This window comes from Telluria sp. AC161, from assembly GCF_979258535.1.
Window position 1 is genome coordinate 2,281,692 of record NZ_OZ409861.1, and the last position, 55,653, is coordinate 2,337,344.

The 55,653-nt window shown below is 63.8% G+C and carries 55 protein-coding genes and 1 tRNA gene (2 of these 56 running past the window's edge); 17 read left to right on the forward strand and 39 right to left on the reverse strand.

The annotated features are described in order from the left end of the window. Positions 1–925: the end of an aminomethyl-transferring glycine dehydrogenase gene (gcvP, locus tag ACZ0AJ_RS10185; protein ID WP_499454296.1), read on the forward strand. It extends 1,958 nt beyond the left edge of the window; only the last 925 of its 2,883 coding nucleotides appear in the window; its start codon lies off the left edge, out of view; its stop codon occupies positions 923–925. A gap of 25 nt (positions 926–950) precedes the next feature. Here gcvP and ACZ0AJ_RS10190 read toward each other — a convergent pair whose 3' ends face one another. Then, positions 951–2,663: a methyl-accepting chemotaxis protein gene (locus ACZ0AJ_RS10190; RefSeq protein ID WP_499454298.1), complete on the reverse strand. Its 1,713-nt coding sequence runs from the start codon at positions 2,661–2,663 to the stop codon at positions 951–953. Between the two features lie 163 nt (positions 2,664–2,826). Between ACZ0AJ_RS10190 and ACZ0AJ_RS10195 the strand changes: the two genes are divergently transcribed. Beyond that, on the forward strand, positions 2,827–3,867 hold the full coding sequence (locus ACZ0AJ_RS10195; RefSeq protein WP_499454300.1) for a DUF3108 domain-containing protein: 1,041 nt from the start codon (positions 2,827–2,829) through the stop codon (positions 3,865–3,867). A gap of 38 nt (positions 3,868–3,905) precedes the next feature. Here ACZ0AJ_RS10195 and ACZ0AJ_RS10200 read toward each other — a convergent pair whose 3' ends face one another. From ACZ0AJ_RS10200 to ACZ0AJ_RS10240, 9 genes are all read right to left on the reverse strand, one after another. Then, on the reverse strand, positions 3,906–5,591 hold the full coding sequence (locus tag ACZ0AJ_RS10200; protein WP_499454302.1) for a peptide chain release factor 3: 1,686 nt from the start codon (positions 5,589–5,591) through the stop codon (positions 3,906–3,908). Positions 5,592–5,685: 94 nt separating this feature from the next. After that, positions 5,686–10,338, reverse strand: coding sequence for a pilus assembly protein (locus ACZ0AJ_RS10205; protein WP_499454304.1), 4,653 nt, complete (start codon positions 10,336–10,338; stop codon positions 5,686–5,688). 28 nt (positions 10,339–10,366) lie between these two features. Continuing rightward, the gene (locus tag ACZ0AJ_RS10210; RefSeq protein WP_499454715.1) at positions 10,367–10,978 is read right to left on the reverse strand and encodes a pilus assembly PilX family protein; all 612 of its coding nucleotides are present in this window, start codon (positions 10,976–10,978) and stop codon (positions 10,367–10,369) included. Continuing rightward, complete coding sequence (locus ACZ0AJ_RS10215; RefSeq protein ID WP_499454717.1) at positions 10,966–12,135, reverse strand: PilW family protein; 1,170 nt, start codon at positions 12,133–12,135, stop codon at positions 10,966–10,968. Before ACZ0AJ_RS10215 ends, ACZ0AJ_RS10210 begins: the two co-directional genes overlap by 13 nt. Further along, positions 12,132–12,569: a type IV pilus modification PilV family protein gene (locus ACZ0AJ_RS10220; protein WP_499454310.1), complete on the reverse strand. Its 438-nt coding sequence runs from the start codon at positions 12,567–12,569 to the stop codon at positions 12,132–12,134. The genes ACZ0AJ_RS10215 and ACZ0AJ_RS10220 overlap by 4 nt, the downstream gene beginning before the upstream one ends. After that, complete coding sequence (locus ACZ0AJ_RS10225) at positions 12,566–13,201, reverse strand: pilus assembly FimT family protein (protein ID WP_499454719.1); 636 nt, start codon at positions 13,199–13,201, stop codon at positions 12,566–12,568. The genes ACZ0AJ_RS10220 and ACZ0AJ_RS10225 overlap by 4 nt, the downstream gene beginning before the upstream one ends. Then, positions 13,189–13,605: a type IV pilin protein gene (locus tag ACZ0AJ_RS10230; protein WP_499454313.1), complete on the reverse strand. Its 417-nt coding sequence runs from the start codon at positions 13,603–13,605 to the stop codon at positions 13,189–13,191. Before ACZ0AJ_RS10230 ends, ACZ0AJ_RS10225 begins: the two co-directional genes overlap by 13 nt. A gap of 204 nt (positions 13,606–13,809) precedes the next feature. Beyond that, complete coding sequence (locus ACZ0AJ_RS10235; protein WP_499454721.1) at positions 13,810–15,135, reverse strand: sensor histidine kinase; 1,326 nt, start codon at positions 15,133–15,135, stop codon at positions 13,810–13,812. A 13-nt stretch (positions 15,136–15,148) separates the two neighbouring features. Further along, positions 15,149–15,865: a response regulator transcription factor gene (locus tag ACZ0AJ_RS10240; protein WP_499454723.1), complete on the reverse strand. Its 717-nt coding sequence runs from the start codon at positions 15,863–15,865 to the stop codon at positions 15,149–15,151. A 289-nt stretch (positions 15,866–16,154) separates the two neighbouring features. Between ACZ0AJ_RS10240 and ACZ0AJ_RS10245 the strand changes: the two genes are divergently transcribed. Then, on the forward strand, positions 16,155–16,958 hold the full coding sequence (locus ACZ0AJ_RS10245) for a Crp/Fnr family transcriptional regulator (protein ID WP_183553067.1): 804 nt from the start codon (positions 16,155–16,157) through the stop codon (positions 16,956–16,958). A gap of 4 nt (positions 16,959–16,962) precedes the next feature. Here the strand turns inward: ACZ0AJ_RS10245 and ACZ0AJ_RS10250 are convergent, their stop codons facing one another. The 11 genes from ACZ0AJ_RS10250 to ACZ0AJ_RS10300 all read right to left on the reverse strand — a co-directional run bounded on the left by ACZ0AJ_RS10250 (position 16,963) and on the right by ACZ0AJ_RS10300 (position 27,688). Further along, positions 16,963–18,453, reverse strand: a complete 1,491-nt coding sequence (locus ACZ0AJ_RS10250; RefSeq protein ID WP_499454317.1) for a CHASE3 domain-containing protein — start codon at positions 18,451–18,453, stop codon at positions 16,963–16,965. Between the two features lie 199 nt (positions 18,454–18,652). Then, positions 18,653–19,285, reverse strand: coding sequence for a response regulator (locus ACZ0AJ_RS10255; RefSeq protein WP_091873377.1), 633 nt, complete (start codon positions 19,283–19,285; stop codon positions 18,653–18,655). 247 nt (positions 19,286–19,532) lie between these two features. Continuing rightward, complete coding sequence (locus ACZ0AJ_RS10260; protein ID WP_499454319.1) at positions 19,533–19,940, reverse strand: MerR family transcriptional regulator; 408 nt, start codon at positions 19,938–19,940, stop codon at positions 19,533–19,535. 6 nt (positions 19,941–19,946) lie between these two features. Further along, positions 19,947–20,315: an integration host factor subunit alpha gene (locus ACZ0AJ_RS10265; protein ID WP_183553735.1), complete on the reverse strand. Its 369-nt coding sequence runs from the start codon at positions 20,313–20,315 to the stop codon at positions 19,947–19,949. 152 nt (positions 20,316–20,467) lie between these two features. Then, positions 20,468–22,894, reverse strand: coding sequence for a phenylalanine--tRNA ligase subunit beta (pheT, locus tag ACZ0AJ_RS10270; RefSeq protein WP_499454726.1), 2,427 nt, complete (start codon positions 22,892–22,894; stop codon positions 20,468–20,470). A gap of 23 nt (positions 22,895–22,917) precedes the next feature. Then, complete coding sequence (gene pheS / locus ACZ0AJ_RS10275) at positions 22,918–23,931, reverse strand: phenylalanine--tRNA ligase subunit alpha (protein WP_183553075.1); 1,014 nt, start codon at positions 23,929–23,931, stop codon at positions 22,918–22,920. A 137-nt stretch (positions 23,932–24,068) separates the two neighbouring features. Next, on the reverse strand, positions 24,069–24,428 hold the full coding sequence (gene rplT, locus ACZ0AJ_RS10280) for a 50S ribosomal protein L20 (protein ID WP_183553077.1): 360 nt from the start codon (positions 24,426–24,428) through the stop codon (positions 24,069–24,071). A 20-nt stretch (positions 24,429–24,448) separates the two neighbouring features. Next, complete coding sequence (gene rpmI / locus ACZ0AJ_RS10285; protein WP_183553079.1) at positions 24,449–24,646, reverse strand: 50S ribosomal protein L35; 198 nt, start codon at positions 24,644–24,646, stop codon at positions 24,449–24,451. A gap of 289 nt (positions 24,647–24,935) precedes the next feature. Then, positions 24,936–25,406, reverse strand: a complete 471-nt coding sequence (gene infC / locus ACZ0AJ_RS10290; protein ID WP_221290154.1) for a translation initiation factor IF-3 — start codon at positions 25,404–25,406, stop codon at positions 24,936–24,938. Between the two features lie 87 nt (positions 25,407–25,493). Continuing rightward, on the reverse strand, positions 25,494–27,404 hold the full coding sequence (gene thrS, locus ACZ0AJ_RS10295) for a threonine--tRNA ligase (RefSeq protein ID WP_183553081.1): 1,911 nt from the start codon (positions 27,402–27,404) through the stop codon (positions 25,494–25,496). 207 nt (positions 27,405–27,611) lie between these two features. Beyond that, positions 27,612–27,688: transfer RNA gene (locus ACZ0AJ_RS10300), tRNA-Val, on the reverse strand. 132 nt (positions 27,689–27,820) lie between these two features. Here ACZ0AJ_RS10300 and ACZ0AJ_RS10305 point away from each other — a divergent pair. Together ACZ0AJ_RS10305 and ACZ0AJ_RS10310 are read left to right on the forward strand one after the other, a co-directional pair. Further along, positions 27,821–28,744 carry a cation diffusion facilitator family transporter gene (locus ACZ0AJ_RS10305; RefSeq protein WP_499456767.1) on the forward strand — a complete coding sequence of 308 codons (924 nt, stop codon included), beginning with the start codon at positions 27,821–27,823 and terminating at the stop codon, positions 28,742–28,744. Positions 28,745–28,851: 107 nt separating this feature from the next. Further along, on the forward strand, positions 28,852–29,781 hold the full coding sequence (locus ACZ0AJ_RS10310; protein ID WP_332533338.1) for an NAD(P)/FAD-dependent oxidoreductase: 930 nt from the start codon (positions 28,852–28,854) through the stop codon (positions 29,779–29,781). A gap of 11 nt (positions 29,782–29,792) precedes the next feature. Here the strand turns inward: ACZ0AJ_RS10310 and ACZ0AJ_RS10315 are convergent, their stop codons facing one another. The 6 genes from ACZ0AJ_RS10315 to ACZ0AJ_RS10340 all read right to left on the reverse strand — a co-directional run bounded on the left by ACZ0AJ_RS10315 (position 29,793) and on the right by ACZ0AJ_RS10340 (position 35,802). Next, positions 29,793–30,422: a hypothetical protein gene (locus ACZ0AJ_RS10315; protein WP_499454322.1), complete on the reverse strand. Its 630-nt coding sequence runs from the start codon at positions 30,420–30,422 to the stop codon at positions 29,793–29,795. After that, complete coding sequence (locus tag ACZ0AJ_RS10320; RefSeq protein WP_499454324.1) at positions 30,419–31,366, reverse strand: MlaD family protein; 948 nt, start codon at positions 31,364–31,366, stop codon at positions 30,419–30,421. The genes ACZ0AJ_RS10315 and ACZ0AJ_RS10320 overlap by 4 nt, the downstream gene beginning before the upstream one ends. 20 nt (positions 31,367–31,386) lie before the next feature. Continuing rightward, positions 31,387–32,193: an MlaE family ABC transporter permease gene (locus tag ACZ0AJ_RS10325; RefSeq protein ID WP_499454325.1), complete on the reverse strand. Its 807-nt coding sequence runs from the start codon at positions 32,191–32,193 to the stop codon at positions 31,387–31,389. 84 nt (positions 32,194–32,277) lie between these two features. After that, positions 32,278–34,518, reverse strand: a complete 2,241-nt coding sequence (locus ACZ0AJ_RS10330; RefSeq protein WP_258834566.1) for a RelA/SpoT family protein — start codon at positions 34,516–34,518, stop codon at positions 32,278–32,280. 4 nt (positions 34,519–34,522) lie between these two features. Further along, positions 34,523–34,873: a RidA family protein gene (locus ACZ0AJ_RS10335; protein ID WP_183553092.1), complete on the reverse strand. Its 351-nt coding sequence runs from the start codon at positions 34,871–34,873 to the stop codon at positions 34,523–34,525. A 41-nt stretch (positions 34,874–34,914) separates the two neighbouring features. After that, positions 34,915–35,802, reverse strand: a complete 888-nt coding sequence (locus ACZ0AJ_RS10340) for an alpha/beta fold hydrolase (RefSeq protein ID WP_499454327.1) — start codon at positions 35,800–35,802, stop codon at positions 34,915–34,917. A gap of 149 nt (positions 35,803–35,951) precedes the next feature. Here ACZ0AJ_RS10340 and ACZ0AJ_RS10345 point away from each other — a divergent pair, with 149 nt between their 5' ends. The 7 genes from ACZ0AJ_RS10345 (at position 35,952) to ACZ0AJ_RS10375 (ending at position 41,383) form a co-directional block, all read left to right on the forward strand. Further along, positions 35,952–36,734: a 3-hydroxybutyrate dehydrogenase gene (locus ACZ0AJ_RS10345; protein ID WP_499454732.1), complete on the forward strand. Its 783-nt coding sequence runs from the start codon at positions 35,952–35,954 to the stop codon at positions 36,732–36,734. A gap of 163 nt (positions 36,735–36,897) precedes the next feature. Further along, positions 36,898–38,199: a dicarboxylate/amino acid:cation symporter gene (locus ACZ0AJ_RS10350; protein WP_499454330.1), complete on the forward strand. Its 1,302-nt coding sequence runs from the start codon at positions 36,898–36,900 to the stop codon at positions 38,197–38,199. Positions 38,200–38,342: 143 nt separating this feature from the next. Then, positions 38,343–38,846 (forward strand): GAF domain-containing protein, encoded by a 504-nt coding sequence (locus ACZ0AJ_RS10355; RefSeq protein ID WP_499454331.1) that lies wholly within the window; start codon positions 38,343–38,345, stop codon positions 38,844–38,846. Next, complete coding sequence (locus ACZ0AJ_RS10360; RefSeq protein WP_499454332.1) at positions 38,839–39,249, forward strand: response regulator; 411 nt, start codon at positions 38,839–38,841, stop codon at positions 39,247–39,249. Before ACZ0AJ_RS10355 ends, ACZ0AJ_RS10360 begins: the two co-directional genes overlap by 8 nt. 89 nt (positions 39,250–39,338) lie before the next feature. Beyond that, on the forward strand, positions 39,339–39,725 hold the full coding sequence (locus tag ACZ0AJ_RS10365; protein WP_499454334.1) for a BlaI/MecI/CopY family transcriptional regulator: 387 nt from the start codon (positions 39,339–39,341) through the stop codon (positions 39,723–39,725). Next, entirely contained in the window at positions 39,722–40,993 is a 1,272-nt protein-coding gene (locus ACZ0AJ_RS10370) for a M56 family metallopeptidase (protein ID WP_499454336.1), read from the forward strand. Before ACZ0AJ_RS10365 ends, ACZ0AJ_RS10370 begins: the two co-directional genes overlap by 4 nt. 9 nt (positions 40,994–41,002) lie before the next feature. Beyond that, a complete protein-coding gene (locus ACZ0AJ_RS10375; RefSeq protein ID WP_499454338.1) occupies positions 41,003–41,383 on the forward strand; it encodes an energy transducer TonB in 381 nt (126 codons plus the stop codon). Positions 41,384–41,441: 58 nt separating this feature from the next. Here the strand turns inward: ACZ0AJ_RS10375 and ACZ0AJ_RS10380 are convergent, their stop codons facing one another. Together ACZ0AJ_RS10380 and ACZ0AJ_RS10385 are read right to left on the reverse strand one after the other, a co-directional pair. Beyond that, positions 41,442–42,092, reverse strand: a complete 651-nt coding sequence (locus ACZ0AJ_RS10380) for a 3-oxoacid CoA-transferase subunit B (protein WP_499454339.1) — start codon at positions 42,090–42,092, stop codon at positions 41,442–41,444. Between the two features lie 34 nt (positions 42,093–42,126). Continuing rightward, the gene (locus tag ACZ0AJ_RS10385; RefSeq protein ID WP_499454341.1) at positions 42,127–42,822 is read right to left on the reverse strand and encodes a CoA transferase subunit A; all 696 of its coding nucleotides are present in this window, start codon (positions 42,820–42,822) and stop codon (positions 42,127–42,129) included. 129 nt (positions 42,823–42,951) lie between these two features. Here ACZ0AJ_RS10385 and ACZ0AJ_RS10390 point away from each other — a divergent pair, with 129 nt between their 5' ends. Beyond that, positions 42,952–43,509 (forward strand): LuxR C-terminal-related transcriptional regulator, encoded by a 558-nt coding sequence (locus ACZ0AJ_RS10390; protein WP_499456768.1) that lies wholly within the window; start codon positions 42,952–42,954, stop codon positions 43,507–43,509. A 34-nt stretch (positions 43,510–43,543) separates the two neighbouring features. On the opposite strand, the gene ACZ0AJ_RS10395 is transcribed toward ACZ0AJ_RS10390, so the two are convergent. From ACZ0AJ_RS10395 to ACZ0AJ_RS10405, 3 genes are read right to left on the reverse strand one after another with little or no spacing between them, the layout of a single operon-like run. Further along, positions 43,544–45,079 carry an HAL/PAL/TAL family ammonia-lyase gene (locus ACZ0AJ_RS10395; RefSeq protein ID WP_499454342.1) on the reverse strand — a complete coding sequence of 512 codons (1,536 nt, stop codon included), beginning with the start codon at positions 45,077–45,079 and terminating at the stop codon, positions 43,544–43,546. Continuing rightward, complete coding sequence (locus ACZ0AJ_RS10400) at positions 45,076–45,507, reverse strand: acyl-CoA thioesterase (protein ID WP_499454343.1); 432 nt, start codon at positions 45,505–45,507, stop codon at positions 45,076–45,078. Before ACZ0AJ_RS10400 ends, ACZ0AJ_RS10395 begins: the two co-directional genes overlap by 4 nt. Positions 45,508–45,524: 17 nt before the next feature. Next, positions 45,525–46,301, reverse strand: a complete 777-nt coding sequence (locus ACZ0AJ_RS10405) for an SDR family oxidoreductase (protein ID WP_183553104.1) — start codon at positions 46,299–46,301, stop codon at positions 45,525–45,527. A 181-nt stretch (positions 46,302–46,482) separates the two neighbouring features. Here ACZ0AJ_RS10405 and ACZ0AJ_RS10410 point away from each other — a divergent pair, with 181 nt between their 5' ends. Both ACZ0AJ_RS10410 and ACZ0AJ_RS10415 read left to right on the forward strand, forming a co-directional pair. Then, positions 46,483–48,159, forward strand: coding sequence for an electron transfer flavoprotein-ubiquinone oxidoreductase (locus tag ACZ0AJ_RS10410; RefSeq protein WP_499454345.1), 1,677 nt, complete (start codon positions 46,483–46,485; stop codon positions 48,157–48,159). Positions 48,160–48,291: 132 nt separating this feature from the next. Further along, complete coding sequence (locus ACZ0AJ_RS10415) at positions 48,292–48,645, forward strand: hypothetical protein (RefSeq protein ID WP_499454346.1); 354 nt, start codon at positions 48,292–48,294, stop codon at positions 48,643–48,645. Positions 48,646–48,705: 60 nt separating this feature from the next. Here ACZ0AJ_RS10415 and ACZ0AJ_RS10420 read toward each other — a convergent pair whose 3' ends face one another. Together ACZ0AJ_RS10420 and ACZ0AJ_RS10425 are read right to left on the reverse strand one after the other, a co-directional pair. Next, the gene (locus ACZ0AJ_RS10420; protein ID WP_499454739.1) at positions 48,706–49,545 is read right to left on the reverse strand and encodes a transporter substrate-binding domain-containing protein; all 840 of its coding nucleotides are present in this window, start codon (positions 49,543–49,545) and stop codon (positions 48,706–48,708) included. A 61-nt stretch (positions 49,546–49,606) separates the two neighbouring features. Continuing rightward, positions 49,607–50,719, reverse strand: a complete 1,113-nt coding sequence (locus ACZ0AJ_RS10425) for a Gfo/Idh/MocA family protein (protein ID WP_499454349.1) — start codon at positions 50,717–50,719, stop codon at positions 49,607–49,609. Between the two features lie 126 nt (positions 50,720–50,845). Here ACZ0AJ_RS10425 and ACZ0AJ_RS10430 point away from each other — a divergent pair, with 126 nt between their 5' ends. Further along, a complete protein-coding gene (locus ACZ0AJ_RS10430; RefSeq protein ID WP_499454351.1) occupies positions 50,846–51,817 on the forward strand; it encodes an SMP-30/gluconolactonase/LRE family protein in 972 nt (323 codons plus the stop codon). A gap of 6 nt (positions 51,818–51,823) precedes the next feature. Here ACZ0AJ_RS10430 and ACZ0AJ_RS10435 read toward each other — a convergent pair whose 3' ends face one another. The 5 genes from ACZ0AJ_RS10435 to ACZ0AJ_RS10455 all read right to left on the reverse strand — a co-directional run bounded on the left by ACZ0AJ_RS10435 (position 51,824) and on the right by ACZ0AJ_RS10455 (position 54,483). Continuing rightward, a complete protein-coding gene (locus ACZ0AJ_RS10435; RefSeq protein WP_183553116.1) occupies positions 51,824–52,228 on the reverse strand; it encodes a hypothetical protein in 405 nt (134 codons plus the stop codon). Between the two features lie 87 nt (positions 52,229–52,315). Next, the gene (locus tag ACZ0AJ_RS10440) at positions 52,316–52,777 is read right to left on the reverse strand and encodes a metallophosphoesterase family protein (RefSeq protein ID WP_499456770.1); all 462 of its coding nucleotides are present in this window, start codon (positions 52,775–52,777) and stop codon (positions 52,316–52,318) included. Positions 52,778–52,783: 6 nt separating this feature from the next. Then, positions 52,784–53,074: a DUF378 domain-containing protein gene (locus ACZ0AJ_RS10445; RefSeq protein WP_499454352.1), complete on the reverse strand. Its 291-nt coding sequence runs from the start codon at positions 53,072–53,074 to the stop codon at positions 52,784–52,786. Between the two features lie 144 nt (positions 53,075–53,218). Then, a complete protein-coding gene (locus ACZ0AJ_RS10450; RefSeq protein WP_499454353.1) occupies positions 53,219–53,836 on the reverse strand; it encodes a YcbK family protein in 618 nt (205 codons plus the stop codon). Between the two features lie 122 nt (positions 53,837–53,958). Next, on the reverse strand, positions 53,959–54,483 hold the full coding sequence (locus ACZ0AJ_RS10455; RefSeq protein WP_258834585.1) for a GNAT family N-acetyltransferase: 525 nt from the start codon (positions 54,481–54,483) through the stop codon (positions 53,959–53,961). Positions 54,484–54,703: 220 nt separating this feature from the next. Here ACZ0AJ_RS10455 and ACZ0AJ_RS10460 point away from each other — a divergent pair, with 220 nt between their 5' ends. Continuing rightward, positions 54,704–55,653 carry the 5' portion of a sulfate ABC transporter substrate-binding protein gene (locus ACZ0AJ_RS10460; RefSeq protein ID WP_499454743.1) on the forward strand. It continues 70 nt past the right edge of the window, so only the first 950 of its 1,020 coding nucleotides appear in the window; it begins with the start codon at positions 54,704–54,706; its stop codon lies beyond the right edge, outside the window.

Genomic DNA, 55,653 nt, shown 5'->3' on the forward strand with positions numbered 1-55,653 from the left:
CCCGTCGACCCACGGCGTGTTCGAAGAAGGCATCAAGGAACTGTGCGAGATCGTGCACCAGCACGGCGGCCAGGTGTACGTCGACGGCGCCAACATGAATGCACTGGTGGGCCTGGCCTCGCCGGGCGCGTTCGGCGGCGACGTCAGCCACCTGAACCTGCACAAGACCTTCTGCATCCCGCACGGCGGTGGCGGCCCGGGCGTCGGCCCGATCGGCGTCGGCGCGCACCTGGCGAAATTCCTGCCCAACCAGCTCTCGACCGGCTACGTCCGTGACGAACAAGGCATCGGCGCGGTCAGCGCTGCCGCCTTCGGCTCGGCCTCGATCCTGCCGATTTCGTGGATGTACATCGCGATGATGGGCGCGGATGGCCTGACGGCAGCGACCGAAGTGGCGATCCTGAACGCCAACTACATCGCACGCCGCCTGGCGCCGCACTATCCGGTACTGTACGCGGGCCACGACGGCCTGGTGGCGCACGAGTGCATCATCGACCTGCGTCCGCTGCAGGACAAGACCGGCATCTCGAATGAAGACGTGGCCAAGCGCCTGATGGACTTCGGTTTCCATGCGCCGACCATGAGCTTCCCGGTCCCGGGCACCCTGATGATCGAGCCGACCGAATCGGAATCGAAAGCCGAGATCGACCGCTTCATCGAGGCGATGATCACGATCCACGCCGAGATCGTCAAGGTCGAGCGCGGCGAGTACGACCGCATGGACAATCCGCTCAAGGGTGCACCGCACACGGCCGAAGTGGTCACGAGCGACGACTGGGCCCACGGCTACACGCGTGAAGTGGCGGCGTTCCCGGTCGCGAGCCTGCGCAAGAAGAAGTACTGGCCACCGGTCGGCCGCGCCGACAATGTGTACGGTGACCGCAACCTGTTCTGCGGCTGCGCGCCGATCAGCGATTACGAGTAATCACTGACCTGCTCCCGCAGCGGCATCACTTGCGGCTCGATGCGAGCCGCAAATGCGATGCCGAGTGACGGCGGCGTTCCCGGTTTGACCCACGCCGTTCGCGCGTGGGTTCGCCGGGGACGCCGCTGTTGTCATTGGGGCCTGGCGCTAACGCAGGCGTTGTTCCCGGCGCCTCCTGGCTGCCCTCTCCCTCTTCGAGCCTGAACCCGGCCACGGTGCGCGCCAGTGCAATCGCCTGCATCTGCAGCATGCACGCGGCGCTGGCGGCTTCCTCGACCAGCGTGCAGTTCTGGCGCGTGACCTGGTCCATCTGCACGATCGCCTGACTGACGCCCTGCAACTTCTTCGCCTGGCCATCGCCGGTCGAGCCGATCCGCCCGACGAGATGTTCGACGTCGCGCACCGAACTGGCGATGCGCTGCATATTGCTGCCGGCGTGCAGCGCCCACGCCGTGCCGCCGTCGATCTGCGCCACCGACTGTGCGATCACGGCGCGGATTTCCTGACTGGCCGCGGCCACGCGCCGTGCCAGCAAGCGCACCTCGGTCGCCACCGCTGCCAGATCCGTGGCGCTCATTGGCGCACGCGAGGCGTCCAGCGCCGCATTCAACACCCGCGTGCCCGTTTCGCCTGCCGCCCCTTCCAGCGCATCGACGATCGCCATCACCTGCTGCGCGCTGCGCCGGCTCGCGTCCAGTGTGTTGACGAGCCGCTCGACGACACCGCCACCGTCCTGCGCGACGTCGCCGGCGCCGGCAGCGAGGCGGTTGGCGGCGCGGGCATCGTCGACGGTGTCGCGCACATTCGCCGCCAGCGCCTGCAGCGTGCCCTCGGTGTCGGCCAGCGCGCTGGCGCGGTACACGGCGCGGCTGCCCAGGCTCAGGCTCCCGAGCTTGATGTCGCGCGAGGCTGCGCCGATCGTGCGCGCGGCCTCGGCCACCGTGCACAGCATGCCATTCAGATTGCGGATGCTCGCATCGAGCAGGCGCGAGGTGTCGGCGATTTCGTCGCTGCCGTAGTCACGCTCCTGCACCGTGAAGTTGCCGCTGGCCAGGCCGCTGGCAGCCAGGCCGATGCCGCGGATCTCGCCGAGCAGGATGCGGCGTACGGCGAACGTGATGGCCAGCGACAGCCCGATCGCCAGGACCAGCACGGCCGGCATCAGCAGCGAGACCATGCGAAAGTCGGCCTTGGCGCCCGCGGCGGCCTGGCGCGCCAGCGTGTCTTCCAGTGCGCTCAGACCCGCCACGCGCTGGTCGACCAGCGCGTACGCGGCTTCGGCCTTCTGCATCGCGTTGGCGCTAATCGAGCCGTCCAGTGGCGCGAGCTCGATGACGTCGCGCACCGCGCGCGCGTAGCGGCGCTGCGCCTGCGCGGCCTGCTCGACGTGACGCAGCTCGGCGCCAGTCAGCGGACCGGTCGACAGCGTCGTGAGGCCAACCGCGATGCGCCCATGCTGCGCCAGGATGTCGCGCCGCAGTGGCTCGGTGCGGGCCGGCGGAAAGCTGCCGCCCATCCAGCTCAGGTAACGGTAGATGTCGGCATGCGCCTTGTGCGATTGCGTACCCAGGCTGGCGGCAGCATGCAGGCTGGCGGCGCGCTGGCCGACGATCGATTCGAGCGATGCATTCTGACGCGCCAGCGCGACATAGGCCGCGCACGACAGCACCAGCAGCAGCACGAGGACAGCGCCCGGGGCCAGCAGGAGCTTGGGGCCGATACGAAGGCGGGACAGCATGTCAGGCCGCCGTCATGGCAGGTGGAACGACAGAGCGGCGCGGCGGTTTCATCGTCATGATATCCCCTTGAAGAGCGTAATATTTCTTGAATGCACTCTTGAATGTACGCCGCAGAACAAGCCAGCCTTTGTGATGGCGCAAAGCGCGCGCTACACTAGCGGCATGATCTTTCTTGCTCCACTGCAGCGAAACCGGCGCCTGCTCCTGGTGTGCGTGCTGTCACTTCTGCTGCACGCACTGGTGATCGCCTGGATCGACGCGCGCCTGACGCAGCGCCCCGCCGTCATCGGCATGCCGGAGTTCACGGTGCGGCTGGCCTCGGCCGAACGGGGCATCGTGGATGCACCATCCAGGGCGGTCGAAACACCTGCTGCACCTGCCCCTCCGGAACCTCCCGCGCCGGCGCCGCCCGTGGCGCCCGCTCCCATCGCCATGGCCGATGGCGACCCCGTTGCGATGCCGTCCGCCGCGCCGCCCGCCGACGCTGGCGAGAGCGCGCTCCCCGCCGCCAGCGGCGGCAGTGCTGCCCCCATCCAGATGCCGGGCACCTACCGCGTCAAGCCACCGCCGTCCGGCCGCATCGACTACACCGTCGTCACGCGCAGCAGCCTGGACGCGCCGTCACAGGACGGCGGTAGCGCGCGCATGGTCTGGCGCAGCGATGGCACGCGCTATGCGGTCGAACTCGATGGTGTGCTGGGTACGATCTCCAGCGAAGGCCAGGTCGACGATGCCGGCATCGCACCGCAACGGGCATTGACCGGGATGGGCACTGGCGCCTTGACCACCGTGTTCGACCGCGGCAGCGGCACCATCGGCGCCGGGCCGCAGGGACAGCCCTTCCCGCTCGTGCCGGGAAGCCAGGACACGGCGTCGGTCTTGCTGCAACTGGCGGGCATGGGCGTGGGCGATGCAGGCCAGATCAAGGACGTGCTGGAATTCTGGGTCGGCGGCGTAGGCGGCGCCGGCATTGAGCGCTACCAGGTGACGGGGCCGGAACGGATCGCGACGGCCGCCGGGCCGCTCGAGACCGTGCGGCTGGTGCGCCTGGGCGAGCCGGGCGCGCCCGTGCTGGAACTGTGGCTGGCGCCGCAGCATGCCTGGCTGCCGGTGCAGCTGCGCGTGACCGACGCGCTGGGCGCCTCGCGCACACAAACGCTGGCATCGATTGCGATCGACACCAACGCGACACTACAGGAGTAAAAAGCCCGCGTCAGGACGACGTGGGCTCAGGCCTTGAATCAGGCCAGCTTGACCGCGTGCTCGCGGGTAGCATGGAAGGTCAGCTTGGGCCAGCGTTCCTGGGTCAGGCGCAGGTTGACGCCCGAGGTGGCCAGATACGCCATATTGCCGGCCGCATCGTAGGCCACGTTGTGACCGAGCGAGTTTTCGAAGTCGGCCAGCGCCTTCTTGTCGTCGCTCGAGACCCAGCGCGCGCTGCTGATACTGGCGCTTTCGAACACGGCGTCGACGCCGTACTCGTTGAGCAGGCGGCTGGCGACCACCTCGAACTGCAGCACGCCGACGGCGCCCAGGATCAGCTCACTGCCCAGTACCGGCTTGAAGACCTGCACCGCGCCCTCTTCGCCCAGCTGCTGCAGGCCCTTGTGCAACTGCTTCATCTTGAGCGGATTGCGGATGCGCACCGAGCGGAACAGCTCTGGCGCGAAGTACGGAATGCCGGTGAAGCTGAGCATTTCGCCTTCGGTGAAGCTGTCGCCGATCTGCATATTGCCGTGGTTCGGCAAGCCGATGATGTCGCCGGCGAAGGCTTCTTCGACCTGCTCGCGGCTGGATGCCATGAACGTCACGACCGACGACAGCTTGACGTCGCGGCCCAGGCGCAGGTGCTTGACCTTCATGCCTTTTTCGAAGCGGCCCGAGCACACGCGCAGGAAAGCGATGCGGTCGCGGTGGGCCGGGTCCATATTGGCCTGGATCTTGAAGACGAAGCCGGAGAACGGCACTTCGCTTGGCAGGACCGAGCGCACCGTGGCGTCGCGCTCGCGCGGCGCAGGCGCCCAGTCGACCAGCGCCGACAGGATTTCGCGCACGCCGAAGTTGTTGATCGCCGAACCGAAGAACACCGGGGTCTGGACGCCGGACAGGAAGCGCTCCAGGTCGAACACGTGCGAGGCGCCGTGCACCAGCTCGACTTCCATCTTGAGCTGCTCGATCTCGAGCGGGAACATCTCGGCCAGGCGCGGGTTGTCGATGCCCTTGACGATCTCGAAGGCGCCATCGGCTTTTTCTTCGCCGGCCTTGAACAGCATGATCTCGTCCTTCAGCAGGTGGTACACACCGCGGAAGTTCTTGCCCATGCCGATCGGCCAGGTCACCGGCGCGCACTCGATCTTGAGCACCGATTCGACTTCGTCGAGCAGTTCGAGCGGATCGCGCGTTTCTCGGTCCATCTTGTTCATGAACGTGACGATCGGCGTGGCGCGCATGCGGCACACCTCGAGCAGCTTGATCGTCTGCGCTTCGACGCCCTTGGCCGCATCGATCACCATCAGGGCCGAGTCGACCGCCGTCAGCACGCGGTAGGTGTCTTCCGAGAAGTCCTGGTGGCCGGGGGTGTCGAGCAGGTTGATGACGTGGTCGCGGAAATCGAACTGCATCACCGATGAGGCAACCGAAATGCCGCGCTGCTTTTCGATGTCCATCCAGTCGGACGTCGCATGGCGCCCGCTCTTGCGGCCCTTGACGGTACCGGCCAGCTGGATGGCGCCCGAGAACAGCAGCAGTTTTTCGGTCAGCGTGGTTTTACCGGCATCCGGGTGGGAAATGATGCCGAAGGTGCGGCGGCGCCCCACTTCGCGCGCGATCACGCCGGCCTGCGCGGCCGAGTTGGTGGTAGTGGTGGTGCTGTCATCGCGCGCGTCAGGCGTGGCCTGCGCGGCGGAGGTGTCGGTATCGTTGGCCATAGTCGAGCCCTTCAAACGGCCCTTGTCGAAAACCCTCGATTTTACCGTTTTCGCAAGGCGCCGTGTGAACTGTCTTCGCTCCCGATGCCTGGCGTCAGTCGCGCACGCGGCGCCAGCCGGCGCGGTGTGCCTCGATCGTTTCCGATGGCGGGAACTTGCCGGTCACCATGGTGCCGTCGGCGGTGGTGGTGATCGTCTTGAGCGCGCCCGACGGCAGGCGGATCACGATGAAGCCCACCGCGGCCGAACTGGCCAGCGGATACCCGGCCAGCCCGTCCGGCGAAGCCGCGCGGCCGGTGCAGACATTGAGCTGGTAGATATTGCTGGTGCCGCCGACCTTGCAGTCGGTCGACGAACTTGGCAAGTTGGTCACCACGTTGATGGTGCCGGCCACCACTTGCGGGTCGAGGTTGACGCGCTCGCCGGTATTGAGGTTGAAGTCCGTGAACCAGCCCTTCTTGCTGGCCAGGTTCACGTCGTCGCCGGCAATCGTATAGGGCGCATTGCCCGTATCGTCGCCGGCCACGCGCGCCAGCGTGCGCTTGACCATGGCCGACGACTGGCGCCAGGCGGCCGTGCTGATGCCCTCGCCGTCATCCTTGAGCAGATACGCGCTCTGCATCTCGGTGCTGGTCACGTCGACCAGGTCGAGCAGGCGGCCGGTGCCGAACAGCACCACGCGCTGCGCCGACGCGACGGTCTTGTCGTCGACGGTGGTGTCGACCCGGCACAGCGTGACTTCAGGCCGGGTGGTGACCGGCTGGTTCACGCCGGCGTCGCCCATCAGCACGCGCGCCGGTGCGCCGGTGCCGGTAAAGTCAAAGCGCCACATCTTGCCGGTATTGTCGCCGCCGTACACATACGTCACACGCGGATCGTTGTTCGGGTCATTCGTGATCGCCGAGATCCTGGCCAGGCCGGACGGCGTGCCGACGCTGCCCACGCCGGTCGTCGCCGAACGCGATTCGATCACCTTGCCGGTGGCAACGTCCACCACCAGCAGATAGCCCTTGCCATCGCCCGCATCGACGCCGTCGACACCCGGGATGTTGTTGTAGCCCGAGGTCAGGAACACGACCCATTTTTCCACGCCCGCGCTGTCGACGATGGTGCCGAACTGCGGGTTGCCGAACGTGAGGCCCAGACGCGTATCGACATTGCCGGCGCAGGCACTGGCGTCGGCGCACAGTTCCCACAGCGCTTTCGGCGCGGCCGGGTCCGTGACATCGAGCGCGTAGTAACCGCGCCCGCCCGCGTTCAGCCCCGCCACCAGCACCGACTTCCATTCCGTGCCGATCTGGACGTCCGCAATCTCGGGCGAGCCGTCGACCGAGAAGATGTGGTTGGTGCCGTAGGTCGTGCTGGCCAGCTGGTGCAATTTCTTCATCGTGATGCGCGGAACATACGCCCACAATTCTTCGCCGGAACTGGCGTCGAACGCGTGCAGCATGCCGTCGTTGGCCGCGGCGAACACGGTTGCCTTGCGGCCTGCATGGGTGGCCTTGAAGGCGCCGTAGCCGGGCCGGTCGAAATTACGGCGCGGCTCGCGCAGGTATGCCGGCTTGGACGAGGCGATATCGCCCAGCACGATCGGGATCGTCGTCTTGTCAGTGCCCACTTCCTGGCGCGAGAACGCGCGCAGGACGTTGTCATTGGCGTACTGCTGGCGACCGCGCAGCCAGTTGACGATATTGCGGCCATCGTTGACCAGCGCGCGGTTGGCCACCGACATATTTGCGCACTGCGTCAGCGCATTGCACTTGTTGTCGAACCAGGCGCGCGTGCCCGTGTCCATCGTGTCGTAGCTGAACGTGGCCAGCGCGCCATCCTTGAGCATGTAGATCGAGCGGCCGTCCAGGCCATCGTCACCCACATCGACCTGCTTGCCGAGCAGGCTCGAGGTATTCCAGTCCTCGGTCGGCTCGACGTCGCCGGTGACGATATTGACCTTGCGCTTGGACAGGCGCCCGTACCAGTGCACGGTGGTGAACGTCGCCGAGAAGATGTCGTTGTCGCTTTGCGAGATGTTCGGGGTCGAGGTGGCTGCCGCCGCTGCTGCGCCGGTCTTGACTTCGATGTTCGACAGGGCCGTGCGCAGCCCTTCCACCACCTGCATCGGATCGGACGCCGAGAAGTACTTGCCATGGCCATTGATCGCGGCATGCCACAGATCGTCCACGCGCGACTGCAGGGCGGCCGAGCCGCTGTCTTCGTCGACGACCGGATCGGGCCAGACATAGCGGCCCTTGTTGTTCCAGGGGCAGTTGAGCGCGCCGCTGACCAGCTTGTAAAAGTCGCCGTTCGGATCCGGCTTGGTGTCGTAGTCCTTCTCGTAATTCATGATGCCGTCCACGCCCAGGCCCAGCGCATAGGTGCGCATGTGCAGGCGGTTATTCTCGCCGGTGCTGGCCGGCACCGCGCCGGGTTTGGTGTAGTCCTCGAGCGTAGGGCGCAGCGACACCGTCTTGTCGGCCGAGCCGCCGTTGTACCAGTACAGCGCGATGTCGGCCAGCGACGGCTTGCCCTGGTCGCGCGGATCGACGCAGCCCTTCGATTGCAGGCAGAAGCGCGCCGGATTGTTGACTTCGTCGCTGCTGGCCACCCCCACCGGCGCCTTGCCATTCCAGTAGCCATCGGTAGTGATGAACGTGAAGTTCTGCTGGCACGGGTACTTCACGACTTCTTCGCCCGCCCTGTAGTTGTAGGGACTCTGGTTGGCGTACATCTTGCCGATCGCGTGCAGGGCCTGGCGCACCGGGGTCGAGCCATCCGTATCCATCGCATACAGCGCGTCGTACCAGCTGTTGCGGTCAGCGCCGGCAAACGGCTTGGGCTTGTTCATGGCGCCTTCGACTGCAGCGACCGACAACGCGACCAGCCCGACGTTGTACTTGTCGGTGACGGGCGAGAACGCCTGGCCGACGGCCGTCTTCATCATCTGGTTGCGGGTGCGGTAGTAGCCATACCAGTTGGCGAAGTTGGTCATCTCCTCGGCATAGCTGCAGGAGCCGCTCGTGCAATCGGTGCGGCCGCTGGCGCGCGGGTAGATGGTGCGGCCCGGAACGATGTCGGTGCGCACGAACACCGAGCCACCCAGGCCGGTGGCCGACGTCGGCACGATGTCCGAGACCGCGTTGACAGCGCCCATCGTCAGCCAGGTGCGGTTGCCGTAGGTGTTATTGCTCGGGATGGTGAAGTCGATGCCCAGCCCTTCGGCCTGGCCGGAGCTGTCCACCAGACACAACGTCGTGTTGGGTTCGCTTGCACAGACCGGCGGCGAATTCGGGTTACCGCCGACATACGCGGTCACATTGCCCCGGGTGCCGATACGCGCTTGCAGTGCCGCCACGACGCCACTCGCGCCCGTGCTGCGGTTGAAGGTGATGTCGCCACCCAGCATGCCGCCGCCGGCAAAGTTCAGGCGGCTCATCACTTGCCGGTCGCGGTTGATGGTGCTGTTGTTGGTGGTGCCGCCCACGCGCAGCAAGGCGGTCGAGCCCGTGCCGCTCGAGACCATCAGGCCGGTGCCGGCGCGGCTGTTGTCGGACACCAGGCTGCACACGCTGAGCGACTTGGTGGTCGAACCCGCAGGGCACGCGACCGGCACGATCCCCACCACATTGTCGGCGCCGAGGGCCACGCCCAGGCTGCTGCAGCTCGGGACCGCGCCGTTCCTCGGGGAGCGCACGCAGGCGAAGTAACTGTCGGCGTCGCCGACCCTGGTATTGATCGACACGGCCAGCGCCTGGGCCAGGGCGGCCTGCTTGTCGGCGGTGTTGGTGCCGGCGGCGGCAGTCACGGCGGCATTGGTGATGACCTGCGTGCCCAGCGGACCGACGGCGGTCACCGCAGCGATCGTGCGCGTGCTGGCGGTACTGGACGCGCCGATGCTGATCGTGCCGTACCACGGCGCCACCACATTCTCGGCGCCGAAACGCGGATACTTGAAATTGCCGACAAACTTGGCCTGGCAATTGGTCAATGCTCTCGAGTCACACCAGCGCACGCGCGCAGCGACGGTGTAGCCAGTTGCCGGCGACGTGCCGTTGGCGGTCGCGGCGCGGCAATCGGTCAGGTTGGTATTGGTGCAGTATTCGGCGACATTGTTGGTGTAGTAGTACGGGGTGCTGTAGACATAGCGCGCACGATAGCGGGCATTGGTTGGGTAGGCATAGCCGCCCGTGTTGCGTACGCAATTGTTCAGGTTGGCGTCGCACCATTCGATATCGTAGTAGCCGTCCACCAGATTGCTGGAGTCCGCCGTATTGCCCAGAAAGTCGGCCTTGTTGACGCCATACACATCGGTCGGCACGCGCTTCCAGTCGCCCGTGCGCCCGGCGTCGAGATCGGGATAGGACGTGCCGTCGGCCTTGACCGGCGGGACATACCGCACCGCCGGATCGTAATACTGGCGGTTAAAGCCGGCACTGGCAAATGGCGGATCGCCGATCTTGCAGGCGCGCGTGCCGGCCGACATCGTGGTGCCGGCGCGGCAGGTGTCGGTGACGTTGATGTAATCGGGCGTGTAATTGAAATTCATCGACCCCGAGTTATCGTACAGCAGCATCAGGTTTGGCTTGACGGTGCCGCTTCCGCTGATATTGAGCAGTGGCAGCTGGGCGATGGCGGTGGGCTCTGCCTGCGCCGATGGCGCGCTTACAACCAGCGCCAGCAATACCAGGTGTGCCAACTGTGTCAGCGGGCAAATGCGGCCGGCGGCACGCGTGAGGGTCGTCAAGAAGTTCATGGGCAATCCGTTCGTTTGTACGGCGCCATCAGACGCCGATCAGTACTACCATCTGGTTCACCACGGTACCGCCGCGTGCGCCGTGGATGCGGGCGGTAATCACATAGTGCAGCTGCGGGCTGGCGGCGTACACGACGCCATCGGTGCGGATGCTCTCGCCGATGGCGGTCGCGTTGCCCAGGCCGGCCGTGTTGGCGGCGGTCTGCACGCAGGCGTTCTTGTCGTCGAACGTGCCCGTGCTCTTGCACAGGCGGTGGATCACGTATTCCACCTCGGTGCCGCCCGAATCCGTGACCTTCTTGCTGTCGCTCCAGAATTCTTCTTCACGGGTCGACAGGTTTGGCGCCATGGTGGCGCGGTAACCCTCCGCCGGCTGGTGCGCCGTCAGCGCGCCCTTGTCGCTCTTGGCTTTCTGGTCGATCCACTCGAAGCCCTTGTGCAGCCCGAAATCGGCGGCGCGGCTGAGCGTGGCGTCGTAGGCGAGGCTCGATGCGCTGAGCGTCGTGCTGTTGCTCGACTTGAGCAGATAGATGCTCGTCACCAGCATCACCAGCATCATGATCAGCATGACCGGCAGCGCAATGCCGCGCTGGGCTGCCAGGAACAACGGGTATGAACGCTGCGCCATCATGGCCTCCATCCGGCATTCCTCAGCGGGACAATGGTGTCGAAGACGCGGTAGCGATAGCATTTCCAGTCGATTGGATCGTTCGTTACCGCCAGGTCGATCTCCACTTCCTGCGCCGTGGCCTCGCTCGGCTGCGCGCGCGCAAACAGCGTCGGCGCCGTGGTCGTGGCGCTGCACGTGCCGTCGGCGGCAGGCCGCTCGGGGTTTTTACTGCGCGCTACCACGGCGATGCGCAGCGCCACGATGCGGCCGTAGTCGCCGGGGCTACCGGTCACGCCATCGCCGTCGGCATCGATCATGGTGGACGACCAGGCGCTGATGGCGGTGCCCTTCTCCAGTGCAAAGGCAGTGCCGGTACGCCGGTCGAAACCGTACTGCGCCTTGAGCGAGACGATGTTGCCCGTGACCGCCTGCGCAGTCTTGGCCGCATTGGCCATGTCGGTGGCGCGCAGGCGCAGGTAGCCATCCTCGACCGACCAGGTATGAAACGCCAGGCGCGCGCCGGAGCCGAGATTGAACAGGCGGGTCGTATTGCCCGTGTAGTTCGCACCCAGCGCGCCGCGGTTGAAGCGCTGGCTGGTCGTGCCGAAGGAGAGTTCGGGCTTGTCGGGAACCTTCGATATCTGCGCCAGGGCGCAATCGGCCCCGATATTCTCGGGTGCGACGACGATCACGTCGCCCAGCGTGAAGTAACCCCACGGATCGCGATCGACCTCGACGCTGGTGCCGCCGATGTAGTTCTTGATCACGCGCATCGTCGACGTGCCGCCAGGGGCGCCGCCTGCGTACAGCGTCAGGCGGTCCGGGCCCGTGCCGCCCGGCTCGATCACGGCGGCAGCCAGCGGCCGGATCGTGGCCGCGCCGCGCTTGGCCGGCGCCAGCTCGTAGCCCTGGCTGTCGGCGAACATCGTGTTGCAGCCGGTGATCAACGGATCGTTCAGGCCGAACCCGGCCTGCTCGGCGTCGCTGCTGATCTGGAACATTGCCAGCATGCCGTTCTGCATCGAGTCAGAGCCACCCAGCGCGGCGTCCTTGTTGCGCTCGCTGTCGGTCATGATCCTTGTCGCAAACAGCACCGCCAGCAGGCCGATGACGACACTGACCATCAGTTCGACGAGCGAAAAGCCACCGGCGCGGGCAATGGACGGGGATGGAGACGGGGCGCTCATGGTTTCGATGCCGTCAGGTAGGATTTGATGCGATGGGTATTGCGCTGGCTGTCGCTGGTGCGCTGCCAGCCGATCGCGATATTCACTTCGGTGCGGCCGACAGCCGCATTGGTGGCCACGCCCACCACGACGCCGGCGCCCGGAATCCGCTCCTGCACGGCCGCATGCCAGGCGGCCAGGCGCGCACCCGGGGTGCCGCCGGCGGCCAGCGCATAGTCGGCGGCGTGCGGCATGTCGCTGTACATGATGCCCAGCAGCTCGTTGGCAGCGACGGTCGCCTCGGCCCGCATCCCGGCATCCGACAAGGCCGCGATCGAACGCGCCTGCAGACCCAGCGTGCCAACCAGGGCGATACCCAGGATCATCACGGCGAGCAGGGATTCGAGCAGCGCGACGCCGTGTTCGGCACGGCGAATCATTGCAGCGCGGATCATTGCGGGCACCTGCGCGAATCGCCGGCGACGGCGCCCGGCACACAGGTGACCGCCATGCCGCCCAGGGTCAGCATGACGGCCGACGGCTTGAATTTGCCCACCAGCGCACCGGCAGGCGCGAGATCGACGCGGCGCACCTGATTCTGCTGGCCGGCATCGATCCAGCCCAGCGGCGTGAAATACACGGCGTCATCGTCGGCCGGATCGAGCGTGACGGTCAGCATGGTGGTCGGGGGCAGCGTGTCGGCACCGCGCACGAGCGAGCGGTAGTCTGCCGTCGGGCCCGTCGCTCCCTTGGCCGCCGTGGTGGCGGTCGACCAGTCGTTGCTGCCATCGGTGCAAGGGTTGTCGCTGCTGCGCAGGCACACGTCGATCTGCCAGCCTGGCTGGCCATTGGCGCCAGGGGCAAACACCAGCCGGCTCTGGCTGTTGTGCGTCATGGCCAGGTTGCGCGCCTGCGCGAAACCATCGGCATAGAACTGCGCCGCACCGGTGGCGCGCGTGCCGGCCAGCCAGCCCGTCATTTGCGGCACACCCACGGCCAGCAGGATGCCCAGCACGACCAGGCCGACCATCGACTCGATCAGCGTGAAGCCGCCTGCAGCGCGCGGGCATGGGCTTACTGGGTACATGCGCCATCCTTGCGGTCGACCCAGCAAGTGGTTTTCTTGGTCCAGCCGGCCGGTGCGCCGGTGGTGGCGCGGGTGCCGGCCTGGTTGATGGTATAGACGAAATCAGCGGCACCGGCGCGGCCGGTTGCCGTCAGCACGTAGCCACTCGCAGTGGCGCTCGTCAAGGTGTAGGTGAAGTTCTTGGTGTCGACGGGCTTGCCCGTGAAGCCAGCGTACGTGCGTTCGTTGGACCAGTACTGCTCGAGGCGTGGCTGGGTTGCCGCCAGGTCGCCATGGGCTTCGGCCAGGCGGGCACGCAGAATGTAGCTATTGTAAGAAGGTAAGGCAATTGCGCTCAGGATGCCGATGATGGCCACGACGACCATGAGCTCGACGAGCGTGAAACCGGATTGACGTTGCTGCATGTAATTCTCCTGGACGCTGGGCGCTGACGGCCGGGCTACGTTTGTCGCGCGGCATATTTCCAGGTGGAATCATAAATCATGTAGCTGTCATTTCCCTGAGGGAATGCTGACAAATCCCTGACAACCGCGCAAAAAGGCGCTGCTGCTTGACGCAACCACATTATTCAGGGATTCGCGTGTGTGCAGCGGCCGATGGACAGGTTGTCAGCCAGGGGATTTTGACACGCCAAAACGCACAACGACGTGCGTGCCGCCGCCTGCTGCCTCGCCGATCGTCACGTCGGCGCCATGAGCGCGCGCAATGTCGCGCACGATCGCCAGCCCCAGGCCGCTGCCGGTGGATTTGTCATCGAGCCGCACGAAGCGCTCGAACACGGCGGCGCGCCGGGCGGCGGGAATGCCGGGGCCGGAATCGATCACGGAAAACTGCGCCACGCCGCCATCCACCCCGCAACCGATCGTCACCTGCCCGCCGTCCGGCGTATAGCGCAGTGCATTGTCGACCAGGTTGTCGATCAAGTCGCGCAATTGAAAAGCGTCGCCCGTCACTGGCGCTGGCGCCAGCTCGAAGCCCAGGTCAATCCCTTTGCGCGCCGCCTTGTCGACAAAGAACTGGATCGACTCCTGCACCAGCAGCGCCAGGTCGAGCGGGCCGACATGGTCGCCCGGGCGCCCTTCCCTTGCCCGCGCCAGCGCCAGCAACTGATTCACCTGGCGGATCATGCGCTCGTTGGCCAGCCCCATCATGGCAAGCGACGCCACGGTGTCGGCATCCTGCGCGTGACGGGCATGCAGCCATTCGAGCTGCAATTGCACGCCAGCCAGCGGCGTGCGGAGCTGGTGCGCCATGTCGGCCAGGAAGTCGCGCTGTGCACACGCGCCGGCCTCGACTTTGTCCAGCAGGTCGTTGAAACCGCTGACCACCGGTGCGATTTCATACGGCACGCCGTCACTAGGGATGGGCGCGAGGTCGCCCGGTCCTCGCCTGGCCAGCTCGGCGCGGATGCGCGCAAGCGGCCGCAAGCCATTGCCGACCGAGAGCCAGACGACGCCAACCAGCGTCAGCGTGCCGAGCGAAACCAGCACGACGAGCGAGCGCACGATCGCGGCGCGCACCTCGAGGCGCTGGCGCAGTGTGTGGGCCACGCCGACGTGCCGGATGCCGGTCGGCGTGGCCACGGCCAGCGCGACGACGCGCACCGGCTCACCATTGACGTCGGCGTCGTACGCCGGCGCGCCGGGCCGCAGTGCCGGAAAAGCTTTGCTCCCCTCAAGATGCCGCCCTTGCACGTCGCGCACGGCGAACCAGGCGCGCTCGCCCGTGGCAGCCGGGGCCACAGGCGGCAGGCTGGCTGCGCCACCGGCGGCCACGCGGCCCGCCAACGCGGTGGCCGTATCCATGAGGCCGGCATCGAAGGCCACCTGGGCCGGTGTCCAGGCCAGGCCCGCGACGAGCGCAGCGAGCACGAGATTGACGAGCAGGATCGGCCCGAGCAGCCATTTCAGCAGGCGCAGGCGAATGCTGTTCATTGGCCGGACGGGATCATGCGGTCGCTTCGAGCAGGTAGCCGAAGCCGCGGATGGTGCGGATCGCCACGTCGGCGCCATCGAGCTTCAGGCGCAGGCGCGATACGTAGACTTCCACGGCATTGAGCGTGACATCGTCGCCCCAGGGCAGGATGGCGTCGAGGATCTGCTGCTTGGAGACGACGCGCCCCGCGTGCTGCAGCAGGTATTCGAGCACGCCCCACTCGCGCACGGATAGCTCGATGGCGCCTTCGCCGATGCGCGCGCGGCGGGTGGCACTGTCCAGGCTCAGGCGGCCCAGGGTCAGGACGGATGACGGCGGTGCATGACGGCGCGCCAGCGCGCGGATGCGGGCGACCAGTTCGGCAGTGGCAAAGGGTTTGACCAGATAGTCGTCGGCGCCGGTTTCGAGGCCGCGGACGCGGTCTTCGACGGCGTCGCGGGCCGTCAGCAGCAGAACGGGCATAGCACCACCGCGGGCGCGCAGGCGGCGTACGACTTCAAAACCATCGATGCCGGGCAAGCCGATGTCCAGCACGGCGACGTCGAATGTGGGGACGGACTCGGTGCGTTGCAAGGCGGTGTCAGCGGCGAGGCCATCGCGCACCAGCCGAACAGTCATGGCCTGCGCATTGAGCGCGCGCAGTAAACCGTCAGCAAGCACGGCATCGTCTTCAACCAGCAAGATATGCAGCCCGGTGTGTAGTCCGATTCGCGGCTCAATGCGCAGCATTTGTAGGAATACCCTGTTTTGTGGACGGTGAACATCACCGCCGGCACCCCGAATTATGCGTTATTTTTCGTTTCCGTAACAAAATACAACGCCTTTTTGAGCCAAAACAGGCATTTTCCCCAGTAGGACTGGGCTGACACGTGATGATGCTTGCAACCTACACCGGGGCGACTACATGTCTTATGTGCGCCAACAGACGGTGCACGTAAAGTACACACATCGCAACGAGGCAAGCACCATACGCCTTCTGACTTGCACCCGACGCACGATAGACCTAAGAGGACATAAAATGAACAACACTCAACTTGCTGGTATCACACAAAAAGCAAAAAGCCAGACCCCTGCCACGAGTGAGGCAATGAAGTCCCAGTCTAAACCGATCGTCAGCTACAGCGGCACCCAACAAAATGAATTGCTGGCAGCACTGCCACGCATGGATCTCGAAGAAATGTTCGACCACCTCGAACTGGTGGCGATGCCATTCGGTAAAGAACTGTTCGAGTATGGCAGCAAACTGGAATACGTGTATTTCCCGACAACGGCAATCGTGTCGCTGCTGTATGTGATGGAAGATGGCGCCACGACCGAAATCGCGGTTGTCGGCCACGAAGGTGCAGTCGGTGTGTCGCTGTTCATGGGCGAGCGCGCTACCTGCTCGGCTGTCGTGCAAAGCGCCGGTTACGGTTATCGCCTGCGCACCCAGTACCTGCGTGACGCCTTCAACCGCGGCGGCGCCCTGCCACAACTGCTGATGCGCTACACCAACGCTCTGTTCGCCCAGATGGCACAGAACGCTGTCGGTGGCCGTCACAGCTCGATCGAACAGAAGCTGTGCCGCTGGTTGCTCGACCGTCTGGATCGTTCAGCAAGCAACGAACTGAAAGTGACCCAGGAACTGATCTCGATCATGCTGGGTGTGCGCCGCGAAAGCATCACTGCTGCCGCCGGCAAGCTGCAAGACGAAGGCCTGATCCAGTACCGTCGCGGTAACATCACCGTGCTCGACCGTGCTGGTCTGGAAGACTACGCTGGCGAATGCTACAAGGTCGCCAAGTCGGAATACGACCGCCTGCTGTCGGACGTCGCACGCTAAGCAGTCAACCCGGATTCGCCGCCCTGTGCGGCAGCGAATCCTGATAATCCGGCCCTGCACTCTGCGTCAGGGCCGGCGGTGTGTAACCGGTACCTGCCACCTCATTGCCGCCCGGCGCCACTGCCGGAATCAAGGCACGAACACACGTTCCAACGTTATTCACTCCCCGCTCCACCACCAATGTCCCGCCCAATAGCAAGGCGCGCTCACGCATGCCGAGCAAGCCGTGGGATTTTGTTCCGGTCAACATGCCATCGGGGATCCCGATGCCATCGTCGGTAATCTCCAGACCCCATCCAGTTGGCTCGCGCGTCAGATTCACGATGACATTGCGCGCCTTCGCATACTTGGCGATGTTATTAAGCGCTTCCTGTGTGATGCGGAACAAGGCAATGGCCTGTGTCGGAGCAGCCTCATCGACGTCGGCATCGATCAGCGCATCGCAATCGAGCGACGTGACGCGCGCGTAATCGACGCAGTAACTCTGCAGCGCCGCCGACAAACCCATATTGTCGAGCAGGCTCGGGCGCAGGTTTTCGACGATGCGGCGCTTGAGCTGCACGGTGTCGACCAGCGTGCGGCGTGCACGGCCGAGCTTATCCGCCAGATCCGGTTCGTGCTCACGCAAGCGATCGATGACGGTAGCCAGATCGATGCCGATTGCCGTCAGGTTGGCGCCCATCTCGTCGTGCAGTTCGCGGGCAAGCCGTGATTTTTCTTCTTCCGACACGCGAATCAGGTGGCGCGACAGGACGGACAATTGCGCAGTACGTTCCGCGACAATGTGCTCGAGACCGTCGTTCGTCTGCTGCAACGCGTGCTCGGCATCCAGGCGCGCCCCAAAAGCGCGCTGCACCAGCTTGTAAAAGAGCAGCAGAATAATGATCGCCGCGACATTAATGCTCACGCCAAACAGCGCCGCATGCCGGTATTGCTGATAAAACCCGGCAGTCCGCGACTTGAGCAACTCGTTCTGTTCACGGGCCATGATCACCACTTGCAGGCGGATTTCATCCATCTCCGCGCGCTCGTCCGGTAATGCAGCGTTCGCGACGATGTCATCGAGACCACCGTGGCGAAATACGTCCAGAGACTGGTTCAGCAAGGCCAGCTTGCGCTGGACCAGCGCGCGCAATTGCGCCAGATTACGGGTTTGAGAAGGATTATCGGCAAGCAGCACGCCAAGTGCGCGCAACTGGGCATCGATCTGCTGCGGCGCGCCGCGTAGCGGGCTCAGATACACCGGATCGTTCGACAGGAAATAGCCACGCAGGCTGGATTCGGCATCCGTGACGAGGAGGTTCAGGTATTGCAGCTCGTCGGAAACCTGGGCGGTCTGCGCCTGCAGTAGATTCGCGTCACGCAAATCATCGAGATTGCGCAGCAAAAATATGCCATTGACCACAAGCAGCACCACGCAGAAGAGGCACAGCACCGACTTGTGAAGAGGAAGACGACGGGCCGGGCGCTCCCCCCGGGTGGTAGAAAAATACATCCAGACATCCTTTCACGCTGACAACGCGGCCTCGCATTCTACCTGTAAGGACGTATTGTTGCGCCGCAAAATGGCCCGACGTAACTATTTGTTGCAGTTGATGCTGGTAGATTCTGCTGACTCCGGATGACAACCGCCCAATGAAAAAACGCGCCGAAGCGCGTTATGGGACCAATCCGATGTTAACAACAGCGCGCTCTTAGTCGAGCAGGTTGTTCTTCATGGCGTAATACGTCAGGTCGGAGTTGGACTGCAGGCCCATTTTTTCCATGATGCGGGTGCGGTAGGTCGACACGGTCTTGATCGACAGCGACAGCGCATTGCCGATATCGGACACGGTTGCGCCCTTCGCCAAGCGCAGGAATACCTGGAATTCGCGATCGGACAGTTCGGTGTGCAGCGCCGTGTTCGGATCGCGGTCAAAACTCTGGGCCAGCAATTCGCCGACCGTCGACGAGACGTAACGCCGGCCCTGGAACACGGTGCGCACGGCCGTCTTGAGCTCGTCCGCTTCGCATTCCTTGTTCAGGTAACCATTCGCGCCCATCTTGAACAGGTTCAGCGCGTATTGCTGCGCCGGATAACCCGACAGGATCAGCACGGGCAGATTGGGCTGGCCCTGGCGGATCGTGCGCAGGATATCGATGCCGCTTTGATCCGGCATAGCGATATCGAGCAGCAGCACGTCGCAAATCTCGCGGCGCGCGATGTCCAGCGCCTCACGGCCCGTAGCGCCTTCGGCCACGACTTCAAAGTCGCCCGACGACGAAAAAATCTGCTTGAAACCTGCTCGTACTATCTGGTGATCGTCACAAATGGCAACGCGTATCATTGTCTTCCCTTAAATTTTCCTTGCGCAGGAAAGTGCCGGATCTGCTCCGCCCGGTTGATGCGTGTCATTCAGCATCGCGCGAGTGACATTTTAACACTCCGCGGCCTGCCTTCAACAGCGGTACGAATGCATGAGTGATCAAACGCCGTGCTTGACCCGGCGACGACCCGCTGCCTGCAAAATCGCTCAACAAATTGGCGCAATCTGGTACGGCAATCTTGCAGCTGGCGTGAGATGCTGGCCTGCACTAAGGCGCTGGTTGCGACCCGTGCTTGAGCAGATCGAGGATATCCAGCAAGCCGGCGCGCAATTTATCGCCATCAATCGCCGGTGAGGTGTCGCGCAGGCGCTCTTCATCGAGCTCGGCCACTACGGTGGCGCGATGGTCGAGCCGGTTGCGCGCGCCGCTGATGGTAAAGCCCTGCTCGTACAGCAATTCGCGGATACGCCGGATCAGCAGGACCTCGTGGTGCTGGTAATAGCGGCGGTTGCCACGACGCTTGACGGGCTTGAGCTGGGTGAATTCCTGCTCCCAGTAGCGCAACACATGGGGTTTGACACCGCACAGCTCACTGACTTCCCCAATCGTGAAATAACGTTTGGCCGGAATGGGTGGCAGCACGGTCAGTTCGGTCTTGTTTGGTCGGTCGTTCATCGTCTATCAGGCTGCGCGCGCCATCGAACCCGAGCCCGAATTGCCTGGCCCGGCTTCTTCCACCATGGCCTTGAGCTTCTGGCTGGCGTGGAACGTCACGACGCGGCGTGCCGTAATGGGAATTTCTTCCCCGGTTTTCGGATTGCGGCCGGGCCGCTGCGGCTTGTCGCGCAACTGGAAATTGCCAAAGCCCGACAGCTTGACGGCTTCGCCGCGCTCGAGTGCATTGCGGATCTCGTCGAAGAAGGTCTCGACCATGTCTTTGGCTTCGCGCTTGTTCAGCCCGACCTGCTCGAACAGCAGTTCGGCCAGCTCGGCCTTGGTGAGCGTGGGCAATGACTGCTCTGCCTCTTTACGCACGCGCGCCACCAGCATTGCACGATCCAGGTCGGCCACGAGGGCTTCCTGGAACACGGTCGAATCAACGTCGTTATTGTTAATTTTGAGGCCCTGCCCGTAAGTCAAACGATGCCGCGGCGACAACAACACGGCTTGGGAGCCGTGTGCTGTCAGCCTGGAAATGCATATTATGCACGCGGCTTCGCGTTCAGTTTGGTTGAAGCAGTGGCGAGCACCGCCGCCATGATGGCGTCGACCGCATCGTCCTGCAGTGTCGATTGAGTATCTTGCAAGCTAAAGCGGAAAGCAAGGCTTTTTTCATCCGCTTCCAGACCCTTGCCGCGATATTCATCAAACAAAACAACGGCTTGCACGATCTTTCCCATAGGATTTACTGCGATTTCAGCAGTAAATGCATCCAGTACGGATTGGGCCGGCACGTCCTGTTTCACCACCAGCGCCAGGTCTCGGGTGGCGCCCGGGAACTTGGAAATCTCCGCATACACGGGCACGATACGACCGCGCAATGCTTCAGCATCGACTTCGAACACAACCGGTGCTTGCGGCAGATCATACTTTTGCAGCCAGCGCGGGTGCAGCTCGCCGATCACGCCGATCTGCTGGTCGTCGAGCATGACGTTGGCCGAGCGGCCCGGGTGCAGCGCCGGGTGTTCCGCAGTCGAGAAACGCAGCTGACGCGGTGCGAACAATGCTTCGAGATCGGCCTTCAGGTCGAAGAAGTCGACGGCGCGCGTGGCGACATCCCACTGCTCGTCGAGCGCCGGGCCGTAGGCAATCGCGGCGACGCGCTTTGGCTGGTCGTAACCGGCCACCGTCAGCGGGCCATCCATGATCGATGCGTTGCGCTTGAACACGCCGCCGACTTCGAACGCGCGCACGCGGCCCGCCTTGCGGTTGATGTTGTAGCGCACGTTGGCGACCAGGCTGCCGATCAGCGACGAACGCATCACGCTGAGCTGGCTGGCGATCGGGTTCTGCAGGCGGATCGGCTCGAGGTTACCGGCGAAATCCTGCTCCCACGTGCTTTCGACAAAGCTCATGTTCACCACTTCCTGGAAACCCAGGTCGGCCAGCTGGTGGCGGATCGCGAACAGCGAGCGGGTGTTTTCCGGCTCGATCAGCATCGCGCTCGGCGCCGTTGGCGGCCGGGTCGGGATGTTCTCGAAGCCATAGACGCGCGCGACTTCTTCGATCAGGTCTTCCTCGATCTCGATGTCGAAGCGGTAGGTCGGCGCCGTCACGTGGAACACGCCCTCTTCCTGCACGAAGCCCAAATGCAGGCGCGTGAAGATGTCGGCAATCACGGCATCGGTCAACGGCACGCCGATGACTTGCGCAGCGCGCGCCGTGCGCAGCACCACGGGCGTGCGCACTGGCAGGTTGACGATCTGGTCGTCGATCGGGCCGACCTTGCTGTCGGGCGTGCCGCAGATGTCGATCAGGAGCGCCGTGATGCGTTCGAGATGCTCGGGCACGGTCGCATAGTCGACGCCACGCTCGAAGCGGTGCGCGGCATCGGTCGAGAAATTGAAGCGGCGGGCACGGCCCTGGATGGCGTTCGGCCACCAGAATGCCGCTTCCAGATAGATATCGGTGGTGTCGAGCGATACGGCGGTGGAGTCGCCGCCCATGATGCCGGCCAGCGATTCGATCTGCTGTTCATCGGCGATCACGCCGACCCATTCGTCGACGGCAACCGTGTTGCCATTCAAAAGCTTGAGCGATTCGCCAGTCTTGCCCCAGCGCACGTCCAGGCTGCCGTGGATCTTGGCCAGGTCGAACACGTGCGACGGACGGCCGACTTCGAGCATCACATAATTGGAGATGTCGACCAGTGCCGACACCGAGCGCTGACCGCTGCGTTCCAGGCGGCGCTTCATCCACTCTGGCGTAGCCGCGCGCGCATTCAGGCCGCGGATCACGCGGCCGGCGAAACGGCCGCACAGGTCCGGCGCCGACACTTTCACAGGCAGGATCTCGTCGCTGTTGACGGCCACCGTACGGGTCGGCTCGAGCATCAAAGGTGCACCGGTCAGCGCTGCCACTTCGCGCGCCACGCCCAGCACGGACAGGCAATCGGCCTTGTTCGGCGTGAGCTTGATCGTGAACTTCAGGTCGTCCAGGCCCAGGTAGTCGCGAATGCTCTGACCCACCGGCGCGTCGGCCGGCAGTTCCATCAAGCCATTGCTCTCTTCAGAGATCCCCAGCTCTTTGCTCGAGCACATCATGCCCTGCGACTCGACGCCGCGCAGCTGGCCAACCTTGATTTCAAACGGCTTGCCATCGGCGCCTGGCGGCAGCACGGCACCGGCTTTCGCGCAGATGGCTTTCATGCCGGCGCGCACATTCGGCGCACCGCACACGATATTGAGCAAGGTGCCAGTGCCGACATCGACCTGGCACACGTTCAGGCGGTCGGCGTTCGGGTGCTTGACCACTTCCTTGACCTCGGCCACGACCACGTTCGAGAACGGTGGCGCGACCGCTTCGACCTCTTCCACTTCGAGGCCCGACATGGTGAGCAGGTGCGACAGCGCGCCGGAGTCGATCTGAGGATTGACGATCGAGCGGAGCCAGTTTTCGGAGAATTGCATAATCTTTGTGCCTCAGCGTCGAATTAATTGAACTGCTTCAGGAAGCGCAGGTCGCCTTCGTAGAACAGGCGCAAATCGCTGATTCCATAACGCAGCATCGTCAGGCGCTCGAGGCCGGAGCCGAACGCGAAGCCGATGAATTTTTCCGGGTCGAGCCCGAAGTTGCGCACCACCGTCGGGTGCACCTGGCCGGCGCCCGAGACTTCGAGCCAGCGGCCCTTGAGCGGACCGGAGCCGAATGCGATGTCGATCTCGGCCGACGGTTCGGTGAACGGGAAATACGACGGGCGGAAGCGCACTTGCAGGTCGTCGGTCTCGAAGAAGGCCTGGACGAAGTTCAGGTACACGCCCTTGAGGTCGGCGAAGCTGATGTTCTCGCCGATCCACAGGCCTTCGACCTGGTGGAACATCGGCGAGTGGGTCGCGTCGCTGTCGACGCGGTAGGTGCGCCCCGGTGCGATGACCTTGATCGGCGGCGTGTGCGTGCGGGCATAGCGTACCTGCATCGGGCTCGTGTGCGTGCGCAGCAGCAGCGGCTTGCCGGTGCTGTCGTTGCCGTCGATATAGAAGGTGTCCTGCATCGAACGGGCCGGGTGGTTTTCGGGGCTATTCAGTGCGGTGAAATTGGTCCAGTCGTTTTCGATCTCGGGGCCGTCGGCCACGTCGAAACCGATGGAGCGGAAGATCTGTTCGACACGTTCCCAGGTGCGCATCACCGGGTGGATGCCACCCTTCGAGCGGCCACGGCCGGGCAGCGTCACGTCGATGGCTTCCATGGAAAGACGCGCCTGCAGCTGCGCCTCGGCGAGCGCCTCGCGGCGCGCGGTCAATGCCTGTTCGATTTGTTCTTTGGCGGCATTGATCAGGGCGCCCTGCGCCTTGCGCGCATCGGGATCGAGCTTGCCCAGACCCTTCATCAGGTCGGTGACCTGGCCGGTCTTGCCCAGGTACTTGGCTTTCGCATTTTCAAGCGCGGCGGCGTCTGGCGCCTCCGCGAAATCGGCACGGGCCGCGACGACGAGTTCTTCCAGGTTCATGCTTGTTCTTTTCCTGTTTTTCGTTGGCGGGAGACGCCAGAATCAAAAACGGGGCACAGGTGTGAACCTTGCCCCGCTTCTTTGTGCGCCACACCCCGTGAGGGGCGCGGCACCAACTTGCTTAGCAACTTAACGAATCAAGCAGCCAGCTTGGCCTTGACGGCGCTGACAATCGCGGCGAATGCCGGCTTGTCATGCACAGCCATGTCGGCCAGGACTTTACGGTCCAGTTCAATCGCGGACTTCTTCAGGCCGTTCATGAACACGCTGTAGGTCATGCCGTGCGAACGCGATGCCGCGTTGATACGGGTGATCCACAGTGCGCGGAAGACGCGCTTCTTGTTGCGACGGTCACGGTATGCGTATTGACCAGCGCGCATGACTGCTTGCTTGGCAACACGATATACCTTGCTGCGACGACCGCGGTAACCTTTGGCAAGGTCAAGAACCTTCTTATGACGGGCACGTGCTGTAACCCCACGTTTAACTCTAGGCATAGTAGCTCCTTAGTGTGAGATTAAGCAGATGGCATCATGCGGTAGACGGACGTGACGTCTGCTGCATTGATGTTGCGGGTGCCGCGCAGTTGGCGCTTGTTCTTGGTGGTCTTCTTGGTCAGGATGTGACGCTTGAACGCCATACCCGATTTCACAGTACCACCTGGACGCACGCGAAAACGTTTCTTCGCGCTGCTTTTGGTTTTCATTTTTGGCATAGTCATCTGCCCTCGCGGACAGTCTCATATGTAACAGGATTGCAGGTGGCAGCGACGCTGCTCTTAGATGCCTACTTTCACTTGTTTTGCAGCAGACTCAGAGCCTGCTACAACCTGCTTGTCGCAAACAGGAATCGAAGATTGTAGCACAGCTTATTCACGCTTGGATAGCTGACTGCAAGAAAGACAGGCAGTGGGCAACACCAGGCGTACGGGCGCAATAAAGCCGGGCCGGGCTACAGACGACGTCTGTAACGCGGACCCGGCTCTGGATGCTCCCGGCGAAGAATTACTTCTTCTTCCTCGGCGCGACCACCATGATCATCTGGCGACCTTCGAGTTTCGGGAACTGCTCCACCTGACCGACTGCATCGAGATCCGTGCGCAGACGCTCGAGCACACGCATACCGATATCCTGGTGGGCCATTTCACGACCGCGGAAGCGCAGCGTGATCTTGGCTTTGTCGCCTTCTTCCAGGAACTTGATGAGGTTACGCAACTTGATGTTGTAGTCGCCATCATCGGTACCCGGACGGAATTTGACTTCCTTGACCTGGATAATCTTCTGCTTGAGCTTCGCCTCATGCGCTTTCTTTTGTTCCGAATACTTGAACTTGCCGTAGTCCATCAGGCGGCAGACCGGCGGGACCGCGTTTGGCGCGATCTCGACCAGGTCGACGTTCAGTTCTTCGGCCATGCGGAACGCGTCGGCGAGACTAACGATGCCCAATGGCTCGTTCTCTACGCCGTTCAAACGCATTTCGGGATGGGTGATCTCGCCATTGATGCGATTATTCTTGTCAGTAGCTATGTTGTTTCCTTTGAACGTATTGAAATTTGGCCGGGATTACTTGGTCTTGGCGGCGACTTCGCCCACCAGACGTTCCACGAGTGCATCGACGGACATCACGCCCAGATCGACATTGCCTCGGGCTCGCACAGCCACGGTATTCGCGTCTTTTTCTTTATCCCCAACAACGAGGATGTACGGCAGTTTTTGGACGGAATGTTCACGTATTTTATAGGTGATCTTCTCATTGCGCAAATCAGCGTGAACACGCAGGCCTGCCGCGCGCAGCTTGGCCTCGACTTCTTTCACATAATCGCCCTGCGCATCCGAGATATTGAGCACCGCTACCTGCACCGGCGCCAGCCACAGCGGCAGCGCGCCGGCATAGTTTTCGATCAGGATGCCGATGAAACGCTCCATCGAACCGACGATCGCACGGTGCAGCATCACCGGCACGCGGCGGGTGTTGTCTTCTGCGACATACTCGGAACCGAGGCGGCCCGGCATCGAGAAGTCGACCTGCACGGTGCCGACCTGCCATGGACGGCCGAGACTATCCTTCAGGTGGTACTCGATCTTCGGACCATAGAACGCGCCCTCGCCCGGCAATTCGGTCCAGGTCACGCCGCAGGCACGCAGCGCCGAGCGCAGCGATTCTTCGGCCTGGTCCCAGACCTCGTCCGAACCGATGCGGCTGTCGGGACGCAGCGCCAGCTTGACGTCGATATTGGCAAAGCCGAAATCGTCATACACGGCCATCGCCTGGGCGTGGAACGACGTGACTTCGCGCTCGACCTGCTCTTCGGTACAGAAGATGTGGCCGTCATCCTGGGTAAAGCCGCGCACGCGCATCAGGCCGTGCAGCGCGCCGGACGGCTCGTTGCGGTGGCACTGGCCGAATTCGCCGAAGCGCAGCGGCAGATCGCGGTACGAGCGCATGCCCGAGTTGTAGATCTGCACGTGGCCCGGGCAATTCATCGGCTTCAATGCGTACGAACGGTTCTCCGACTCGGTCGTGAACATATTGTCGCGGTAGTTTTCCCAGTGACCGGTCTTTTCCCACAGCGTGCGGTCGAGAATCTGCGGCGCCTTGACTTCGCTGTAGCCGGCGACCTGGTACTTGTGGCGCATGTACTGCTCGACCTGCTGCCAGATGGTCCAGCCCTTCGGATGCCAGAACACGAGGCCAGGGGCTTCCTCCTGGAAGTGGAACAGGTCCAGCGACTTGCCGAGTTTACGGTGATCGCGCTTTTCGGCTTCTTCGAGCATGTGCAGGTACTGCTCCTGGTCTTCCTTCTTGGTCCAGGCAGTGCCGTACACGCGCTGCAGCATCTCGTTCTTGGAGTCGCCGCGCCAGTAGGCGCCCGCCAGCTTCATCAGCTTGAAGACTTTCAGCTTGCCGGACGATGGCACGTGCGGGCCGCGGCACAGGTCGGTGAAGCTGCCCTCGGTGTACAGCGAGACATCCTCGTTCGCCGGGATCGAGGCAATGATTTCCGCCTTGTAGTGCTCGCCGATCGACTTGAAGTAATCGACGGCTTCGTCACGTGGCAGCACCTTGCGGGTGACCGGCTCGTCCTTCTTGGCCAGCTCGGTCATCTTCTTTTCGATGGCGGTCAGGTCGTCCGGGGTGAACGGGCGCTTGTACGAGAAGTCGTAATAGAAGCCGTTTTCGATGACCGGGCCGATCGTCACCTGCGCTTCAGGGAACAGCTCCTTGACCGCGTGCGCCAGCAGGTGGGCGGTCGAGTGACGGATCACGTCCAGGCCTTCAGGGTCGCGGTCGGTAACGATCGCGAGATCGGCGTCGGCGTCGATCAGGAACGACGTGTCGACCACTTTACCGTTGACCTTGCCGGCCAGCGCCGCCTTGCCCAGGCTCGGGGCAATGCTCTGCGCTACCTGCGCCACCGTCACGGGACCGTCAAACTGGCGGCTGGAACCATCGGGAAGTCGGACGTTCAACATGCTGTACTCCAATCGTGGCGCCGCGCGCCGTTAAATAACAAGAATCAAGGATAGTAAAATCTGGACGAAAAAAAACGCGGGCTAGCCGCGTTTTCTTCTTTGTGTCGAGCAAAAGAACACCACACCGCGCCTAGCGATTCCCCCACAACCTGGTTGTAGTTCGCGGTGTCATAACCGTTGATGCCTTTCTCGCTCTTACTGATATTCTGGTGGGCGGTGCAGAATTCGAATCTGCGACCCCTTGGATGTCGACCAAGTATTCTAACCAGCTGAACTAACCGCCCGATGCCGCCATTATAGGGACCCGATGCGGGAACTGCAACCCTCGCACAAAATTTATTGCTGACCAGCTCACCATGCTGCACGGGCGCCGATGATTTACACTGGTGCCCCATCCGAATATTGATTGCATGGCGATGACGTACAAGCCGCACGACCCCTCCCACCTGCATGCCCACCTCGACGGTGACGCAAGCCATTCCCATTCCATTGAAGCGCGCAGCCAGAAGGCACTGGCGTTCGCGATGGGCCTGACGTTGCTGTTCGCGCTGGTCGAGGTGATTACCGGCTTCCTGTCGAACTCGCTGGCCCTGATCTCGGACGCCGGCCATATGGTCACCGACGCCGCCGCCCTCGGCCTGGCCCTGCTCGCACAGATGATCGCCAAGCGCCCCCCATCGGCGCGCCACTCGTTCGGCTTCGTACGCGCCGAAGCCCTGGCCGCATTCGTCAACTGCCTGGTGATGCTGGCCCTGGTGGGCTGGATCGGCTGGGAAGCCATCCAGCGCCTGATCCATCCGGAGCCCGTCAAGGGCGGCATCGTGCTGGTCGTGGCCGCGCTGGGCGCCTCGATCAATCTGCTCGTCGCATGGATCCTGTCACGCAACAACGACAGCATCAACACGCGCGCCGCGCTCGTCAATGTGATGGGCGACCTGCTCGGTTCGCTGGCCGCGATCGCGTCCGGCGCCATTATCTATTACACCGGCTGGCTGCGCGCTGACCCGATCCTGTCGATCTTCGTCGCCCTGCTGATCCTGCGCTCGACCAGCGGCATCCTGCGCGAGTCGTACCACTTTCTGATGGAAGCCGTACCGCACGCGATCGACTTCGTGCAGGTCGGCGCCGACATGGCCGCCGTCGACGGCGTACTGGCCGTGCACGACATGCACGTCTGGGACATGTCGCCCGGCCACCCGGCACTAATCGGCCACATCGAGATCCGCAGTCTGGAACAGTGGCCCGCCGTGCTGGAAGCCGTACGCGCGATGCTGCGCGCGCGCCATGGCATCGACCATGTCACGTTGCAACCCGAAGCGGCCGGCGGCAAATCGCTGTGAAACCGGCGGTCAACATCGACTTGCCACTGTTCGTGTAAGCACAGGCCCACCCAAAGCGAGCGCGTGCGCCGATAGCCCGGTTCGGCAATCGGCGACATAATGCTGCCATGGACCTTACACCGAACGTATTCGACACTCTCATCATCGGCGGCGGGCCGGGTGGCCTGACCGCCGCCATCTACCTGCGCCGCTTTACCCGCAATGTCGCCTTGGTCGACAAGGGCAACAGCCGCCTGGCCTGGATTCCCGTCTCGCACAACTACCCTGGCTTTCCGGACGGGATCAATGGCAAGCTGCTGCTCGACCAGTTGCGCTGCCAGCTCGGCAAGTACGGCGGCCACGTGATTCCCGGCGAAATCAGCAACCTGCGCATCGACGACGGCCTGTTCATCGCCGACTGCACGAGCCCGGAAGGCGACGTCACCGAAATGCGCGCCTACACGGTGCTGCTGGCCACGGGCGTGGCTGACGTGGGCATGCCGGTCGAACGCTGGGACGAAGCCGTGGCCAGCGGCGCGGTGCGCCTGTGCCCCGTGTGCGACGGCTACGACGTGATCGACAAGCGCATCGCCGTGGCCACCGCCGAAGTCAATCCAGTCGGGCATGCGCTCTTCATGCGCAGCTTCAGCCGCGACGTGCTGCTGTTCGAGCGGGCCGACGAGTCGGTGGTCGACGCCGACCAGCATGCGCAGCTGCAGGCGGCGAACGTCCAGCACATCGCTTCACCGCTGGCCGGCGTCACGCTGACCGACGACCTGAAACCCGTGCTTCACACGCGCGACGGGCAATCCTACGAATGCGATGTGTTCTACCCGATGCTGGGTGAAAATGCCCGCTCTGCCCTGGCGGCCAACCTGGGCGCCGAAACGGTCGAATGCGACACGCTGACAGTGGACGACCATTGCCGCACGGCTGTGCCCGGGCTGTACGCAATCGGCGACGTCACGCGCGGGCTGAACCAGATCACCGTAGCGACCGGCCAGGCCGCCATTGCCGCAACGACCATTCACAACACGCTGCCGTGGGCGCTGCGCTGACGGGTTGAGTTTTATTGGCCGCCGGCCAGCTTGCGGCGCCGCTCGATTGCCGCCTGTGCGGCCGTGTCGCCCGCCGCCTCGGCGCGCTGCGCCTGTACGCCCAGCCACGCCAGCAGCGGCCGGCGCCAGCCCTGGTTTGAGGCCGTGTCGACCGCCAGCGTGATCCCCGCTGGCGTGATGCGGCTCGCCTTGAACTGCGCGCCAGCCGCAACCAGCCGCGCCAGCGGATCGGCAATGCTCTCAAGCGAGCCGCCACCAACCACGGCCCGATGCTGCTCGGGCAGCAGCGCCACATCCAGTCTATCCCACTGTCCCGCCAGATAGGCGGCGTAGGCACGCTGCGCCGGTGTCGCATCCGTCGCCAGCGCCGCGTAACCCGGGCAATCCTCGAACACGAGACTGGCCACCTGCGCCGCGCAGCGCACCAGCTCCACCTGGGCTACATGGTCAAGCCGCCCGGTGGCCGTGGTCTCGGCACGCGCTTCGCGGAACTCGGCATTCGATGCGGCCGTGTGGCCTTTCAGGTAATCGTCCACCGATGCGTCGAGCGCGCCCTTGGCATTTGCCTGCCAGTCGGGTAGCAACGGCTTGCTCGCGCAGCCGGCCAGCAACGCAGCCATCAACAATGGAATGGTTTTCATGGCAGCTTGATCTCCGGATTGGTGCGCGCGAACGGCCACTTGCGGTTGATTTCCTCGACCAGGCGATTCACCTTGCGCAGGCTCGCGTCGACGTCGCCGCGCAGTGCGCTCAGGTCTTCGGTCGCTTCTCGCGTGTTGGCGCCAACGGCCTGCGCTTCGACCAGCACGGCGTCGACTTTCTTCAAGGTGGCGCTCGCATCCTTGAGCACGACATCCAGCTGGCGCACGGCCGCCTGGGCGTCGTCCATCACGCCGGCCTGGCCGAACACGCGCTGGTCGGCCTTGGCCAGGATCAGGTTGACGCGGTCGAGCGCTTCCATCAGCTTCTTCGCTTCCTCGTCGCCACCGAGCGCGCCACCGAGCACGCCGTAACGCCCCGACATGCGGCCCGTGACGGCCGACAGGTTCGACAGGCTGGTGTTCACGTCCGAGCCGGACGAGGTCATCGTTTCCAGGTTTTCCAGCAGCCCGCGCGCCGTGGCGACGATGCGCGGAATCTCCGCCGTGGCGTCGCCGCGCAGCACGGTGCGGGTCGAGCCGGCCGGCAGCGGCGCATCGGTCAGCACGCCCGTATAGGCGCGCAGACGCGTTTCGCCGACGATGCTCGACTCCAGCGTGAAGACGCTCGAGGCGCGCAGCCACTTGGCGTCCTTGCTCTGGACGTCGACCAGGATATTCACCTTGCCGGTATCGGCCAGCTCCACCTGGCGCACGCGCCCGATCGGAAAGCCGGCAAAGGTCATGTCCATTCCGGGAATGACGCCGGTCGAATCGTCGGCCACGAGCGTCAGGCGCTGGGTCGGCTCGAACACGCCGCGCGCGTACATCACGTAGAACACGAAGCCGCAGATCATCAACCCCAGAAAAACGAGGAGGATCACGGCCTTGGTTTCGACGTGCTTCGGCTCGTCGGGAAGCGCGGTATCGGGAATCTGGTCCGTCATGTGAGTCTTGGTCCTGTCAATCAGATGTATTTCAGTGCAAGCGAGGCCGCTTCGATCACGATCAGCACGAACAGCAGGCGCAGTGCGCCCGGCTGCACGGTCGAGACCAGCCGGCGCGGATAGCGCTGCAATTCGAGGATGGCCGCCGTCGGGATCAGCGCCACGGCCAGGCCGAACAGCACCGTCTTGAGCACGAAGCCGGCCGTGACGCTTGGTGCGAACACGCGCCCTACTGTGCGGGTATAGTCGCCCAGACCCCACGGCGAGACACCGTACACGTTCAGATAGGCCAGCAGCAGCACGACGATGGAGGTGACCAGCGCCAGCGTCAGCACCGCCACGGCATTGGCGAACAACTGGGGCACCAGGTCGCTGCGCATGCGGCGCAGCGCGTCGTCGCTGGCGCCACGTGCGGGCAGCGCGCGGCGCGCAAGGCCGAGGGCCGATGCGTCGAACGCCATGCTGGCGCGTAGCGCGACGAACAGCGCGGCGCACAGCGGAATCAGTTCGAGCACCAGCACCCGCACCACCATCTCGAGCGCAAAGCCCGACAGGCCATAGCTCTTGGCGGTGACCAGCACGATGCGGATGATGACGAGGCTCACCAGGCACGCGGCCAGCGTGAACCAGGGCAGCACCTGCCAGGTGCTGGCGTGGATGTGGCGCGCGGTGGCGTGGAAGCGCTCGCGCTGCCACGTCGACGGCGAGAACGCGAGCACGATGGCGATTGCGCCCAGGTGAATCATGTACCACCAGCTGCGCAGGTAGCGTTTGGCGTGCGCGAACCAGAGTTCGGGATGGGCGGTGGAAGGAAGCGAGCGCGGCATGGGCTGAATGATACTGCGGTTGCGGCAGGCTGCGCGGGTCGGTGACAAATGATTACGTCACCGACCCGCGCACCGGGCATGCCCCTACTGCCGCTTCGCCTCCATCACGCCGCCCACCTCCATGATCGCCGCCAGCGCCTTCTGCGCCTGCGCCGTCGAGCCGATTTCGGCCGTGAAGATCATGCGCGCCTGGCCCTTGGCGCTTTGCGTGTTCACCCCGATCACATTGATCTTCTCACGCGAGAAGACTTCGGAGATATCGCGCAGCAGCCCTTGCCGGTCCTGCGCCAGGATGAACAGGTCGACCGGATAAACGGTTTCGTTGCCCGCTGAACCCCATTCGGTCTGGATGACGCGTTCCGGCGACTTGGCCTGCATCTCGGAGAAGTTCTTGCAGGTCAGCCGGTGGATCGAGACGCCCTTCCCACGCGTGACGAAGCCGATGATCGGATCGGGCGGCGCCGGCTTGCAGCACTTGGCGAGCAAGGTCATGAGCCCCTCGGTGCCCAGTACCAGCACGCCCGACTTGGCGCCCTGCTCCACGCTCGAGGCGCGGCTCTTGTTGTCGAACTTCGGTTCCTCGACCGGCGCCGGTTCGTCGCCATCGTGCAGTGCCGCTTCCACGTGGCGCAGGCTGAACTTGTCCTTGCCCACTTCGATGAACAGTTCGTCCACCTTGGCAAAGCCCAGCTTCTGCGCCAGCAGTTCCAGGTTGACGGCCGTCTTGCCTTCGCGCTGGAGCGACTTTTCGACGAGCGCGCGGCCGTGGGCCAGCGTTTCGGCCTGGTCCAGCGCGTGGAACCAGGCGCGGATCTTGGAGCGCGTGCGGCTGCTGACCGCGTAGCCAGGACTGAGCCAGTCGCGCGACGGCCCCTGGTTGCCGCTGGAGCCCTTGGCCGTGATGATTTCGCAGGTCTGGCCGTTTTTCAGTTGCGTATTCAGTGGCACCATCACGCCATCAATGCGCGCGCCGCGGCAGCGGTGGCCGACATCGCTGTGCAGGTGGTACGCGAAGTCGATCGGCGTGGCGCCCACCGGCAGTTCGAGCACCCGCGCCTGCGGCGTCAGCACGAAGATGCGGTCGTCGAGCGTCGTGGCCTTGAGTTTTTCAACCCATTCGCGCTGCAGTTCTTCCTGGCCCGACACGGCATCGGACACGTCGGTCTTCCATGCCAGCAGCTGGCGCAGCCAGGCGATCTTTTCGTCGTATTGCTGGCTCTTGAAGTTCGAGCCGCCTTCTTCTTTGTAGCGCCAGTGCGCAGCGATGCCGTATTCGGCGAAGTTGTGCATCTCCTGCGTGCGGATCTGCACTTCGAGCGGCCGGCCGTCTTCGGCCATGACCACCGTGTGCAGCGAGCGGTAGCCATTGGGCTTCGGGCGCGAGATATAGTCGTCGAATTCCTTCGGCACCGGCGTCCAGATATTGTGGATCACGCCCAGCACCGTGTAGCAGGTCTTGATGTCGGGGACGATCACGCGAAACGCGCGCACGTCATACAGCTCGGTGAAATCGAGCTCCTTGCCGCGCATCTTGCTCCAGATGCTGTAAATGTGCTTCGGCCGGCCCGACACATCGGCGGGAATCGAGGCCGACGCCAGCTCGCGTTGCAGGCGCTCGATCGACGAGGCGACAAAGCTTTCGCGCGACATGCGCTTTTCTTCGAGCATCTTGGCGATGCGCTTGTAGGTATCGGGCTCGATGAAGCGAAACGCGAGGTCTTCCAGCTCCCACTTCAATTGCCAGATCCCGAGCCGGTTGGCCAGCGGCGCATAGAAGTCCAGCACCTCGCGCCCGTAGGCGCGCGTGACGTCGTCAAACCGTTTGTGCTCGGCGAAGTGGCGCAGCGTGGCCGCGCACGAGGCCAGGCGCATCAGCACAACGCGCATGTCGGTGGCCATCGCCAGCAGCATCTTGCGCAGTGTCTCGTTTTGCGCTGCGGCCTGCTGCGCGGCGTTCTTGCCGCTGCCCACGGGCGCGCCGCCCGCGGTCAGGTCGCGCAGCCGGATCAGCTGATGCACGCCCTGTACCAGCGCAACGACGCCGGCGCCGAAGCGTTCTTCGAGGTCGGTGAACACGGCCGGGTCCATCAGCGCCAGCTCGAACACCAGGCCGGCGATACGCGTTTCGGCATCGGTATTCAGGTACGCCAGCGTGCCGGCAGCGCCGAGCGAGAATTCGAACGCGCTCTGGCCCGAGCCGGCCAGGCGCGCGCCGTAGGCGCCGAACGCGTAGTCGAGCGCAGCGTGCACGCGCACGCAGTCCTCAGGGCTCAGCCCCTGTACCAGGCCGGTCTTGGTATCTCCTAACAGTGCGGTGGAGACCATGCGCTCAGCGCAGTGCGGCGATGACGCACACCTCGACCAGGCAGGCCGGGTTGGCCAGCTTGGCTTCGACGGTGGCGCGCGGCGGCGTGTGGCCCTGGGCGACCCACTCGTCCCAGACATCGTTCATGCCAGGGAAGTTGTCCATGTCCGAGATGAAGATATTGCAGGACAGGATGCACGATTTGTCGCTGCCGGCTTCGCCCAGCAAACGGTCGACGTGGCCCAGCACTTCGCGCATCTGGCCATCGATGCCCTGGGTAGTGTCTTCGGCGATCTGGCCGGCCAGGTACACGGTCTCGTTGTGGATCGCGACTTCGGACAGTCGTTTGCCTACGTGCAGTCGTTTGATTTCCATGGTCTCTTTCTGTTCGATAAAGGTTGATTCAGGCCGGATCGTCATGATCCCGTGCCGTTTAAAAATGTGCGGGCAAGCGCGATCTGGTCGGCGTGCACGAACGTTGGCGCATGACCGACGCCGGGGATCTCGACCAGGCGCGCCCGCGGCCCGCGGGTCGTCATCTGCTGCGCCGTGGCGCGCGAGAGCAGGTCGGACTGTGCGCCACGCACCAGCAGCGTGGGACACGTGATCGCATCCCAGGCCGCCCACAGCGCGGCTTCGTCCTCGGCCGCGCGTTCCACCGTCATGCTGCGAAACGGCTGCGCCAGATTCAGGTCGTAGTGGCGGCGCCACTGGCCATCTGCATCCTGGCGCAGCACATCGCTGGCCAGCTTGCGCCACTCGGCGTCGGCGTGCGGCCCGAACGTGGCCGAGACGGCCTTGATGTAGTCGGCGCCGGCCGCAAAGCTCGGAAAGCGCACGTCCTGGCCGATGTACTCGCCGATGCGCTGCAGCGCCTCGCCGCCCAGTGCCGGGCCGATATCGTTGATCACGAGCCGCGAGATTGGCGAGTTTTCCAGTGCCGCGAGCGACATGCCGATCAGGCCGCCCATCGAGGTGCCGAACCAGGCGACATCCTCGTTGTCGGAGCCGGCAGTCACGCGGGCGATCAGCGTGACCATGTCGGCCACGTATTGCGACACCTGGTAGCCGGCCGGATCGCGCAGCCGGTCGGAGCGCCCGCGCCCGACGATATCCGGGCACACGACACGCCACGTATCGCACAGCGCCTGCGCCATATGGTCGAAGTCATCCCCTACGCGGGTTACGCCGTGCACGCAGACGAGCACCTTCGGATTGTCCGCCGCGCCCCATTCCTTGTAGGCGACACGGTGCAAACCGGCAGGCGACATGCACTGGACGCTCTTGAATCTGGGCTCGGACATCGCGACTCCGGAATAAGAAAATCATGAAAGGCGCCTGGCTGCTTTCGCACGCGGGAGGCGTTACGGTTAGAATTCTACCAATTCTGAGGGAGTTCCCCCCATACGCTCGCCAACGGGCATTTACCCATGAGGACACAATGACATCGATCATGCTAAACGGTAAAACGGCTCTCGTCACCGGATCGACCTCGGGCATCGGCCTGGGGATCGCACGCTCGCTGGCCGAACAGGGGGCCAATATCGTGTTCAACGGCTTCGGCGACGCGCAGCAGATCGAAAAGCTCTACACCGATATCGGCGCCGAATTCGGCGTGCAGACGGCGTACCACAATGCCGACATGTCCAAGCCCGACGAGATCGCCGCGTTGATGCAGTATGCCAGCGACAAGTTCGGCGGCGTCGACATCCTGGTCAACAACGCCGGCATCCAGCACGTGGCCGCGCTCGAGGATTTTCCGCCCGAACGCTGGGACGCGATCATCGCCATCAACCTGAGCTCGGCGTTCCACACGACGCGCCTTGCCTTGCCTGGCATGAAGCAAAAGAACTGGGGCCGCATCATCAACCTGGCCTCGGTGCATGGCCTGGTGGGCTCGAGCCAGAAGTCGGCGTATGTCGCGGCCAAGCACGGGCTGGTCGGCCTGACCAAGGTCACCGCGCTGGAAACGGCGCAGACGGGCGTAACGTGCAATGCGATCTGCCCCGGCTTCGTGCTGACGCCGCTGGTCCAGAAGCAGGTGGACGACCGCGCCGCGCGCGAAGGCACCGACAACGACGCTGCGCGCAAGGCGCTGCTGCTCGAGAAGCAGCCATCCGGTGAATTCGTCACGCCCGACGAACTGGGCGCGCTGGCCGTGTTCTTCTGCAGTCCGGCGGCAAACCAGGTGCGCGGCGTGGCCTGGAATATGGACGGCGGCTGGGCTGCTCAGTAACAATTCTCCCGTCGTAGCCGGGCTTGTTGCCCGGCTACGCACACTCCGGGTGCAAAAATTTCCACGCCGCACTGCTGCGGTGCAGCATGCGGATTTCCACAATAGCCCGCACCGGCTGAATGCGCGACCATGGCATCACTACCAACCTCGTTGAAGAGTTGCCATGAAGAAGCCGTTTTATAAAATCCTGTACGTCCAGGTATTGTTCGCCATTGTTCTTGGCGTGTTGCTGGGCGTATTTTACCCAGAGGTAGGCACCGCGATGAAGCCCTTGGGAGACGGCTTCATCAAACTGATCAAAATGATCATTGCCCCCGTGATCTTCTGTACCGTCGTCGCCGGTATCGCCGGCATGCAGGACATGAAGAAGATCGGCCGCGTCGGCGGCAAGGCACTGCTGTACTTCGAAGTCGTGTCGACCTTCGCGCTGGCCATCGGCCTGGTCGTGGCCAACGTCGCCAAGCCGGGCGCTGGCTTCAACGTCGATCCGGCCACGCTCGATTCGAGCGCGATTGCGCAATACACGACCAATGCGCATGCCCAGACCACGACCGAGTTCATCATGCACATCATCCCGACCACGTTCGTGGATGCGTTTGCTACGGGTAACATCCTGCAAGTGCTGCTGGTCGCGATCCTCTTCGGCTTTGCACTGTCGATGATGGGCGAGCGCGGCCGTCCGGTCACCAAGCTCATCGATGACGTCTCGCACGTGATCTTCGGCATCGTCAACATCATCATGAAGGTCGCCCCGCTGGGCGCGTTCGGCGCGATGGCGTTCACGATCGGCAAGTACGGCATCGCGTCGCTGCTGCCGCTGGCCAAGCTGATGGGCTCGTTCTATCTGACCTGCGCCCTGTTCATCTTCATCGTGCTGGGCGCAATCGCCCGCTTCACCGGCTTCTCGATCTTCAAGTTCATCCGCTACATCAAGGAAGAACTGCTGATCGTGCTGGGCACGTCGTCGTCGGAAAGCGCCCTGCCAAGCCTGATGCGCAAGCTGGAAAGCCTGGGCTGCGCCAAGCCGGTCGTCGGCCTGGTGGTGCCAACCGGTTACTCGTTCAACCTGGACGGCACCAACATCTACATGACGATGGCGGCCCTGTTCGTGGCGCAAGCGACCAACACCGACCTGACGCTGACCCAGGAACTGACCATCCTGCTGGTGGCGATGCTGACCTCGAAAGGCGCATCGGGCATCACCGGCGCCGGCTTCATCACGCTGGCCGCAACGCTTGCCGTGGTGCCGACGATTCCGGTAGCCGGCATGGCACTGATCCTGGGCATCGACCGCTTCATGAGCGAAGCGCGCGCACTGACCAACTTCATCGGTAACGGTGTGGCCACGGTCGTCGTGTCGAAATGGGAAAACGAACTCGACGTCAAGCGCATGGACGATGTCCTGCATAACCGCGTGATCGTCGAAGACCAGACCACGATGAAGGCCGTGCGCGAAGCGGCGTAATCGCCTGCGTTTGCCCGTCCATGAAAGCCGCATCCTCCAGGGTGCGGTTTTTTTTTGGCGTACCTGATCGTGTGAATGCTGCCCGGTAGCGTCTGGTATATTGAACATCCCGACTGACGACCGGCCGCGCCGGTGCTTCCACGATGCTGATTGCCGCTACCCCCGACAACGAAGCTGCGCGCCTGGCCGCCCTTTACGACCTGCTGCTCCTGGACACGCCCGCCGAGGGGCGCTTCGACCGGATCGTGGCCTTTGCCGCCACCGAGTTCGATGTGCCGATCGTCACCATCACGCTGATCGACACGGATCGCCAATGGTTCAAGGCCCGCACCGGCACCGAGCTGTGCGAAACCGGCCGCGACATCTCGCTGTGCTCCCATGCAATCCTCGAGCAGGACATCCTGGTCGTGAACGACACGCTGCTCGATGCGCGCTTTGCCGACAATCCCCTCGTCACCGGGATGCCGCATATCCGTTTCTATGCTGGCGCGCCATTGACCATGCCGTCACGCCTGAGCCTGGGCACCCTGTGCCTGATCGACCGCAAGCCACGCACGCTGGATGCGATGGAACTGGGCATCCTGCGCACGCTGCGCGATCTGGTCGTACTGGAACTGCGCAATATCAGCGAGGTGGCCGATGCCTGACGCAACCAAGCACATCCTGCTGGTCGAACCGGAACCGATGCTGCGCCGTACCGTCGCGATGACGGCGCGCAGCCTGAACCTGGGCCAGGTCCATGAAGCGGCAACGAGCGCGGCCGCACTGCGCCTGCTGAGCGTACGCACCTTCCAGGGCGCGGTGATCGCCGTCGACTGCGTGGGCAGCGGCAAGGACAGCCGCTACGACCTGGGCCTGATCGACCGCCTGCGCGCCGATGCCGCCGCCAACAAGCAAGGCTTGTCAATCGCGATCATGACCGAAACCGCCACGCCCGAACTCCTGAGCGACCTGCGCGAACGCCGGATCAGCCGCGTGATCCTCAAGCCGTTTCGCGCCAGGGTGGTTCTCGAGACCATCGAAACGATGTGCCGCTCAGGAAAAACATAGGCCGAGCTCGCCACCGCACGCACAAATCTTCGTAGACAACTCGATCTAGACAAGATAATCTAGCTTCATCTTGCCTATTCGAGGATGTCATGCCGCACTCCCCCGCCGCGCCCAAGCCCACGCCTGCCGAGCTCGACCTGTTACAAGTGCTGTGGCCGCTGGGCGCTGCCACTGCCAAGCAGGTCCATGAAGCGATGCTGCCGCAGCGGCCCGACGTGACCTACGCAACAGTGCTGCGGCTGATGCAGGTCATGCACGCCAAGGGCTTGCTGGGCCGCGACGAGAGCGAACGTTCGCACGTCTACAGCCCGGTCCACGCGCGCGATGCGCTGCAGGGTAATCTGCTCAATGACCTGATGCAACGGGCCTTTGCCGGCTCGGCCAAGGCACTCGTGCTGGCGGCGCTCAAGAGCGGCATCTCGAAGAAAGAACGGGCCGAGATCGAGCAACTGCTCAAGGACGGGGACGGCCAATGACCGCAGCCCATCTGGTCGCCAGCATCGGCTGGACGCTCGTCGAATTCACCTGGCAAGGCGCGCTGATCGGCTGCGCCGTGGCGCTGGCCATGACCCTGCTGCGCAATGCGCGCGCCGAGCACCGGTATGCGGTCGCCTGTGCCGGACTGTTGCTGTGCCTGCTCTGGCCCGCTGCCGAACTAGCGGCGCGTCTGGCCGGACCGCAGGATCTGGCGGCCCAGCCGATGGCGGCCTTCGCCAGCAGCCTGCTGGCGGGTCCGCTCGACGACAGCTGGCGCGCCGTATTCGAACGCAGCCTGGGCTGGGTCGTCGGTACGTGGGGCGTCTGCGCGGTGGTGCTCGCATTGCGCATGATCGCAGGGTTGCTGTGGCTGCACCGCGCTGCGGCGGTCGAGGCAAGCGATCCAGCCTGGCAAGCACGACTCGACCGGATGGCGCAGGCCGCCGGCATTGCGCGCACGGTGCGGTTGCGCATCGTCGCGGGCCTGGCCAGCCCCGTCACCTTCGGCTGGTGGCGGCCGGTGGTGCTGGTGCCGGCATCGCTCGTGTCCGGCATGCCGCCCCACTTGCTCGAAGCACTGCTGGCGCACGAACTGGCGCATATCCGACGTCACGATTACCTCGTCAACCTGCTGCAGAACGTGGTCGAGGCACTGCTGTTTTATCACCCGGCAATCTGGTGGATCTCGGGACGCATCCGCGCCGAACGGGAACTGGTTGCCGACACCATCGCAGCAAGACAACTGGGCGAACCGCGGCGCCTGGCTCTTGCGCTCTCCGAACTGGAACGACGCCAGTTCTCAACCCAGCATCTGGCCCAGGCGGCCAATGGAGGCAATCTCATGCAACGCATCAAACAACTCGTTCGTCCCGACACGCAGGCACTGAACTGGAAAGCCGCGCTTCCGGTGCTCGGCCTGGCCCTGGCGGCCCTCGCCGGCTGCACGAGCACGGCGCCGGTCAATCCGTTTGCCGCAATGCCCGATAACGACACGACGTCGCCCATTGCGAAATTCAATTCGTGCGCACGGCCGGTCTATCCGGCCGATGCGCTGGCGGCCAAGATCGAAGGAACAGTTACGCTCGGGATGCTGGTGAAAGCCGATGGCAAGGTGCGCGAAGCTGTGGTGCGCCAGACCAGCGGCAATGGATCGCTGGACGAGGCAGCGCGCGCCGCGATTGCCAAATGCAGCTTCCAGCCGGGCACGGTGAATGGCGCACCGAAGGAACAGTGGACCGAAGTGAAGTACGTCTGGGTCGCAAGCTGAGGACACGCCATGTGGAAACATCACCGTACCTCGATCGCCGCCCTGAGCTTGATGGTCGTACTTGGCGGCTGTGCGCAGACGCCGCCCGCCCCAACGGAACTGACGGCTGTGCCGGCCACGAAAGACGGGCCTGGCACCACGGCGTGCAGCCGGCCGGTCTACCCGCCGCAAGCGCTGGCAAACAAGATCGAGGGGACCTCGACCATCGGCTTACTGATCGGGACCGACGGCAAGGTGCAGAATACCCGCCTGTACCAGTCGAGCGGCGACGCGTCGCTTGACGAGGCAGCACGGGCTGCCCTGGCGTTGTGCATCTTCAAGCCGGCAATGGCCAAGGGCAAGCCGGTAGCGGCCTGGGCGCCGGTACAGTACGTGTGGACGCTGCCATAGGCGCAGAATGACAAAGGGCGCCGACCTGCGGCGCCCTTCATGTCTTGCTCGTTGCGTCTCAGACGGCCGACGTATCGAGCTCGCAACCAGTGGCGGCAACGATCTCGTCCACACCCACGCCAGGCGCCAGTTCGACCAGCTTCAAACCGGTGGCCGTTACATCGAGCACGCCCAGATCGGTGATAATGCGATCGACCACGCCAACCCCGGTCAATGGCAGATCGCACTTCTTCAGCAGCTTGTGGCTGGTGGAACCATCCTTGGCGGTGGCGACATGTTCCATCACCACGACCACGCGCTTGACGCCGGCCACCAGGTCCATCGCACCGCCCATGCCCTTGACCATTTTCCCCGGGATCATCCAGTTGGCCAGGTCGCCTTCTTCCGAGACCTGCATCGCGCCCAGGATCGCCAGGTTGATCTTGCCGCCGCGGATCATGCCGAACGAATCGGCCGAGCTGAAGTAGGCCGAACCCGGCAGCGCCGTCACGGTCTGCTTGCCCGCGTTGATCAGGTCGGCGTCGACCGCATCCTCCGTCGGGAACGGGCCGATGCCGAGCAGGCCGTTTTCGGACTGCAGCGAGACTTCGATATCCTTCGGTACATAGTTTGCCACCAGGGTTGGCAAGCCAATGCCCAGGTTCACGTAGAAGCCGTCTTGCAGCTCCAGCGCCGCACGCGCGGCCATTTCATCACGAGTCCATGCCATGTTGTTGTCTCCGTTTCTGTCGTCGGGTTAAAGCTCAGGTGCGCACGGTGCGCTGCTCGATGCGCTTCTCGGGCGACGGGTTGTGGACGATGCGGTGCACGAAGATGCCCGGGGTGTGCACGTGGTCGGGATCGATCTCGCCAACCTCGACCAGCTTTTCGACTTCGACGATGCAGATCTTGCCGGCCGTGGCCACGTTGGGGTTGAAGTTGCGGGCCGTCTTGCGAAACACGAGGTTGCCCGAGCGGTCGGCCATATAGGCCTTGACCAGCGACACATCGGGGAACAGCGCATGCTCCATCACATAATGCTCGCCATTGAATTCGCGCGTTTCCTTGCCCTCGGCGACGATGGTGCCGTAGCCGGTCTTGGTGAAGAAGGCCGGGATGCCGGCGCCGCCAGCGCGCAACTTTTCGGCCAGCGTGCCTTGCGGCGTGAATTCGAGTTCGAGTTCGCCGGCCAGGAACTGGCGCGCGAATTCCTTGTTTTCGCCGACGTACGACGCGATCATTTTCTTGATCTGGCGTGTCTCGAGCAACTGGCCCAGGCCGAAACCATCGACGCCCGCGTTGTTGGAGATGGCGGTAAGTTGCTTGACGCCCGAGTCGCGCAATGCCGCGATCAGGGCTTCCGGAATACCGCACAGGCCAAACCCGCCCACGGCGATGGTCTGGCCGTCCTGCACGACGCCTTCAAGTGCCGAGCGCGCGTCTGGATACACTTTGTTCATACCTGTCCCTTTTATAAGTTTGAGAACCCGTCTCAGCATAGAATACCGGCAGCCCGTGCACAATACCGTAGAACTACCGCCATGCCGCGCCACCTGCACGCCAACGAACAACGCCCTGACCCGCCTCACATGAACCTGCCGCACACGATTGACTACGAGATGATTTTCCAGCATGCGCCAGTGGGCATGTGCATCTCGCGCGACCGGGTGATAGAGGCCTGCAATGGCGCGCTGGCGGCGATGTTCGGCCATCCGGCCGGCCACCTGACGGGCTCGTCGTTCTCGGTGCTGTATCCGACGATGGACGAATTTCTGCGCACGGGCGACCGCATCATCCCCATCATGAATGCGAAGGGGCGCTACTCGGACGAGCGCATCATGCGCCGCGCCAATGGCGAGCTGTTCTGGTGTCATGTGACGGGCCGTGCGCTGTCCCCGCTCGAGCCCCTGGGCGCCGGCGTCTGGATCTTCGAGGATGTCAGCGAGAAGCGGCCCGTGACGGCGCAACTGACGCCGCGCGAGCGCGAAATCGCCGCGCTGCTGGTCGAGGGCAAGACCAGCAAAGTGATCGCGCGCGAAACCGACCTCAGTCCGCGCACCGTCGAAATGCACCGCGCCAGCCTGATGCGCAAGTTTGCGGCATCGACGTCGGTGGAGTTGGTGCACAAGCTGGTGGGTGCGGGCTGACGGCCAATCAAAGCCCCGATGCACCTTCGCGCGCTTACAGGTACAGCTGCCAGTGCTGTTCGCGCATGCGCTCGAGCAGCAAACGCAGATCCCCATCAAGCCGGCGGTCTTCACGCACCGGTGCAATGTCCTGCCCCAACTGCGCCAGCATCTGCGCCAGCGGCGCCGGCAACGCGCGGTCCGGCTCGAGCCGGCAACGCAGCCAGACACCCTGACGCACCGCGATCAAGAGCGCTGCGGCTACCTGCTCCGTCAGTTCCAGCACGCGCAGGCAGTCGCGCGCGGCGATCGTGCCCATGCTGACCTTGTCCTGGTTGTGGCATTCGGTCGAGCGCGAAAAGACCGAGGCCGGCATCGTCAGCTTGAGCGCTTCGGCGGTCCATGCCGACGCGCTGATCTGCAGCGCCTTGAGGCCGTGATTGATCGCAGCGCGCTCGCCCTCCATGCCTGACAGGTTGGCGGGCAGCCCGGCGTTGTAGCGCGGATCGACCAGCAGCGCCAGCTGCCGGTCGATCAGGTCGGCCAGGTTGGCGACGGCATTCTTCATGCTGTCCATCGCAAACGCGATATGGCCGCCGTAGAAGTGCCCGCCATGCAGCACGCGCTCGCCCTCGGCGTCGATGATCGGATTGTCGTTGGCGCTATTGAGTTCGTTCTCGATCGTGGTGCGAAAGAACGGCAACGCGTCGGCCAGCACGCCGATCACGTGCGGTGCGCAGCGGATCGAATAGCGGTCCTGCAGGCGCTTGCCGTTGCGCTCCTGCTGGCCCGTGTACACCAGATCGGCGCGCAGCCAGGCGGCCACGTCCTGCATGCCCGCATGCGGCTTGACCGAGAACAGCGTTTCGTCAAAGTGATGGGCGTTGCCGTCCAGCGCGAACGAGGCCATCGCCGTGATGCGTGTGGTGAGGCGCGTCAGGTAGTCGGCGCGGTCCCAGGCCAGGCAGGCCAGGCCCGTCATGACGGCGGTGCCGTTCATGATCGCCAGGCCCTCTTTCGGCCGCAGGCGCAGCGGCGCAATGCCGGCCTCGCGCAGCGCGTCGGCAGCGGGCATCTGCACGCCGCCGCGCAGCACTTCACGCTCGCCGCACAGTACCGCTGCGAGATAGGACAGCGGTGTCAGGTCGCCGCTGGCGCCAACCGAGCCTTCGCTGGGGATCAGTGGCAGCAGGTCGGCATCGAACAGGCGCACGATCTGCTCGAGCAGGTCGATGCTGACGCCCGAAAAGCCTTTCGCCAGCGACGCCAGGCGCGCGGCCATCACGGCGCGCGTCTCGGCCGGGCTCAGAAAGCTGCCCAGGCCACAGCCGTGGTAGGTGTACAGGTGGTGCGGCAGTTCGGTCACGAGCGCCAGCGGTACCGGCACCGTGCACGAATCGCCGTAGCCAGTGGTTACACCATAGATGGCGCCGTCTTCAAGCAGGAGCCGGTCGAGGAAGTCGGCGCCGCGCTGAATAAAAGCGCGAAAGGCCGGGTCGGGCGAGAGCACCGGCCGGGCCGGGCCGCGCGCGATGGCGACGATGTCGTCCAGCGCGAGGCGGTTGCGGTCGACACAGACCACGGCGGTCACGCAGCCGGGAAGACGCTGCGCAGTGCAGCCGGCAACGGGGCCGACTTGCCCACCTTGAAATCGACCCACACCACCTTGGCCATCCCATTGGCGTGCAACTCACCCGGCACGCCGTCAGCATCCAGCAAACTGATTTCGTGCGACACCTCGATGCTCGAGCGCCCGGGCGGCGCAATGAAGGTACGCACCTCGATCTCGCCCGGATAGGTCAGCTGCTTGAGGAAGTTCATCGACGCGTTGACGATGACGGGGCCTTCGTCGCGCGAATCGGGCAAGCCACCCACCTGCTCGAGCCAGGCGATGCGGGCCGACTCGATGTAGCGAAAGTAATTGGTATTGTTGACGTGCCCCATGGCGTCCATATCGCCCCAGCGGATTGGCATGCGCATGGTGTGCACCAGCATCGGTGCGATGTTCTCACTACTCATTCTGTGGTTCCTGGCGTTTAGTGCGCCATCATGCCGTCGTCGGCCGTGATGATGGCGCCGTTGATGAAGTGGGCTTCTTCGGCGGCCAGCAGCAGCAGCAGGCCGTCGAGGTCTTCGGGCCGGCCGGCGCGCTTGCGCGGCAACATCTCGACAAGTTTGCGGCCCTGCTCGGTCTCGAAATAATCTTCGTTCGCATCGGTGGCAATGTAGCCGGGGCAGATGGCATTGACGTTGATGCCGTACTTGCCCCACTCCACCGCCATTGCCTTGGTCATCTGCACCACGCCGGCCTTGCTCATGCAGTACACGCCGATCTGCGGCAGCACCCGCAGGCCGGCCACCGAAGCGATGTTGACGATGCGATGTTGCTTGCGCGGATCGCCCTTGGCGCGCGCGATCATGCGCTTGGCGGTTTGCTGGGCGACGAAGAACGCGCCGCGCAAATTGGTGTCCATGATGTAGGTGTAGTCATCCTCGCCCACGTCGATCAGGCGCTGGGTGGATGAGACGGACGAGTTGTTGATCAGGATATCGATCGGCCCCGCCTCGGTCTCGGCATGGGCAATGGCCGCCTTGATGCTGCCGAGGTCGGTCACATCGAGCCGCACCACGTGGGCGGCGCCGCCGTCGGCTTCGATTTCGGCGCGCAGCTCCTTGAGGCGCTCGACGCGGCGCGAGGCCAGCACGACCTGCGCGCCAGCGCCGGCCAGGGCCTTGGCAAAACGGGCGCCCAGACCGCTCGATGCGCCGGTGACCATGGCGATCTTTCCTTCAAAATTGACTTCAATGCCCACGTCCGACTCCCCGATGTAAGTACGATCACGAGTTGCGAAAGCATCATGATCCCACAAATGTCCGGTATTCGATTGTCCCTTCTAATAATGCCTTTACAATGGCCGCGATATTGCAATGAACAGCAAAAACCCGCACACTCGTGCTATTTTCTGATTACCGTCATTCCTTTCCAAAAAAACCATGACAGAGACAACGAATCTTCTCGAACAATACGGCCCACGCGAAGCGATGGAATACGACGTCGTGGTCGTCGGCGGCGGCCCTGCCGGCCTGTCGGCGGCGATCCGCCTGAAACAGCTGGCTGCTGAAAAAGGCCAGGAAGTCACCGTCTGCGTGCTGGAAAAAGGCGGCGAGCTGGGCGCGCACATCCTGTCGGGCGCCGTGATGGACCCGCGTGCGATCAACGAACTGATCCCTGACTGGAAAGAAAAAGGCGCGCCGCTCAATACGGCCGTGACCGAAGACCGTGTTTTGTTCCTGAGCGAAACCAAATCGTATGCGACGCCGGCATTTGCCATCCCACCGGCGCTGGCCAATCACGGCAACTACGTGATTTCGCTGGCCAATGTGGTGCGCTGGCTGGGCCAGCAAGCCGAAGCGATGGGCGTGGAAATCTTCCCCGGCTTTCCGGCCGCTGAAATCCTGTACAACGAAGACGGCTCGGTCAAGGGGGTTGCCACCGGCAATATGGGCATGAAACGCGATGGCGAGCCGGGCCCGGAATTCCAGCTCGGCATGGAGCTGCATGCCAAATACACGTTCTTTGCTGAAGGCTCGCGCGGCCACCTGGGCCGCCAGCTGATGGCCAAGTACGAGCTGAACAAGGGCAAGGATCCGCAGACCTACGGCATCGGCATCAAGGAGTTGTGGGAAATCGATCCGGCCAAGCACCAGCCAGGCCTGGTGATCCACACGGCCGGCTGGCCACTGCCGAACGACACCTATGGTGGCTCGTTCCTGTACCACCTGGAAAACAACCAGGTTGCGGTCGGCTACGTGGTCGGCCTGTCTTACCAGAATCCGTATCTGTCGCCATACGAAGAATTCCAGCGCTATAAAACGCACCCGGCCATTCGCGGCTTCTTCGAAGGCGGCAAGCGCATCTCGTACGGCGCGCGTTCCATCACTGCAGGGGGGTTGCAATCCTTGCCAAAGACCGTCTTCCCTGGCGGCGCGCTGATCGGCTGCGATGCGGGCTTTTTGAACACCAGCCGCATCAAGGGCAGCCACGGTGCAATCAAGACCGGCATGCTGGCGGCCGAAGCAGCGTTTGCCGCGCTGGGCGAAGGCCGCACGAGCGACGAGCTCACGAGCTTCCCTGCCGCGTTCGAAAAATCGTGGCTGCACGAAGAGCTGCACGTGGCGCGTAACTTCAAGCCGTGGATGAGCAAGGGCCTGGTGCTGGGCACGATCATGACGGGCATCGACCAGATCGTGTTCCGTGGCAAGGCACCCTGGACGCTGCACCACAAGCACGCCGACCATGAATGCTTGAAGCCCGCCTCGCACTTCAAGCCGATCGTCTATCCGAAGCCGGACGGCAAGCTGACCTTCGACAAGCTGTCGTCAGTGTTCATCTCGAACACCAACCACCGCGAAGACGAGCCGATCCACCTGACGCTGAAGAACCCGAGCGTGCCGGTGGACGTCAATCTGGCCAAGTACGCCGGGCCTGAGCAGCGTTACTGTCCGGCCGGGGTGTACGAGTACGTCAAGCGCGAAGACGGGGGCGACCGCCTGCAGATCAACGCCCAGAACTGCGTGCACTGCAAGACATGCGATATCAAGGACCCGACGCAGAACATCGTCTGGGTGACGCCAGAGGGTGGCGGCGGCCCGAACTATCCGAATATGTGATCGCCCTGACCTTCCGTTTTTACTGCTGACTTTGTAAGAATCGTCCTGCAAACTCACTGCCAATCTGCTGATTGGCGGTGTACGGGAACGGCGTAGCATGGGGCGCTCCTACACCAGTGGCAGGAGGCAGCGATGGGTGATTCCACACGCAGCAATGACCAATCATCGGGGCGCTCAAACCCCGGCATGCAGCAAAACAGCAATCTGCACAGCGGCAAGCAGGATACTGCTGGTAACAAGCAGTCCACCGGCCAGCAAGGTGGCCGCACGCAGGAGGGCAAGCAGCCTGACACCGGTAGCCGGCAAGGCGCAGGTGCCCAACAGCAGAACCAGCAACATGGTGGCCAGCATGCATCTGGCGGCACCCCGGCGCTGGACGACCTGAACGCCGACCGCGCCAGCCGCGACCAGGGTTCGCCGGGCAGCGGGTCCCGGCAAATGGACCAGCAGAGCGACTGGCAAGGCAAGCAGGACAAACAACGCTGACGTGGCACTGTCCACGCAAAAGCGCGGCGCCATGACTGGGCCGCGCTTTTTTTGTGCCCGTCAGGATGGCGGCATGCTGCTCGCGTCGTGACCGAACCACTTGAGCGACAGCGCGCGCAGCGTGCCATCCGAACGCGCCTCGCGCAGCGCCTTGTCGATCGCCAGCTTGAGCACTGAACGGCCCTTGCGCATGGCAATGCCCACGCGCTCGGGCGGGCCGATGCGGGCGCCAGCCTTGAGCGGCAGCTGCGTCTGATTGATCAGATAACCGACCAGAAGGCTGTCGTCGAGCACGGCGTCGATCCGGCCAAATGCCAGGTCCTGCAACTTCTCGGGGACGGCCGGATAGCGCTTGATCTCGATACCCGGGACCGCCCTGGCCTGCGCCTCGAACACGCTGTTCTGGTGCACGCCAAGCTTGCGGCCCTTGAGATCGGCCAGCGTGCGGTAGGTCGCGCGCTCGTTCTCGCGTACGATGAGCTGGGACTGCGAATAGCAGTATGGTGCTGAAAAATCGAATGCATTCGCGCGCTGCGGCGTGATGATGACCTGGCTGATGGCGACATCCACCCTGCCCGCGCGCAGCGCCGGCAGGATCGCGCTCCATTCGGTCAGCACGAATTGCGGCTCGAGGCCCATGCGCGTGGCGACCGTTCGCGCCACGTCGACATCGTAGCCGGTCAATTGCCCGTTTGCCGGGTCCGTGAAATTGAATGGCGGATAGGTGCCCTCGAGTGCGATGCGCAATGTGCCCCGTCTGCGGGGTGGATCTACCTGGCCTGCCTTGTCTGCCAGGCCCGAGGCGTCCGCCCATGACGGGCACAGTGCGGCAGACGCCGGCAGCGCCAGCAACTGCCCCAGCACCCGGCGCCGCCCGCCGTTTTCGATCCCTTCAGCCATCCCCTTGCCTCCGCACGGTCAAAGATCTGTTATAACCGAAAAGCAGCAGAATGGCCCAGGATCAGGACTGCACGACGATCCGCTTCTGTTCGCGCGCCGAGCGGTACACGGCCTCGATAATACGAATGTCGCGCAGCCCTTCTTCGCCAGGCACGAGCGGCTCGCGGTTCTGCATGATGCACTGCGCCATGTGGTCGAGCTGGCCAACCCACTGGTTCGCGTACGGTCCGGGTGGGGGTTTGACCTCGGTCTTGTCGCTGCGTTCCTGGCCCACCCACATGCGCTGGCCGCTGTAGGCAGTGGCCGGTTCCAGTTCGATACGGCCCTTGTCGCCCATCAGCAGGAACTGGTTGCGGTTCGCGCTGTACATCGACATGCACGAGCCGATCGCGCCGGACGGGAACTCGAGCTGGAAGTCGATCATGTCTTCCACTTCACGGAAACGCGGGTCGCTGCGGTTGGTCGTTTCCTTGGCGAATACGGCCACCGGCTCTTCGCCGGTCATGTAGCGCGCCGCCTGCAGCGCATAGATGCCAATGTCCATCATCGAGCCGCCGCCCGACTGCGCCTTCTTCATGCGCCAGGTGTTCGCGTCACCCACGACAAAGCCGTGCTCCGAGCGGAAGTAGCGGATATTGCCGATCGCGCCGGCGCGCGCCAGGCGGATGGCCTCGACATTGTGCGGCTCGAAGCGCGAGCGGTAGCCGATCATCAGCTTCTTGCCGGCCTTGCGGCAGGCGGCAACCATCTGTTCGCACTCGGCTGGATTGATGGCCATTGGCTTCTCGCACATGACGTGCTTGCCGGCCTGCGCAGCGCGGATCGTGTACTCGGCGTGCATGAACACAGGCAGGCAGATATACACGATGTCGATGTCGGGATTGTCACGGATACGATCGAAATCGCTGTACGAATAGATGCCGCGCTCGGGCACGCCATATTCCTGCGCCACCTTCCTTGCCTTGGCGGCGTCGCCGCTGACGAGCGCCACGAGGCGGCTGTGCTGGCAATTCTGGAACTGCGGGATGATGCGGCCCAGGCCATAGCCACCCAGGCCCACGATCGCGTAGCCGAGCTTGCGGCCGGTGCTGGCAGCCCAGCCCGGGTTCACTGCGCTTGCCGCCAGAACGCCACCTGCAGCCATGACCAGGCCGCGTCGTTGTAAATCGATCATGCGTGTCTCCTCCAATAAGATTGCGGGAATGTTATCGTCTTGTGGAGAGAAGGATACAATTGATTCATATGAAATGATAGCGGTATCACCGCCTTCATCTACCGTTCACTTTGCCAGGAGTTGCCCATGTCCGTATCACCCCATCGTGCCACCCGTAGTGTTTCGTTCGTCCGCCTGATGCTTGCCGCCAGCGTCGCTGCCATCCTGTCGCCAGCAGTATTGGCTGCGCCGGCCGCCAGTTGCAGCGGCAAGGCCCCGTCGGGCGAGCTGAAAGCCGAGCGCATCGCTGCGATCACGCCATCGCGGGGCGAACCGGGCTTGTATGAGGGGGCGGTATGGACGAATGGCGCGCTGTATTTTTCGGACTTCAGCTTCAGCCAGGGTTTTCCGTCACGCGTGCGCAAGTACACGCCGGGCGGCGACGTGACCACGGCGATCGAGGATGCGGGCAGCAATGGCCTGGCGGTCGACGCCAAGGGTGCGCTGGTCGCTGCCACCCACAAGTACAAGGCGCTGTCGCGCTACGACCTGGCGGACGGCAAGCGCACGACTGTCGCCTCACAGTTCCAGGGTCAGGTCTTCAATTCACCGAACGATATCGCCATCGCGGCCGATGGCACGATCTACTTCACCGATCCGGATTACCAGAAAGCGGCGGCGCCCGGCGGCCAGCCGGTGACCGGCATCTATCGCGTAGGGACGGATGGCGCGGTGACGCTGGTCGATGGCTCGCGCAAGAATCCGAACGGAATCGCGCTGTCACTCGACGGCAAGACGCTGTACGTGAATGCGAGCGATGGCGCGGTGCGCGCCTACCCGATCAAGAATGGCGTGCCACAGGGGGGGCGCGACCTGATCAAGGGCATCGAGAATGGCGACGGCATGACGCTGGACTGCCACGGCAACCTGTATGTAACGGAACATGCGCCCAAGCGCGTGCGGGTATTTTCGCCGCAGGGCCGCGAACTGGCGACGATCCGGGTCGACGCCAATGTTACCAATGTCGCCTTCGGCGGGGTCGACGGCAAGACGCTGTACATCACGGGCGCCGGCGCCGTCTGGCAATTGCCGCTGGAAGTGACGGGACTTCCCTACTGATACTACTTACCAGCTGGGACGCGAACCTGGCCCGAAGTTGTGGCCCGTGACGAGCGTGGTGCTCTGCACGAGCGTCGACAAGCCCAGGATCAGCTGGACGAGCTTATCGTCCGGCAGCACCCAGATCTGGCCACGCGGCTGCTCGGCGCCGGTGGCGGCCATGATCAGGGGCGCGATCCAGGCAGCGTCGCTGTCGACGTCGAGCAGGATGGCGTCGGCGGTCGTCTGCATGTGCACGAGGCCGCCTTCGGCCAGGGCGAAGCAGATGCCAACGCCCGTTTCCTGCGGCGTGATCAGTTCCTGCATGGCGGCGTTGTGCTCGTCGATCCAGAGCTCGACGTCTTGCGGCGTCTCGAGCGCGTTCCACGGACGGGGTTTGAAGCGGGGTGGTTGTTCTGGCGGGAGGGTCATGTGCTGCAAGCAAAAGGGGACGGGCGTATCTTACGGCAATTTCCATCGCCGCGGGTCAGGTCCACGCTTGCCAGGGTCGCGCTTACATTATGGGATGTCGAGCGTTACGAGCCGCACGCTTGCCTGCCCATCATCGATGATGAGTTCGCCGACTGACACGGGCAGCGTAAACCGGCGCCGCCCCGCAGCTCCCGGATTGACGTACAGCACACCGCCGCGCTCGACGCAGGCCGGCTTGTGCGTGTGACCGGTGACAACGACGCGCACGCCGCTTGCCACCGGGTCGATGGCAAGTTCCTTCAGATCGTGCAGCATGTGGATGGCGAGGCCGCCAAAGGTCACCGTGACGGTTTCAGGCAGCGCCCGGGCCCAGGCACCGCTGTCATTGTTGCCGCGTACGCTCGTGAGCGGGGCGAGTTCGGCCAGGCGCTCGAGCGTGGCCGGATCGACAATGTCGCCGGCATGCAGGATGGCATCGCTACCCTGCAGGAAATCGAGCGCCTGCGGACGCAGCAGGCCGTGCGTGTCGGAGATCAGGCCAATGCGAATGACCACTTACGAACGCTTGCTGCCGGCCATCTTGGCCATCGTGACAACCGAGTACAGCGCCGCCAGGCCAACGAGCACGTAGACAACGCGGGTGAGTGTCGAGCCCGGCGCAAACAGCACGCCGACCATGTCGATGTCGAACAGGCCGACCATGCCCCAGTTCAGGCCACCAATAATCAACAGCACCATCGCAATGTAATCCAGTGCAGACATGGCCGGACGGCCATGCGTACGCGCCGTCACGCGGCGATCGGGAATCGAACGGCGATCCATGGTTGGGGTATTGATTGTTGACATCAGAGCCTCCTGGAAAAGTGACGTGGACACCACCGGGGCGGCGCCCCGGCACTTGCTGTCCATACTAGCCCAGGTTAGCAAACACGCACGCACCGTTGCAGCGCATGCACACCGCTGCCCCGTCACAGAGCTGCGGCCGCGAACTCAGCCTTTCCAGGTGCGCGCCAGGCCCGTATCGGCATGGATCCAGCCACCGCGCGGACCGCTGCGGTAGTAGTAGCCGACGCCGCCGCCGCGGAAGCTCTTGATCAGGCCGCCGAGCACTTCTTCGTTCAGGTTGGCGATCCGGATATCGGCCGCCTTGCCGACGAGGTGCAGCGACTGGCGCGCTGCCGGGATGCCCTGCTCGCGCAGGCGTGCATTCGATTCCGGCGAACGGTAGCCCGACAAAATTTCGAGCGGCTTGATGATGCCGAAACGGGCGATGAAGGCCTGGGTGCTCCACAGCATCTCAAACAGCTTCGGATCGATGGGGGCGGACGCCTTGCCGTTCACGTCGCGCAGCAGATGGCACAGTTCCTGGTACGCCGACTCGATGACTTCGCCGTCTTTCCAGTACAGCACATTGGCCGTCTCGCCGCTTTGCGGGCGCGTGACCGACAAGGTACGCGGCTTGACCCAGAAATCGAGGTCGAGTGCCTGCGAGTCGAACAGGTCGGGTGGCGGTTGAAGGTCAGTTGCGGCAGCGGCCAGCGGCGAACCGATGACACCGATGGCGGCAAGGCGCGCGCCCTGATGGAGGAAGTCTCTGCGGGAAGCCATATATGCGTTGGTCTAACTCGTGAATATCGATGGGCCGTACTATAGCGTATTCGTCATGGATAGCGCTGTGTGGCGTGCTGCGGGCGTGCAGCGCGCGCGCCCGATTGCGCTGCGCCGCGCGCTCAGTCGCTGCAGTTGCAGAAGCGCTTGCGCGCGCTGCCTTCGCCGGCGCCGTCGAGCCGCTTCCACATCAGGTCGCTATCGAGGCCGAAACAGGATTTTTCCTTGCCTGCATTGCTGTAGCCATGGCGCTCGAAGAACGCACTCGCGCCAGCCGGGCTGTGCAGATGCAGCTTGCTGATGTTCCAGGCACGCGCCTGCTCCTCGACCGCCGCCAGCAGCGCCCGGCCCACGCCGCAGCGCAGCGCATCGGGCAGCACGTAGCACAGCGCCACCTTGCCGGCCGGGGTCAGCAGCGTCAACCCCACCATCCGCCCTTCGCTCTCGGCGACGACGGCAAAGTTGGCGGGTGCAGCAAACCAGGCCGCAACGGTGGCCGGCGTCTTGTTGCCGAGCCAGGCGTCGAGTAATGCCGGCTGGCCATGGTGGTCGGCACGGCAGCCTTCCTCAATGGAGCGACGCAGCAGATTGCAGGCTGGCGCAGCGTCGGCGGGAACCGCCTTGCGGATTTCAATACGCGTGGACATCGATCATCAACATAAATACGGTACAAAGACGTGAGGTGGCGACAGTTGGCGCCCCCGGCTTAACACGGGCTCGACTATACACTGAAAGCCAACGACCCTGCTGGCGGCAGGGTCAAGCGCATGATCGGCATAACCATATGACGAAAGTATTGTTCCGTTTGACGGTGGCATCGGGGAACATGCACGCTGTCACTCCAACTTCAAGCAAGCGAGACCCACTATGCGCACCACCCCTCCGAACACGCTGCGCCGCTCGATCCTGGCGCTGGTCCTGGCTGCCGGCGGCGCCGTGCCGCTGCACGCCAGCGCTGCCGGGCCCGAGCTGCTGAACGTGTCGTACGACGTCGCCCGTGAATTGTACAAAGAAATCAACCCGGCGTTCATCGCATCCTACAAGCAGCAAAGCGGCCAGACGGTCGAAGTCAAGCAGTCGCACGGCGGCTCGAGCAAGCAGGCGCGCGCCGTGGCCGATGGCTTGGGCGCGTCGGTCGTCACCATGAACCAGGCCAATGACATCGACATGCTGGCCGACCGCGGCCTGGTGGCAAAAGACTGGGCCAAGAAGTTCCCGAACAATGCGGCGCCCTACTACTCGACCATGGTGTTCCTGGTCCGCAAGGGCAACCCGAAGCAGGTTCGCGACTGGCAAGACCTGGCGCGTCCTGGCGTGGCCGTGATCATCCCCAACCCGAAGACCGCCGGCAACGGCCGCTACACCTATCTGGGCGCCTGGGGTTCCGTGATCAAAAAAGGCGGCAACGAAGCCGCTGCCCGCGACCTGGTGTCGAAGATCTTCAAGAACGTGCCGATCCTGGACGGCGGCGGCCGCGCCGCCACCACCACCTTCACCCAGCGCCAGATCGGCGACGTGCTCGTGACGTTTGAAAACGAAGTGAGCATGGTGCGCAAGGAGTTCGGTAACGACTTCGAAGTCGTCTACCCGACCAGCTCGATCCTGGCCGAGTCGCCGGTGGCCGTCGTCGACAAGGTCGTCGATCGCCAGAAGCTGCGTCACCCTGCTACGGCTTACCTGAACTTCCTGTACAGCCCGGTGGGCCAGGAAATCGGCGCCAAGCACTTTATGCGCGTTCGCTCGGAAGCCGTCATGAAGAAGTACGCGGCCAACTACAAGCCGATCAGCTTGTTCACGGTCGACGAAGTCTTCGGCGG

Bases quoted from the DNA above. Each gene is read 5' to 3' on its own strand.
- ACZ0AJ_RS10415 (WP_499454346.1), top strand. From the start codon at position 48,292: ATGGGTGATTCCACACGCAGCAATGACCAATCATCGGGGCGCTCAAAC.
- pheS (WP_183553075.1), bottom strand. From the start codon at position 23,931: ATGAACCTGGAAGAACTCGTCGTCGCGGCCCGTGCCGATTTCGCGGAG.
- ACZ0AJ_RS10455 (WP_258834585.1), bottom strand. From the start codon at position 54,483: ATGTCCACGCGTATTGAAATCCGCAAGGCGGTTCCCGCCGACGCTGCG.
- ACZ0AJ_RS10200 (WP_499454302.1), bottom strand. From the start codon at position 5,591: ATGGCCAACGATACCGACACCTCCGCCGCGCAGGCCACGCCTGACGCG.
- pheT (WP_499454726.1), bottom strand. From the start codon at position 22,894: ATGCAATTCTCCGAAAACTGGCTCCGCTCGATCGTCAATCCTCAGATC.
- ACZ0AJ_RS10430 (WP_499454351.1), top strand. From the start codon at position 50,846: ATGTCCGTATCACCCCATCGTGCCACCCGTAGTGTTTCGTTCGTCCGC.
- ACZ0AJ_RS10380 (WP_499454339.1), bottom strand. From the start codon at position 42,092: ATGGCATGGACTCGTGATGAAATGGCCGCGCGTGCGGCGCTGGAGCTG.
- ACZ0AJ_RS10425 (WP_499454349.1), bottom strand. From the start codon at position 50,719: ATGATCGATTTACAACGACGCGGCCTGGTCATGGCTGCAGGTGGCGTT.
- ACZ0AJ_RS10420 (WP_499454739.1), bottom strand. From the start codon at position 49,545: ATGGCTGAAGGGATCGAAAACGGCGGGCGGCGCCGGGTGCTGGGGCAG.
- ACZ0AJ_RS10210 (WP_499454715.1), bottom strand. From the start codon at position 10,978: ATGGAGGCCATGATGGCGCAGCGTTCATACCCGTTGTTCCTGGCAGCC.
- ACZ0AJ_RS10400 (WP_499454343.1), bottom strand. From the start codon at position 45,507: ATGAGTAGTGAGAACATCGCACCGATGCTGGTGCACACCATGCGCATG.
- ACZ0AJ_RS10365 (WP_499454334.1), top strand. From the start codon at position 39,339: ATGCCGCACTCCCCCGCCGCGCCCAAGCCCACGCCTGCCGAGCTCGAC.
- ACZ0AJ_RS10195 (WP_499454300.1), top strand. From the start codon at position 2,827: ATGATCTTTCTTGCTCCACTGCAGCGAAACCGGCGCCTGCTCCTGGTG.
- rpmI (WP_183553079.1), bottom strand. From the start codon at position 24,646: ATGCCAAAAATGAAAACCAAAAGCAGCGCGAAGAAACGTTTTCGCGTG.
- ACZ0AJ_RS10360 (WP_499454332.1), top strand. From the start codon at position 38,839: ATGCCTGACGCAACCAAGCACATCCTGCTGGTCGAACCGGAACCGATG.
- ACZ0AJ_RS10340 (WP_499454327.1), bottom strand. From the start codon at position 35,802: ATGTCCGAGCCCAGATTCAAGAGCGTCCAGTGCATGTCGCCTGCCGGT.
- ACZ0AJ_RS10325 (WP_499454325.1), bottom strand. From the start codon at position 32,193: ATGCCGCGCTCGCTTCCTTCCACCGCCCATCCCGAACTCTGGTTCGCG.
- ACZ0AJ_RS10235 (WP_499454721.1), bottom strand. From the start codon at position 15,135: ATGAACAGCATTCGCCTGCGCCTGCTGAAATGGCTGCTCGGGCCGATC.
- ACZ0AJ_RS10205 (WP_499454304.1), bottom strand. From the start codon at position 10,338: ATGAACTTCTTGACGACCCTCACGCGTGCCGCCGGCCGCATTTGCCCG.
- ACZ0AJ_RS10410 (WP_499454345.1), top strand. From the start codon at position 46,483: ATGACAGAGACAACGAATCTTCTCGAACAATACGGCCCACGCGAAGCG.
- ACZ0AJ_RS10190 (WP_499454298.1), bottom strand. From the start codon at position 2,663: ATGCTGTCCCGCCTTCGTATCGGCCCCAAGCTCCTGCTGGCCCCGGGC.
- infC (WP_221290154.1), bottom strand. From the start codon at position 25,406: ATGCGTTTGAACGGCGTAGAGAACGAGCCATTGGGCATCGTTAGTCTC.
- ACZ0AJ_RS10255 (WP_091873377.1), bottom strand. From the start codon at position 19,285: ATGATACGCGTTGCCATTTGTGACGATCACCAGATAGTACGAGCAGGT.
- ACZ0AJ_RS10355 (WP_499454331.1), top strand. From the start codon at position 38,343: ATGCTGATTGCCGCTACCCCCGACAACGAAGCTGCGCGCCTGGCCGCC.
- ACZ0AJ_RS10370 (WP_499454336.1), top strand. From the start codon at position 39,722: ATGACCGCAGCCCATCTGGTCGCCAGCATCGGCTGGACGCTCGTCGAA.
- ACZ0AJ_RS10435 (WP_183553116.1), bottom strand. From the start codon at position 52,228: ATGACCCTCCCGCCAGAACAACCACCCCGCTTCAAACCCCGTCCGTGG.
- ACZ0AJ_RS10335 (WP_183553092.1), bottom strand. From the start codon at position 34,873: ATGGAAATCAAACGACTGCACGTAGGCAAACGACTGTCCGAAGTCGCG.
- ACZ0AJ_RS10310 (WP_332533338.1), top strand. From the start codon at position 28,852: ATGGACCTTACACCGAACGTATTCGACACTCTCATCATCGGCGGCGGG.
- ACZ0AJ_RS10330 (WP_258834566.1), bottom strand. From the start codon at position 34,518: ATGGTCTCCACCGCACTGTTAGGAGATACCAAGACCGGCCTGGTACAG.
- ACZ0AJ_RS10245 (WP_183553067.1), top strand. From the start codon at position 16,155: ATGAACAACACTCAACTTGCTGGTATCACACAAAAAGCAAAAAGCCAG.
- ACZ0AJ_RS10450 (WP_499454353.1), bottom strand. From the start codon at position 53,836: ATGGCTTCCCGCAGAGACTTCCTCCATCAGGGCGCGCGCCTTGCCGCC.
- ACZ0AJ_RS10345 (WP_499454732.1), top strand. From the start codon at position 35,952: ATGCTAAACGGTAAAACGGCTCTCGTCACCGGATCGACCTCGGGCATC.
- ACZ0AJ_RS10385 (WP_499454341.1), bottom strand. From the start codon at position 42,822: ATGAACAAAGTGTATCCAGACGCGCGCTCGGCACTTGAAGGCGTCGTG.
- thrS (WP_183553081.1), bottom strand. From the start codon at position 27,404: ATGTTGAACGTCCGACTTCCCGATGGTTCCAGCCGCCAGTTTGACGGT.
- ACZ0AJ_RS10445 (WP_499454352.1), bottom strand. From the start codon at position 53,074: ATGTCAACAATCAATACCCCAACCATGGATCGCCGTTCGATTCCCGAT.
- ACZ0AJ_RS10260 (WP_499454319.1), bottom strand. From the start codon at position 19,940: ATGAACGACCGACCAAACAAGACCGAACTGACCGTGCTGCCACCCATT.
- ACZ0AJ_RS10350 (WP_499454330.1), top strand. From the start codon at position 36,898: ATGAAGAAGCCGTTTTATAAAATCCTGTACGTCCAGGTATTGTTCGCC.
- ACZ0AJ_RS10390 (WP_499456768.1), top strand. From the start codon at position 42,952: ATGAACCTGCCGCACACGATTGACTACGAGATGATTTTCCAGCATGCG.
- ACZ0AJ_RS10265 (WP_183553735.1), bottom strand. From the start codon at position 20,315: ATGCTGGTGGCGCGCGTGCGTAAAGAGGCAGAGCAGTCATTGCCCACG.
- ACZ0AJ_RS10230 (WP_499454313.1), bottom strand. From the start codon at position 13,605: ATGCAGCAACGTCAATCCGGTTTCACGCTCGTCGAGCTCATGGTCGTC.
- ACZ0AJ_RS10320 (WP_499454324.1), bottom strand. From the start codon at position 31,366: ATGACGGACCAGATTCCCGATACCGCGCTTCCCGACGAGCCGAAGCAC.
- ACZ0AJ_RS10220 (WP_499454310.1), bottom strand. From the start codon at position 12,569: ATGATCCGCGCTGCAATGATTCGCCGTGCCGAACACGGCGTCGCGCTG.
- ACZ0AJ_RS10225 (WP_499454719.1), bottom strand. From the start codon at position 13,201: ATGTACCCAGTAAGCCCATGCCCGCGCGCTGCAGGCGGCTTCACGCTG.
- ACZ0AJ_RS10250 (WP_499454317.1), bottom strand. From the start codon at position 18,453: ATGTATTTTTCTACCACCCGGGGGGAGCGCCCGGCCCGTCGTCTTCCT.
- ACZ0AJ_RS10240 (WP_499454723.1), bottom strand. From the start codon at position 15,865: ATGCTGCGCATTGAGCCGCGAATCGGACTACACACCGGGCTGCATATC.
- ACZ0AJ_RS10315 (WP_499454322.1), bottom strand. From the start codon at position 30,422: ATGAAAACCATTCCATTGTTGATGGCTGCGTTGCTGGCCGGCTGCGCG.
- ACZ0AJ_RS10375 (WP_499454338.1), top strand. From the start codon at position 41,003: ATGTGGAAACATCACCGTACCTCGATCGCCGCCCTGAGCTTGATGGTC.
- ACZ0AJ_RS10215 (WP_499454717.1), bottom strand. From the start codon at position 12,135: ATGAGCGCCCCGTCTCCATCCCCGTCCATTGCCCGCGCCGGTGGCTTT.
- ACZ0AJ_RS10305 (WP_499456767.1), top strand. From the start codon at position 27,821: ATGACGTACAAGCCGCACGACCCCTCCCACCTGCATGCCCACCTCGAC.
- rplT (WP_183553077.1), bottom strand. From the start codon at position 24,428: ATGCCTAGAGTTAAACGTGGGGTTACAGCACGTGCCCGTCATAAGAAG.